The following is a 55657-nucleotide window of genomic DNA, read 5'->3' on the forward strand; positions in this document are numbered from 1 at the left end:
TGCGGTAGCTATGAGGGTTACTCAGCTTTTGTAGAACGCTTGCTCATCGAATAAAGATAGTAGCTATGATTAACTTGGCGCTTCAAATCAGTTGATCTAAAGGGCTTACGGTTCCGGCATAGTGCTGGCCAAGCACATGTGTGTATATTTGGGTTGTTTTCAGATCATTGTGCCCCAACAGCTCTTGGACGCTTCTGATGTCTCGGCCAGCCTGCAACAGATGAGTAGCGAAGGAATGCCTGAAGGTATGGCATGTGACCCTTTTCGCAATACCTGACTTGATTACTGCGGCGCTGAGGGCTTTCCGAATGACGCTTTGATGTAAATGGTGTCTACACATAGTCTGTGTGTAAGGGTGTTGGCTAATGGCCGTTGAGGGGAAAACAAACATCCATCCCGGACGTCTATATGCAGAGGGATACTTACGCTCCAGAGCGTAGGGTAAAGATGGGCCAATTCCTCTTTCGTTATCACGCGACTGTAAAGTATGAGCTTGTTCCATAAACACAGGTAATTGAGATGCACAGCGTTGGCTTAATATCGTCTGCCTGTCTTTACGTCCTTTACCGTCCCGTATGGTTAAGGCCAATTGATCGAGATCAATATCCTGGATCCGTAACCTAAGGCATTCAGATACTCTGAGTCCACTGCCATAGAGTAATTCAATGATCAACCTGTCACGCCCGCACAACTGCTGAAGGATGAGCTTGATTTCATCCGGGTGCAATACTGTTGGGAGTTGTCGTTGCTTACTGGCGTAACGAAAACCTAAGTTGCCAAGTTCTTGATGCAAGTGCTTGTGATATAAGTAAACTAATGCATTCAACGCCATCTTTTGGGTATTGATTGCCACATTACGTTGGTTGGCAATGTAACTCAAAAACTGGCCAACTTCGTTCGTTCCCATAGTCTCTGGGTGGCGTTTATCGTGAAATAGAATAAAAGCCTTGATCCAATAGAGATAGGCTTTCTCAGTCTTAACACTGTAACCGCGCATCCGCATGGTTTCCCGAACAGAAGTTAAAAAAGGACTTGGACTGGTCATTGCGAGCACCTGGGTGCTGTTTTTTTATACAGTATTATTGAGGTTTTGACAAAATGCCCAGAAATTTGGAGATAATTTTGCGCGTTATTTCTGCAACATCAAAAAAACAAATTAAAATTCATAAAGATATAAAACCATTTTGGTAGATAATAGGTTTGGAAACCGCGCATGCGCGTTTTGCTGCAAGGGATATTCGGGCTAAACTCTATTATATTTAACTAATACAAAGAGATAGCGATGCGCGTTTACACTCCTCCGATGACTAAAACGCGCATGCGCACTATACAGCTGTTGTGTGTCTATCAGTGGTTTGGGGTAAATCGCACTACGTTAGCCAGTCAGAGCGTAATTCTGATACTTTTGTTCAGCGGCAAAGCCAGCTACAGTGCTTTGCCTAAATAATATAAACAACGTGGCACCACCGGAAGGGCCAGTGATTCTTCAAGTCTTTCCCTTTCGTTCGCTTTTGGCCCGCTGCCACATCAGGTTCAGCACATTGGCTATTAGGTTCGTGCCACACACAACAAGGCAAGGCATTGGACGTCCACTTCGTGGCCGCCCATGCTCGCAGCGTTATGTAAATCGTCGGGCTTGTGGTTTTGATGGTTGCCATCGTTGGCAGGGCGGTAGCCGGTAACGTGTGCCAGTGTTCTCGGTGCGGTCAAAGGCTTGGGCAGTAGTCGAGGGCTTTGGGAGGTTTCGGCGTTGCGGGCTTCGGTTCTGATCCAGCGGCTGCGTCCGCTTGGTCATATTAATCCCAGTGCCCTTGGTGGGTTTACCGGGTTGGCGGTAGCGTGCCTGTTGGCATGGGGCGGTTTGAAACAGGGAAAGTGCAGGGCGTATGGTCTCCAGTATTTTTCCTCTATTTTTCGGGCCTTGTGCGGGATTTGATTTCCATAACAAGGCGCTCAAGTTCGTTCGCTGCGCTCACTGGGACCTCCGCAGCTACGCTGCTACGGCCCCTTAGCACGGCGTTACACCCCCCAATAAATTGAGTTCTATTATATGAAGAAGGAATTTTACAGGTTCAGACGTATTAATAGTTTGATTGGAGAGTTCGAAGAATTAGAAAATCAAAGCATCTATTTTGCAGAGCCAGAATCATTAAACGATCCTATGGAAGGCTTTCGAGATATGTATTGGAGAGGTGACTTCATAGTATGGAGAAATTTGTTCCGACATTATCTATTATGCCTTGAGAGGCTTTGTTCTTTGTTAATAATTTCAGGTGAAGAGTACCCCATAACTACAGCCCACATGCCGATTTTTTCTGGTGAGGAAGATTTTCCTACGCCAATGTATCAAGAGTTATTCGTAAACATTACAAAAAAATTCTTTGATAATGAAAGCCTAATTAAGCTTATCGAATCAATTTCTAAGCGAACAACACCTGTAAGAAGAGATGAATTGTTTTTCTATCTTCGAAATATCCATAGTTATGCGCTTGAAGTCATTTATTCAGAATATGAAAGAAGTGGACTTATTCCTGAGCGAGACAATAGAAACTCTGAAGCAGATAAACCAATTAGCGACCTATTAAGCCAAGACTTTATAGGTATTCTTGAGAAAAGCTTACTTGAGAGCGGTGGTGATGAAAAAATAGCAAACGCTATGTTTTCAGCACATCATCATAGTAATCTACAGATGGATCTTATATATCGATTTAATGGAAATATCGATAGTGACAAAAAGAATAGAAATCTAGTAATTATTGAGTTCCCTAAAGAATATATCTCTCAAATTGAAAAGTTGGTTTTCCCTGATTGGTATACCGCATGTTTTATGTCTGAGTGTAAGAGTTCTTCAGTATGGGGGCATTATGGTGATAATCATTCTGGTGCTTGCTTGATCTTTAATGCTGATGTAATTAATGAAAAATTCTTTCTAAAACTAAAAGGAAGAAATGGTTACAGCTCTACATCTGGTCCTACTTATGGATTTAGCAACAGAATGTTTTATCCGATAAATTACATTCAAGGTTATGGTCAAATAGATTTCTTTCGTATGCTTGGTCGACTTCCTACCCCTAAGCTGAATTCTATGTGGTACTCGTTAAATGGTGCCTTGAGTGAATGTGCAGATGACATGATTAAATCTGAAGATAGTTGGCGTGAAAATTACTGGGAAAATTTTTATAGAGATGTAACAGTTAAATCAAAAGATTGGTCATATGAAAACGAACATCGTTTGATCCTTGCGAGCTCATTAGATAGTTTTTCTGATCCAAAAGATAGATCATTAAATTATGAATTCTCATCTCTTAAAGGCATTATTTTTGGGATTAAAACGACAACAGAAGATAAATTGAAAGTAATAAAAATAATTGAGAAAAAATGTAGAGAAACAGATAGAGATGATTTTAAGTTTTACCAAGCGCATTACTCGCCGGAAGAAAAGTGTATAACATATTCTGAAATGTCTCTACTCAGCTTCAAAAAAGAGGTGTAACAAGTTGCTGCACTCGGAAAAATTACTCACTGCGCTCCTAATTTTCCGGTGAGCAAGGCGTTATGTGTATCGGTGTGAAAGATGGAATTAACACTGACTGAAATTATCGAGGATGGTTTTTCAGCCGAAAAAGAGGTCAATTGGTTGAAATGCAAAACCTCCTTGGGTAGCGCTGTCGCTTTTTGGGGTGAGCTAGGTGAGGCTAATAGAAACATCGTTTCTTTGCGAAATCAAAAGTTTCCTGTTTTGGTTGAGATTTCTCAGCCTGAAGACTGCGAGCCAACCGAATGGGAAAGGTCTAAATATAAAATTTCCTTAAGTATTCCATCAAATATCGCCATCACAATAGACCCAGAAAATTAAACACATAACAAACGCCAGCACAGCGCGCCTACGGCGTTGGACTCGCAACAAGTTGCTCGCCTGTGTGGCGGGCGTTATATAACAAGAGGCAGATTCAAGTGAGAAAAGCCCTGATCATCGTTGGTTGTTTAGTTCTCTTATTTGGAGTTGCAGGCTTCGCGATAGATTTCTTGCCTGTTGATGCGTTTCAATCGTCATCTAATGATTCTTACTTAAAAATTGCGCCTACTGATGAAAGCTCATTTGATTGGGCCAAATTTAGGTTACCGGCATTAGTTGTTGGGGCAATATTGGTTGTCATTGGCAAATTTGTCGGTGGTAAAAACTAGCATGTTATATAACAAGGCGCATCACTCGTGGCCTGCGGCCACTGGGACGTCAAACGCTAACGCGTTTTTCCGCCCGTGTGCTTTGCGTTAGCTTTCATGGAGAGCTCGGTGAATAAAGTCGCTATCGGAATTTCAAGTGCGCTATTGCTAGTTATTGCTGTTGGAATATTTTTTCAAAGATATGCAATAGCTTGTGAATTTTCTCATATACTAGATTTTCGAGAAATAAACAATCAGTTCCACATTGGAAGCGATATACCATCAGAGCGCATCGAAGATTTGTCACAGATTGTCTCTTCCGCATCAAAGAGGATTAGTGGAGTCTACGGGAGGCCTGAATCAACACCAAAAATATTGTTTACATCAGACTCTGCCACGACAAACATTTTGGGAGCCAATGAAACGGCCACCATGCATCGAATGCCTTGGCGATCATGTATTATCGTTGGCCCTAAAGGCCAAAATGTGGACGTCATGGCTCATGAATGGTTGCACGCAGAAATCCAGCAACGTGTTGGTTTTTGGCGTTTTATTAAAGAAATTCCTGTATGGTTTGATGAAGGTCTGGCACTCACGTTAGATCATAGAGAGCCTTTTTTGCCAGAAAACATCGACTTGTCAAAAGAGCGAGTTAACGACGTCCGTAATTTAGTAACAGGAAAGGACTTCTTTTCTGGTAATATCATAGAGCACTATCAAGCTGCCAGAATGGCGGTTATACCATTAATACAAGCTGATAGCCTTTACAAAAACCTGGAACAAATTTCTAATGGCGGCAGTTTCGATGCCGTATTTTTGAAAGCTAACAAGTCAATACAACCGACCGCTAACGCGTCGGCTGATTGAGGCGTTAAGTGCCCGCGAATTCAACTCCGAAGTGCACCACTCGCTAAATTAGGCTGCCTTGCGTAATTCATTGAATACCGCAACAGGTTGCCTGAAGCCGAGGCACTTTCTCGGTCTGGCATTTAATGCCCGTTCAATCTCACTAATTTGCTTATCTGTTACCGTCCGCAAATCGGTGCCTTTCCGTATGTATTGCCGCAGCAAACCGTTGAAGTTTTCATTCAGTCCGCGTTCCCAGGACGAATAAGGGTTAGCGAAGTAGACATCCGTTTTAAGCTTTTCTGCGACCTGTTCGTGGTCACAGAACTCGCTGCCGTTGTCCGCAGTGATAGTTCGAACATAACCTCGATATTTCCACAGCATACCAACCATGGCCCGGGCTACATCGGCTGCGCTTTTCGCTGGCACTTTGCGTATCAGGTACAGCTTACTTTTTCGCTCAACCAGGCTGACAATCGCGCCCGTACCTTGCTTGCCCAGAACCGTGTCAGCTTCCCAGTCTCCGAACCGCTTTTTCTTGTTCACGATAGCGGGACGATGCTCTATGCCTACGCGATTCGGGATAATCACACGCTTCGCACGGTTACCTTTACGGTATCTTCGGTGACTCTGGCGGAGCTGTTTGTACAACTTGCCGCCGCATAATTTATCACGCTGGACATAGCCATAAATCCACTCGTGACTGACGTTATATCCGATGATTTTACCGACACCGGCTATTTGTTCCGGACTCCATTTCTCATTGAGACCGAACTCAACAAAGGTGATGGTCAGTCCAGATATTCTAGACTTCGCGGACTGACAACGGCGTTTTAGTGCCTTCGCCTGAGCGACTTCCGGCAAGTAATGGTTATCCCGAATTCGATTGCGATTTACTTCCCGGCTGATTGTGCTGTGGCTGACTTTCAGACGTTTTCCTATCTCCCGATAACTGAAACCCTCGCGTAAATAGGCCTCAATCTGGTATCGTTGTCCCTCGATCAACTGCTTGTAATTCATGGTAACTACTCATGTTTGTTTGGCGACTACAGAGTATCACCAACAGGCAGTTGATCTCTCCTCACCGTTTAACCATGAGTGGTGCACTTATTATCTGAATTCGGGCCTTGTAAGTATCGGCGATTCTAAAAAGGATTTACTAATGTCATCGTTGTCAGAATCTGACGATTTAAAGCAATTCAAAAAAACTACTTGGAAGTCAAACCTCACAAGGAGAGTTGATAGTTTTAGAGAAGTTATCAATGAAGGTAATAACTTCGAAGAATTTTTTGGGAAAGAGTACCTTGAAAAATTAACTGAAAAATCAGCAAGGTTAAACTCTTTAACATTTAAGCTTCTTATTTTTTACTCAATCATCATGGTTTCTTTGTATTCAGCGCAAAACTTACAAGGCGTTGAGTTAAGAATTCTAGGGTATAGCTTTAAGAATCTAGGGTACTACAAAGAATTCATTCTTTTTATTGCTGCAATAGTCACTCCAGTATCCGCACTTTTGACTGCGTATAAAAAGTATATTGATGCTTTAATTAATGAGTGCATAGCAAAAATAGCACCTGACGAGAATGTTCGAGATTTTTATAAACACATTTGGGTAGATTATGCTGCTGATGCACTATTCAAGAAGATCACGAAAGGCGAAAAGGTCCATCAGCACGGATTTTCTGTACTTTTAGCTGCGTTTCTTGCCCTGATATTTGCTTTAATTTTAATTACATCGCGAATTCAACTCCGAAGTGCACCACTCGCTAAATTAGGCTGCCTTGCGTAATTCATTGAATACCGCAACAGGTTGCCTGAAGCCGAGGCACTTTCTCGGTCTGGCATTTAATGCCCGTTCAATCTCACTAATTTGCTTATCTGTTACCGTCCGCAAATCGGTGCCTTTCCGTATGTATTGCCGCAGCAAACCGTTGAAGTTTTCATTCAGTCCGCGTTCCCAGGACGAATAAGGGTTAGCGAAGTAGACATCCGTTTTAAGCTTTTCTGCGACCTGTTCGTGGTCACAGAACTCGCTGCCGTTGTCCGCAGTGATAGTTCGAACATAACCTCGATATTTCCACAGCATACCAACCATGGCCCGGGCTACATCGGCTGCGCTTTTCGCTGGCACTTTGCGTATCAGGTACAGCTTACTTTTTCGCTCAACCAGGCTGACAATCGCGCCCGTACCTTGCTTGCCCAGAACCGTGTCAGCTTCCCAGTCTCCGAACCGCTTTTTCTTGTTCACGATAGCGGGACGATGCTCTATGCCTACGCGATTCGGGATAATCACACGCTTCGCACGGTTACCTTTACGGTATCTTCGGTGACTCTGGCGGAGCTGTTTGTACAACTTGCCGCCGCATAATTTATCACGCTGGACATAGCCATAAATCCACTCGTGACTGACGTTATATCCGATGATTTTACCGACACCGGCTATTTGTTCCGGACTCCATTTCTCATTGAGACCGAACTCAACAAAGGTGATGGTCAGTCCAGATATTCTAGACTTCGCGGACTGACAACGGCGTTTTAGTGCCTTCGCCTGAGCGACTTCCGGCAAGTAATGGTTATCCCGAATTCGATTGCGATTTACTTCCCGGCTGATTGTGCTGTGGCTGACTTTCAGACGTTTTCCTATCTCCCGATAACTGAAACCCTCGCGTAAATAGGCCTCAATCTGGTATCGTTGTCCCTCGATCAACTGCTTGTAATTCATGGTAACTACTCATGTTTGTTTGGCGACTACAGAGTATCACCAACAGGCAGTTGATCTCTCCTCACCGTTTAACCATGAGTGGTGCACTTATTATCTGAATTCGGGCATTACTATTGGCATCTTTCTTCATTCAGATTGTTGTCATTTATGATGTATTTGTTAATCCGGCAACGCCGGGATATATAAATAAATTTGTAATTGTATTCGCATTGTCATCAATCCTTTTTTCTTGGCTAGTTACTATCATTCAACTGCCAATGCCCGAGGTTGATTACAGTAATTATGGAAAAATTGCTAATCTAGAAAAAGAAGATCCAGAAAGATATAAAAAGGTAATGGATGAAATATCTAAAGAAGAAGCTAAAAAAGACGCCAAGTCGATAATACTAACCTCTGCACTTGCTTATCTAATCACCTTTTCTGGATTTAGTTTTATTTGGTACGGCTTAACTTTACAGGATATATCTGTCTTCCTGCCTAAAGCGGTTACGGGCGCAATGTTTGTTATGTTCTTCTCAAACGAGATTCTTGGTCTTGTACGCAAAATATCATATAGGAGGTTCTTTAAGAATTATCCGGATGAATCTGATAGTAGAACAAAGGCGTTTAGCAAGTTACAAAAATTCCTTTCATTCATGAAAATACTGTCTCCTATATTATTAACTATTATATATTCGCAATATGCTTATCGGTAAATAGAATGGTGTATTGCACTTAACAAGCTGTTAAACAAGGACAAAATACAGTTGGCTTTTGCTCCTTCGTCGCTTATTTTAGCCAACTATATTTAGCCTGTTAACAGGGCGTTAGGCTTCCAGTATGTTCGAGTATGATGATCTAGAAAAAATTGATTTTGAAGACATGAGTCTTGGGCGCTACCGAGGTCTTTATACGAAAATATCAAGCCACCCACTGTAAAACAATCACTTAATCTTCTTTCTGTCTGTATTCAAGCACCGGTAGGGGATTTGAGTACGCTGAGGCCGAAAGATATCCATGAGTTGCAGAGGTTTGATGAAATCGAACCGATTTCACGCAAAAATGCGAGATTTGAACCGTGTTAGCCCAACCCATGGTTCAGGGGATTTCAACAACTGTGATTGAGATAGAGTGGGGTTCAGGCCGTTTGAAAGTACTGGCAACTGGTTGCAAAATGCCGTCGTCGCTTCTCCAAGTGTTCGCAGTAGCAGCTGAGCTCTTGCAAGGTGCCTACCGGCCCACGAAATAGTTTTCCAAATTCAGTGGTAAGCTTGAGCCAGTTCTCATGATGGATATTCAACCGCATCAGTAGCTTGGCACTCCTTTCACCTATCACGCCACGTTTATCGTCGCGAATACAACGCCCGGTATCATCCACTAATTCAAGATAATCCTTGAGCCCAAACGCAATACCATTGGGCTGGTTATCGCACTCATCGCCAATAAAGGGCAGTAGCTTGGTGGGTTGTTCGCATTTCAAAGCGGCCTGAATACGTAGCCGAATGCTGGTATGCTCTGATTGCTCAGGCGTATCGGCCATCTTGGCTCTGATGGGGTTGAGGTCAACGTAGGCCATGCAGGTTAACACCGCTGCTTCATCCAGTAAGGCTTGCGACTTAAATCTTCCTTCCCAGAATCGGCCGGTACAGTTATCTTCCTGATTGGCTTGACGCGCTATCGGTTCGTTGAGACAACGCATGAACCAACTGATGTCACATAACCTACTGCGATAAATCGCAATGGTGCGTTTCAGCCTGGGCACTTCATACGCTTCAATCAGCTCACCCTGGGTGAATTTGTGGGTTAACTCATCACCTTTGAACAGCTTATGCCATTGCTCAAGCACTTCTCTGTCTGTCCATCGGTTTGCTGTCTCTATATCGATATGCAACACCAGATGCAGATGATTACTCATGATGGCAAATGCCGCCACATCAATGGCAAAAACGGCCTCCAATTCAAACAGTAAAGATTCTACCCAACCACGGCGGTGGTCATAATTCTTGCCCGAGTAGGCATCATCACCACATAGAAAGGCACGCCGCACCACGCGGCTGCAACAGTGGTAGTAAGGCGTATCTTCAAGGCTGATTTGAGTTCGGCGAGGGCGCGGCATAATAACCTCCTTGTTAAATGCTTAAACAAAGGATAGTCGGAGGCTAACTACCGCGCTATTAACGTTGGGTGTCCATATTTTTCCATGCGCGTTTTAGTCCTCGGAGGAGTGTAAACGCGCATCGCTATCTGTTTGTATTCGCTGGATATAATACCATTTAGTCCAAATATCCCTTGCAGCTAAACGCGCATGCGCGGTTTCCAAACCTATTATCTACCCGCTGTATTTTTTAACTTTATGAATTTAATGAAATTTCCTGAAATATTACGGAAATAACGCGCAACCTTAGCTGCAACTTCCCGGCATATTGTCAGGAACGTCAATAATACTGTATAGAAAATCAGTTCTGAGGTACTTACCATGAGCGCTTCAAGCCCTGCAACCAAGGGCCTTAAAAACAAGCACCTTAAAACCAAGCCCGACAAAAAGCGTTAAGTAAAGTCATAGCTACCGCACGGGCGCGACATGCTGTTCGTCCCTGAATACCGTTACAAACTGAAAAGTATCCTTGTCGCAGAGCTTTCGCTTAAGAAAAAGCTAACTGGTTGAATTGGTTATACAATACCCAGTACCTATTAGTAAAACAATTAGCTTAAGGTCAAGTTTTTTAACAAAGGCAATAAAACCCTGATTTTGTGGGGGGGTGGCAACATAATTCGCTATTAAAACAACTTTGCCCGGCAAATCATATGAGCAATATTCCAATTGATTGCCTCGCTTAAATTGCTTGTTTCAGTGCTTGAATGGCTGGAGTGATTTCAGTTGTTATCGCCGACCAATAGGGCTAAATCCACTTGGGTTTGTGTGCTCGTTGAAAACGGCTGCCAGGATGGGTATGAACGGGAACTGGCTTGGGGGAGGGCAGCTTAAAGCTGCTGCCAGAGAAGCTTTTCTATGTTAGCCTTGCCTTGTTTAAGAAGTTTATTGTCGTTTTGCCTTTGGCAAATAGTAAGATTTCAACTTGTATTCAGGGATGAAAAATGCAAATACGTTTGGCTACTGAAATGGATTTGGAACAACTGATCCTGCTGTTTGACGAGTATCGGCAGGAGATGGGGCAAGAGTCGGATCTCGTTTGCTGCCGTGAATTTTTACGGGCCCGCTTGCAGGAAAATGATTCGATGATCTTTATCGCCACCGAAGGCGATTTCCCATTGGCCTTCGCTCAGCTTTTTCCTTCGTTCTCTTCTTTATTACTCCAACCCTTGTGGTATCTCGATGATCTCTTTGTATTGCCCGATTACCGAGGTCAGGGAATTGCCAAAGAACTCACTCATAGAGCCCGCACTCTGGCTCAGGATGCCGAGGTGCTGGTGGTGAAACGCCAATTTGGTGAGCCCTCCATGCCGGCAACCGGGGATGACACAGAGCAAGGTCTGTATCACGCACTACTTTAATCTGCTGCCCCCTGTTTGCTACCATTAGCGGGTTTTAATTTCAGGGGATTTCAGATTGAAAACAGCAGTACAACAGACACCTGTGCTCGACAAGAGCGCCGTTACCAACCTATTGGCGCTGGCCATTATGCTTACCGGCTATGGCATGCACTCAGATGTGTTATTCAACATAGGCCTATTCGCCGTATCCGGCGCCATTACCAATTGGTTGGCGGTGCATATGTTGTTTGAAAAAGTACCGGGTCTCTATGGCTCAGGGGTGATCCCGGCTCGTTTCGAGCAGTTCAAGCAAGCGATCAGCGAGTTGATGATGGAGCAGTTTTTCTCCGAAGCGAATATCGACCGTTTTCTGTCGACTCGCTCGGACAAGCAGAGCCTGGATCTCTCCGGCGTTATCGCCAAAGTAGACTTGGCTCCGGCCTTTGATGCTCTGGTGGCCACTGTGGCCCAGTCATCATTGGGGGGCATGTTATCCATGTTTGGCGGCGAGGAAGCTCTCACGCCGCTCAAGCAACCTTTTATTGAAAAGATGCAGCAGTCGCTGGCAGATATTGCCAAGAGTGATGATTTTTACGAGCTGCTCAAGGGTGAGCTGGAGCAGCCAGGAGTGATGGCCGATATGCGCAGCCAAATTCAGGATATCGTCGAGCAGCGGTTGGCCGAGTTAACGCCGCAGTTGGTCAAAGAGATGGTGCAGCAGATGATTAAAACTCACCTGGGCTGGCTGGTTGTCTGGGGCGGTGTCTTTGGCGGTTTGATAGGGCTGGTCAGCGTATACCTGCAGCGCTTGCTATAACTATAGATAGGTGAATTGTGGGCTGAACCTAACCTGCAGCTCAGCTAAATAATTGCTATTAAGTCGCCCAAGCGGCGGGAGGAAAGCCATGGCGTTACATCATACGATTAACTATCTTGAACTTCCCGCCCGGGAGCTGGAAGCCACCAAGGCATTTTTTCAGGCGGTGTTTGGTTGGGGCTTTGTTGACTATGGCCCGGACTACAGCTGTTTTACCCAGGCCGGGATTGATGGCGGTTTTTTCCGTTCATCGGTGAACTTCGATACCCTCAATGGTTGCCCGCTGTTGGTGATTTACTCAAATGATCTGAACGCCAGTCTGGAGGCCGTCAAGGCCCATGGCGGTGAGATTAGTAAAGATATTTTCAGTTTTCCCGGTGGTCGGCGCTTTCATTTCCGCTGCCCGAGCCAAAACGAGTATGCCGTCTGGTCTGAATAAACCCGGACGTTTCTCCCTTTACAAGGAAGGATTATGCCTCACTGTATTATTGAGTATTCGGCGCCCCTGGCGCAGCAGTTGTCGATTGCCAAGCTGGTTCAGGCGGTGCACCAAGGTGCCATAGACTCAGGCTTGTTCACACCATCTGCCATCAAGAGTAGGGCGCATGCCTGTGAGCATTTCCTGGTAGGGGAGGACAGCGCGCAAAGCTTTATCCATGTGCGTTTGGCCATTATGCCGGGACGCGCCGATGAGCAAAAGCAAGCCCTGACCCGAAGCGTGTTTGCCGCACTGGAGCCGATTGCGGCCAAAGCCGACAGTGTCTCGCTGGAGGTTACTGAGCTGCATCAGCCAAGCTACCTTAAGCGCGGTAGCTAAGAAGCCAATATGTCAGGGCAGCCAAAGCGCAGGAACAGGGTGGACTCTCCCTGTATTCGCCACTGCTGCCTGGACTTGCAGGATGTTTGCTTGGGGTGTTTCAGGACGCTGGCAGAGATCCTGGCCTGGCATCAGGCAACGGACAGCGAGCGGCAGACTATTCTCGAGCGCTGCCGGCAGCGACAAGTTGAGCGTGACCAAGCCGCTGCCGGGTTTAGAGTGATGAGAACAAGGCGCAAGTGAACAAGCTCAAAGCAAATAAAGCGGCACAGAAGCGAAGCTTCTATTTCCGCTAATGAATAAAGGCGCCATTAGGCGCCTTTATGGTTTTTACTTAAGTTCAATAAGATGCGCTATGCACAGAGCGCACCGCTCGGCCGGAAGGATCTATGATGCCGGACAGGCTCTCATCCCAGGCCAGCGCTTCCGGGGTGGAGCAGGCAACCGATTTACCACCCGGTACAGTCAGTGCTGCCGACTCCAGCGGGAAGTGCTCTTCAAAGAAGCAGCGATAGAAGTAGGCTTCCTTGGTTTCCGGCGTGTTGTGCGGGAAGCGGAAACGGGCGTTGGCCAGCTCTTTATCTTCCACCTGGGCGGCGGCATGTTCTTTCAGACCGTCAATCCAGGAGTAACCCACACCGTCACTGAACTGCTCTTTCTGGCGCCAGGCGACTTCGGCCGGGAGCTTATGCTCGAAGGCTTCACGCAGAATATGCTTTTCAATCCGGCCATCGCGCGACATCTTTGCTTCTGGGTTCAGGCGCATTGCCACGTCCATAAACTCCTTGTCGAGGAAAGGTACCCGGGCTTCCAGGCCCCAGGCTGCCATGGCCTTGTTGGCCCGTAGGCAGTCGTACAGGTGCAGCTTGTCGAGTTTACGCACCAGCTCCTCGTGGAAGGCGCGGGCGTTTGGTGCCTTGTGGAAATAGAGGTAACCGCCGAACAGTTCATCGGCACCTTCGCCTGAGAGCACCATCTTGATCCCCATAGCCTTGATCTTGCGCGCCATCAAATACATGGGGGTTGCAGCGCGAATGGTGGTGACATCATAGGTTTCCAGGTGATAAATCACCTCCTTGATGGCATCGAGGCCTTCCTGGAAGGTGAAGTGCAGCTCATGGTGTATGGTGCCTATGGCATCGGCGACCTTTTGCGCCGCTGCCAGATCCGGCGCCCCTTTGAGGCCCACGGCAAAGGAGTGCAGCTGTGGCCACCAGGCATCGGAGGCATCGTTGTCTTCAATACGGCGCTTGGCAAAGGTTTGGGTAATGGCGGAAATCACCGAGGAGTCCAGCCCACCCGACAGCAAAACGCCATAGGGCACATCTGACATCAACTGGCGTTTTACCGCGGCTTCCAACGCTTCGCGCAGCTCTTCGCTGGAGGCGCTGTTTTGGGCTACCGCTTCATAGGCGCGCCAGTCACGCTGATAGTATTGCACCGGCGCGTCATCTTCACTGTATAGGTAATGCCCGGGGCTGAATACTTCCACAGTTTTACATACGGGGACCAGCGCCTTCATCTCGGAGGCGACATAGAAGTTGCCACTGGTATCGCGGCCGGTGTAAAGCGGGATGATCCCCATGTGATCCCGGCCTACGAGGTAGCAGTCCTTGGCCTTGTCATAGAGTACGAAGGCAAAAATACCGTTGAGCTTATCGAGAAAGTCGCTGCCATATTCCTGATACAGCGCCAGGATCACTTCGCAATCCGAGTTGGTCTGGTAGCTGTACTTGTCGCCGAGCTCGGCCTTGAGTTCTTTGTGGTTGTAGATTTCACCGTTGACTGCCAATACCAACTGGCCATCTTCAGATAACAGCGGCTGGGCGCCGTGTTCGATATCGACAATGGCCAGCCGCTCATGGGCGAGAATCGCTCTTGGAGTGGTATGAATACCCGACCAGTCCGGGCCGCGGTGGCGCATCAGTTTGGACATCTCCAGCGCAGTGCTTCTCAGAGCGGCGGCATCAGACTGGATATCGAGAATGGCAAAAATTGAACACATGGTAAGACTCCAAACTTGGTGTTTCTTCAGCAATGGCTTCACTTTGCCTGTAGAATTCTCAAAAGCCAAGCTTTATTTTTGAATATAAATCATGAAAATGGCTAGATCTGTAAATTATAATGTGTTTTTCGACCTATTTTTTTAAGGGTTAAACAATTTAATCGCTTAATTGGTGAAAGATCTGCATTTTAGCTCGCTGTAACAGCGTGCAAATTGGCACTTTCCTAAAGCCGCTGCTTTTATCGGCGATTGATTTATCTGCCCGGAAAACAACGCAAAAAGGCGCCGGAGGCGCCTTGGGGGATGGGGAAATGTGTCTGGTTAAATCGCCGGAGCAACGCCGGTTTCCGGCCGCAGGCTATAAAACTCTGTGCCCTTAAAATAACCCGGGCGGTCGGCAGAATCCGCCAAGCCTTTGGCGGCCTTGTAGTACACGGCCAGATCTTCCAGCGCGCCGGAGAGATCCCAGTTGGCATGATACTCATCGCAGAGGTTGTGATAGCAGCCTTTCATCTGTTGTTTCATTGCTGCTTTGTAGTCAGCGGTGGCCTGATCTACAGGTTCGCTGCCGCCACCGGCAAATACCGCAGGTACGCCATACTGGGCAAAACTGAAGTGATCCGAGCGGAAGAATCCGCCGGACTCGGGGTGTTTCTCTGCTGTGGCATAGCGGCCCTGGGTCTTGAGCGCGGCTTCCAGATAACGCTCCAGCTCAGACTTGCCTTTGCCAACTATGGTGAAGTCTTTGGTGCGGCCATAGATATTGGTGCTGTCGAGATTAATCACCCCTATGGTGTTTTCCAACGGGTAGGCCGGTTGGGCGGCATAGAAACGTGATCCCAGCAGACCTTGCTCTTCGCCTGTGGTGGCGATAAAAGTCAGCGAACGCTTGAGGCGCTTGCCAGCCTTGGCGTCGGCGGCAAACTCACGGGCGATGGCCAGCATGCCGGCGATGCCGGAGGCGTTGTCCATGGCGCCATTGAACACCTTGTCGCCTTCGGCCGAACTGCTCATGCCCAGATGATCCCAGTGGCCGGTAAACAGAATATGCTCATTGGCGCGGCTGCTGCCCGGCAGAGTGGCAACCACATTGTAGCTGTCGCCATACTCGGCCTTGTTATCGAAAGCTATGCTGGCGGTTTGCCCCAGCGTCAGTTGCAGTGGACCGTGGGCAGCGCGGCTGATGGCGCTGTCCAGTTCAAGCCCGGCCTTGGAAAACACCTTTTTGGCGGCATCCAGGGTTATCCAGCCTTCCACTGCCACTCGCTCGTTGCCGGAATCCGAGGCCAGATCCTGCTGTGGGCCGGTCCAGCTGTTTTCCACTACAGACCAGGGATAAGCGGCAGGAGCCGTGTCGTGAATGATAATGGCGCCCAATGCGCCCTGACGGCTGGCTTCTTCATACTTATAGGTCCAGCGGCCGTAATAGGTCATCGCCTTGCCGTTGAATTTACCGAGATCCGGGCGGGCAAAGCCGGGGTCATTCACCAGAATAAGGGCGATTTTGCCCTTCATATCCAGGCCCTGGTAGTCGTTCCAGTCGTACTCGGGGGCGTTGATACCGTAACCGACAAACACCAGTGGCGCGTTGGTGATATCGACGCGTTCGACATCATGGCGACTGCCGAGCACCAGATCTTGGGGATATTGAAAATCGATACCGGCTAACTGTATTTCCTGGGTTTCACTGGCGGTATAGCTCACCATGGGCACTTTTTGCAAAAAGCTGCCGCTGGCGCCGGGCTCAAGCCCCATAGCGGCAAAGGCCTTGCTGAGATAGTCCAGGGTCAGCTGCTCGCCGCGGGTAGTCGGCGCCCGGCCTTCAAATTCATCCGAGGCCAGGGTTTGGATGTCCTGGCGAAACTCATGTTCATTGAAGCTGACAACGCGGATGGGGTCGTCGACAGTATTATTTTGGCTGCAGGCACTCAAGAGTGCCAGGGTACACAGGGGGATCATCAAGCGCATAAGGGATCCTGTTGTTGCTTTTATTGTCAGGTATGAAGTGGCAACGGCTTTGCCCTTGCCTGTGCGCTATCATGGACGAAAAAACGCCCCCGGCACAAGCGGAGGCGGTAAAAGGAATGTTACCAATGGTTTCAGATCACGTCGACGTCGGCGGCGCAGGCAAACACATGGTTGGGACGGAAGGGCTCTTTCTCTATATCCTCCAGCTTGCTGACCCCACTGGTGACCAATATGGTTTCCAGCCCAGCCTGAAAACCGGCCAGAATATCGGTACGCATGTTATCGCCGATAATCACGGTATTTTCGGAATGACTATCTATATGGTTCAGCGCCGAGCGGATGATCCAACTGCTGGGTTTACCCACGTAGAAGGGTCTGCGACCGCTTATTCTCTCTATAGGCGCGCAGAGAGCGCCACAGGCGGGGCTATAAGCCGGGCCATGGGTATCCGGGTTGGTGGCAATAAAACGGGCGCCATCGGCAACAAAGCGGGCGGCCTTATGGATCATGTCCCAGTTGTAGGAGCGAGTTTCGCCGACGATAACAAAGTCGGGGTTGATATCGGTAATGGTAAAGCCGGCCTTGTAAAGTTCGTGGGTGAGGGCACCTTCACCTATGACAAACGCCTTGCTGCCTTCCTGGTGCCTGAGAAAGTCGGCGGTCGCCATGGCCGAGGTATAGAAGCACTCTTCGGGAATATGCAGCCCGGCGGCGCCGAGGCGGTTTTGCAGATCTTTGCCCGTCTGTACCGGATAGTTGGTCAAGATAACCAAGGGGTTTCCCTGTTCCAGCACCCGGGCGATAAACTTGTCACTGCCGGGGATTAATTTGTTGTCGTGCATCAGCACGCCGTCTATGTCGCAGATAATACTCTTCATGCGCGTCTCGTTCTGTCCTGAAAACTGCCTCTATCTAACGCCATTGGTCATAAAATTACAATTGGCCGCTGAAAAAAGCCGGTAACGGAGCGTCATATTCGGGTAAATTAAGCGGATAGGTAAGCTTGCGCCACAGCCGTAATAGCCATTGTTGTAATAAAAAAGGAGCCGCACGGCTCCTTTTTGATGAATTAATCAACCTAAGTTTACTCAGAGATCAGTCCGGGGCGTAGCCGTTGGGGCCGATGGCTTCATCGTCGAGCCAGGCTTTACCGTCAACCATCTTCAGTCGGCCCTGGCAGAACCAACGCACCACTATCGGGTAGATGGCGTGTTCCTGCTCGTGCACCCTGGCCGCCAGAGTTGCCACTGTGTCATCGGCAAACACGGGGACTTTAGCCTGCAAAATCACCGGGCCACTGTCCAGTGCCGGGATAACAAAATGGACGCTGGCGCCATGTTCGCTGTCACCGGCTTCGATGGCGCGCTTGTGGGTATCCAATCCAGGATACTTGGGCAGCAGTGACGGGTGGATATTGAGCATCTTGCCCTGGTAACGGCTGACCAGCTCATCACTGAGAATACGCATAAAGCCGGCCAATACGATGAGGTCGGGCTGATATCTGTCGATAGCCGCCTGCAGTCTGGCATCATATTGGGCGCGGGACTCCTCTTTGCGGGCGATGACGCAACTGGTGTCTATTTCGGCATGATGGGCCCGGATCAGACCATAGGCATCGGCCTTGTTGCTGATCACTCCGACCACGCGCCCTGGCATCTTGCTATCACAGCTGTCGATAACAGCCTGCAAATTACTGCCATTGCCCGAAATCATTACCAATATGCGACAACTCTCCTGCATTAAAGGATCTCCACTTGCTCTTCTTGTTGATTACGATTGGCGATAGTGCCTATCTGCCAGGCGTTTTCACCTTTGGCCTTGAGTAGCTCAATGGCGGCTTCGGCTTCGGCCTGAGGCAGGGCAACTATCATACCGACACCACAGTTAAAGGTGCGGTACATTTCATGTTCTGTGATATTACCGGCTTGCTTGAGCCAGTTGAATACGCTGGGCCACTGCCAGGACTCGCCTTGGATAACGGCCTTGGCACCTTCTGGCAGTACCCTTGGAATGTTTTCCCAGAAACCGCCGCCTGTGATGTGTACCATGGCGTGAACCGGGTGTTTGTCCAGCAGTTCCAGCAAAGGTTTGACATAGATGCGGGTTGGTTCCAGCAGGTGATCGATAAGCGGCTTGCCGTCCAGATCTTGCTGTGGGTCAGCCTGGCTGACTTCCAGGACTTTACGGATCAGTGAGTAACCGTTGGAATGAGGACCACTGGAGCCCAGGGCTATCAGTGCATCACCGGCCTGCACCTTGCTGCCGTCGATGATGGCTTCTTTCTCCACCACTCCGACACAAAAACCGGCCAGATCATAGTCAGCGCCTTCGTACATGCCGGGCATTTCGGCGGTTTCACCACCGATCAGGGCACAACCGGATTGGAAGCAGCCTTCGCCGATACCTGTAACCACGTCGGTCGCCACATTGACGTCCAGCTTGCCGGTAGCATAGTAGTCGAGGAAAAACAGCGGCTCGGCGCCTTGAACCAGCAGGTCGTTGACACACATGGCCACCAGGTCGATACCGACAGTGTCATGCTTTTTGAAGTCAATGGCCAGGCGCAGCTTGGTGCCCACACCATCGGTACCGGAAACCAGCACAGGGTGCTTGTATTTGGTTGGCAGTTCACACAGGGCGCCAAAACCACCCAGGTTGCCCATGACTTCAGGACGGTGAGTGCGTTTGACTACGGACTTGATGTTATTGACGAGTGCGTTGCCTGCATCGATATCGACACCGGCGTCTTTATAGCTCAGTGGGGTAGGGGTACTCACTTGATCCTCTCGGGTACATCGTTATGGATTTTATGCGGCGATATTCTAGCAGTTTGCCGGGGGGCTCGAAAGCCAAGATTGCACTTTATTCATAGGGATATAAGTCACGATTTACCAGATTTATAAAACTTTCTGTTTTACCGCTGGAACAAATCAACTAAAATCTCACAAATTTGCCCAAATCCGGCTGGTTTGTGCTCTGCACGCCGGGAGCTGCCAGTCTGATTGCTCGTCCCGCCCGCAAGATCAGGAGAAAAAGAATGAAAGTTGTCGAGGTTAAACACCCGCTGGTACGCCACAAAATTGGTTTGATGCGTGAAGCAGAGATCAGCACCAAACGTTTTCGTGAGCTCGCCGCCGAGGTTGGCAGCCTGTTAACCTACGAGGCAACCGCAGGTTTGGAAACCGAAACTGTGACCATTGAGGGCTGGAATGGTCCGGTTGAAGTGGAACAGATCAAAGGCAAGAAAGTAACAGTAGTGCCTATCCTGCGTGCCGGTCTTGGTATGATGGATGGCGTGCTGGAGAATATTCCCAGTGCCCGTATCTCTGTTGTCGGTGTTTACCGTGACGAAGAAACTCTGGAGCCAGTGCCTTACTTCGAGAAGCTCGCCAGCGATATGGAAGAGCGTTTGGCACTGGTTGTTGACCCCATGCTGGCTACTGGCGGCTCCATGATTTGCACCATAGACTTGCTGAAAAAGCGTGGCTGTAAGCATATCAAGGCGTTGGTGTTGGTTGCGGCGCCTGAAGGCGTTAAGGCACTGGAAGAGGCGCATCCCGATATCGAACTCTACACGGCTTCCGTCGATCAGTGCCTGAACGACAAGGGCTATATACTGCCTGGTCTGGGTGATGCCGGTGACAAGATCTTCGGTACTAAATAAGTCTCTTTAGTGAACATAATAAAAGGCGCCCTCGGGCGCCTTTTTGCTTATTTCGACCTTACTTATTCCTTCTGTTCTTAGGCGGTTTTCATGGTGATAACCGCGGCGATAACCACGGCTATGCCGACCCAGCCTATGGGCTTGAGTCTTTGTTTGAACAGCAAGGCGCCGCCGATAGCCGTTCCCAAAATACCTATGGCGCCCCAGGAGGCGTAGGCGATGGCCAAGTCTATCTCTTTCACTGCCTGTGCCAGCAGAGTAAAAGCGCTCAGCACCAGCAGGATTGCCAGCGCGCCCCACAATTTACGCTTGAACCCATTGGAGCGGGTGAGCGCCATATTGGCGGCAATATCAATCAAAGCGGCCAGCACCACATAGCCAAAGGAGAGCGTCAGAAACTGGTTCATGTTCGCCTCCGTTACAGGTTACCGGCGGTGCTGTTTGCTCCCAAGCCGGTATCCTGAACTTTGGTTTTATCACCTTCATGACTCTCGCCCAGAGTCACCAACACTATACCCAGGATGGCCAAGGCCAGTCCGGCAAGCTCCTGCGGGTTGAGCCTGGAATCAAACAGCAGCATGGATACCAGGGTGATCAGGGCTATGCCTAAACCTTCCCAAACCGCATAAGCAACACCTATGGCAATCTTCTTCGCCGCCAGTGATAAAAAGAAGTATGACACACCAATCAAGAGGTACATCAACAGGTAGCCCCAGATAGAACCCTCAGGTCCCAGTAGGTTCATGGTACTGGTACCCGCCACTTCGGCGGAAATTGCAAACAATAGAAACACCCGTGCAAGGATCATAATTCACCTTCTACATGAAATGAAAAATATGCATAACGGAGAATCGCACATTACACCTGAATCTATCTGGCCAGATAAGTCATAAAAAACGGAGTAACAACAAATTAAGCGGCAATTCCAAACTTACACTGCTAGGTTAACTGTTCGGGTTTTAACTTGATAGGTAATTGAGATATTCAAATATGAATATCTATGACGTTCTAAACAGATATTGGTGTTGGTTGAAATGTGTTTTGTATAACTCTGTGCAAGTGTTGATGTAACGGATGATTACGGTAGGTCTGCAAAAAGCCGCCGGACACCACGAAGTGGCTGAACTCCCGATTGACCTGGGGCATGGGGAAGGAGGCCAGTTCCGGCATCAACCTGGCAGTACCTTGACTGGCGTACATGATGGCGTCCGTTTCCAGCAACATCTGGCAGGCGACCCTAAGATTGTAGGACTTGAGTAATACATGAGGCTGATAACCCATACGCTGATACTCAGATTCCACAGTACACTGAGGATTGTAGGAGGCCGGTGCAGGCAGGGAAACTATCGGCAGCGTGGACACTGTCTGCCAATCATTTTCATCGCCGAGCAGCGGATGATTTTTGCGTGCCAGGATTACCCGTTTTTCGGTGAACAGCGGCCGCATATAGATATCCTTGGACAGCTCGGTTTCCTGATCCAAAATGCAATAGTCATGTATGCCTTCGAGCATCTCATCATGGCTGTAACCATTCCAGCTGGAAAAGGTGAAGCTGGCTTTGGGAAAGGCCTGGTGACAGCTTTGCAGCAATCTTTGTCCCTGTTCATCCATCAAGTAGGGATCTGTCACTATGGCTATTTGACCTGTGTAGCTGTCGGCGCTGAAGTCTTCGAATTCCAGCAGCACTTTTTCGATAGGGGCCAGAATATTGTCAAACTCTTCTGCCAGGCGCAGCGCCATGGGTGAGGGTTCTACACCATGGGGTTTTCGGACAAACAGGGGATCCTGGAAGGTTTGCTTAAGGCGCATTACACCCCGGCTGGCACTGGGCTGAGAGATCCCAAGTTGCATGGCGGCCAGCTTGATACTGCGATTGTCGACAACCGCCTTAAGCAGCCGCATCAGATTGAGATCCAGGGTGTCCAGTTCGTGAGCCATTTATCTATTAACCATAGTGTTATCAGGTGCCGCCTTGATTTGAGCGAACGGCAGAAGATAAAACATCCAAACCTGCAGTGGCAATGACGACAGAGAGCTTCAGAATAACACAACCCGTTTTAAAAGCGTGAAGCCAGGATGGTTTCATGCCGGACTTCACATCTATCACTAAGGAAGGTGATGACACAGTTGGCATGGGATTCAAATGGCTCCAGAGGCGTCGCTTAATCTTGATTGTTTTTGTAAAGGGAAAGGGGACATTCCCATAATAAGTTTAAGGGCTCCTTTCGCGGAGCCCTTGGTTTATCAGCGATTAAGTGCGATTAAATGTGAGGCGTTGGCCCAGGGTATTGTCGATAAAGCGACTGCCGTCAAACAGTTGCTTACCATTGACCCAGGTACCACTGATAGAGGCGGCAAACTTGTGGCCGGTGAAGGGTGACCATCCGCAGTGATAACGGGTGTTTTCCAGCGTGGCCTCGAAGGGCTTGTTGAGATCCACCAGCACCAGATCCGCCAGATAACCTTCGCGCAGATAGCCCCTGTCTTTGAGTTCAAAGCGCTCGGCCACCGCATGGCTGGTCTTTTGGACAATTTTTTCCAAACTGAAGTGCCCCTTGGCATGCAGATCCAGCAGGCCGAGCAGTGCATGTTGCACCAGCGGCAAACCGGACGGCGCCTTGAAGTAGCTGTCGGCTTGCTTTTCTTCCCAGGTGTGCGGCGCGTGATCTGTGGCGATAATGTCAATGATGTCGCGATTGACGGCATCTATCAGTGCCTGTTGATCGGCAAGGGTCTTGATGGCCGGGTTACACTTTATCTGGCTGCCGAGGCGGGCGTAGTCACTGTCGTTGAACGAAAGATGGTGTACACAGACTTCGGCGGTAATGTTGGCACCCTTGAGTTGTGCCAGTTGCTTGGCCGGCTCAAACAGATAGAGCTCGTCGGCCGTGGTCAAATGCAGTACATGCAGGCGCGCCTTGTGACGAATGGCCAGTTCGGTTGCCAGTTGAGATGACTTGAGGCAGGCTTCTCGGGAGCGGATTTCGCCGTGCAGCTCCATAGGTATGGCATCGCCGTATTTTTCACGCATGGCGGCTTCATTGGCGGCTATGGTGGGGCTGTCTTCACAGTGAGTGGCAATGACCACAGGAGAGTTGGCGAAGATGCCGTCCAGAGTGGCACTGTTATCCACCAACATATTGCCGGTAGAGGCGCCCATAAAGATTTTTACACCACAGGCCTGGTTGGGATCGAGACGTTTAATCTCTTCCAGGTTATCGTTGGTGGCGCCGAGATAGAAAGCAAAGTTGGCCAATGAACTTTGAGACGCGCGGGTATACTTGTCTTCCAGCGCCTGCAGATTGGTGGTTTGCGGGTTTACATTGGGCATTTCCATAAAGCTTGTGATACCCCCGGCCACGGCGGCGCGGGATTCACTGGCGATGGTGCCCTTATTGGGGAAACCCGGCTCGCGGAAATGCACCTGATCGTCGATCATCCCCGGCAGCAGGTGTTTACCCTGAGCATCTATGACCTGAGCCCCTGCCGGAGCCGTGATCTGGGAGGCAATCTGGCTGATGCGGCCGTTGTCGATCAGCAGATCCTGAGTACGGATTGTTCCTTCATTAACCAATTGGGCGTTGCAGATGAGGGTTTTCATAGGATACCTGATTAGCGTTATTAATATTGGCAGTGACTTGCGTATAATACCGGAAACTCAAGCAAAAAGCTGTGGAGCTTTTGGACAAGATCACAGACTTTTTGCGAAAGATACGTCAAGTGCCGATACCCTGGCCGGTATCGGTTCAATCGGTGCCAATATCGGCCGGCCGATAACACATGGGTGGACTGTTTATCTGCCTGGGAGCGAGAATGCAATTATTTGTCAAAGATTTAACTGTGGTTGATTTTTCTTACCTGTGCCCGTTTCGCGGCATGGTAGGCGAAAGTTGGATAGTCGATGTGCTGCTCGACGGTGGCCTGGATGAGCAAAACATGTTGCTCGACTTTTCCAAGGTCAAGCGCACTATAAAGCAAACCATAGATGAGGTGGCCGATCACCGTTTATTGGTGCCCACCGCCTGTAGCCAGGTGCGTTGGCAACAGCAGGGCGACAAGGTGTGGATGGACTTCCATAGTCTGCGCGGCAGCATTCACCTGGCTTGCCCGGCGCAGGCTTTCGCCTTTATCCCCAGCGAGATTATCGACTTTGACAGCGTGAACCAGTTTCTGCACAAGGCGCTGACAGATGCCTTGCCGGACAATGTTCAGGGTATCAGCCTGACACTTCGCAACGAGGTGCTGGAAACGCCCTATTACCATTACAGTCACGGCTTGCGTAAGCACGACGGTAACTGCCAGCGTATCGCTCACGGTCACCGCAGTCCTGTCAATGTGTTTGCCGATGGTATCGCCGCGCCCAAATGGGATGAATACTGGGCCAAACGTTGGAAAGATATCTACCTTGGCAGTGAAGAAGATGTGGTTGGTGTCAGCGAGCTTGAGCTGTCACCCCAAACCAAGATAGATGACAAGAGCCATATTGGCTTCAGATACCAGGCGCCGCAGGGTGATTTCCAGTTGGCGATGCCAAGAGACTGCTGTGATTTGATCCCCCACGACACCACAGTCGAATTGCTGGCTCATTTTATGGCCGACAGCATGGCGGGCTTTGAGCCGGGCAAACATTTTAAAGTGGTAGCCTTCGAGGGCATAGGCAAGGGCGCCATCGCATCGGCGCAGCATCAGGGCGACTGATAGATACTGCCTGAGCCGGACCAAGAATAACGCCAACCTAAAAGCAATCTAGAGGCATCCGCAAATAGACCGCACCTTGGGGTCTATGGGGCGTAAAGATAAAGAGGAGCAAGAGTGAAGTTCAATAACAGCAAGATGCCAATCCCATCTTTTAAGGCGCTGCCGCTGATGCTGCTGGGCACTTTGGTTGTGAGTCTTATGCTGCAGGCCGAATCCAAGTCTGAGCCTCAGCCCAACATCAAACCCGAGTCATCACGGGTGCAGTTTCAGGGCAAGTTTGAACAGGGGGCCCTGATCAGAGCAAGAACAGAGCCGGGCACTGAGGTACAGCTCAATGGCGAGAGCATCACCTTGACGCCGGATGGCCGGTTTGCCTTTGGTTTTGAGCGTGAGGCCGCGCTCGAGCAAACGCTGACACTCAGTTACCCGGATGGCAGCAGTGAGAGCCGTAACCTCAAACTCGACAAGCGGGATTATCGGATTCAGTATGTTGAAGGGATCAGCAAGAAAATCATGAAGCCGGACCCCAAGGCCCAGGAGCGCGCCGCCAAAGACAGCGCCCAGGTCAAGGCGGCCCGCAGCCATTTCAGTACCCAGCAGGCGTTTGCCGACGACTTTATTTGGCCGCTGACCGGGCGAATTTCAGGGGTTTATGGCAGCCAAAGGGTATACAACGGCAAGCCAGGCAAACCACACTATGGTGTGGACGTGGCTGCGAAAACCGGTACTGTGGTGGTTGCGCCGGCCGATGGCGTTATCAGCCTGTCGGTACCGGATATGTTCTATTCCGGCGGCACCATGATTATCGATCACGGCTATGGCGTCAGTTCCAGTTTTTTGCACTTAAGCAAGCTCTATGTCAAAGAGGGCGATAAGGTGAAACAGGGCCAGGCGGTGGCCGAAGTGGGGGCGACCGGACGAGCCACAGGGCCACATCTGGATTGGCGGGTCAATTGGTATCAGATGCGTCTGGATCCAACCACTTTAGTGCCTCCAATGAGTCAGGTATTGCAGCAAGCCAAGAGTGACGCGAAAAAGTAGCGCTTTACTTTGACTGACTCATTGGACTGACTCACCCTCGATGTCATACGCCGCCGGACTTAACCTCTGGCGGCGTTGTTTTTTTCTTTGGCTGCTACAGGGGTAGAACGGCTTGGCTATACTCATTTTTATGAATATTGCCGGAAGAATAAGTGACTGATTTGAAACGTAGGGGGCGAGCCGATTGGCTACTGCTTTTGCTTGGAGGGCTGCTCTGCTATCTCAGCGGCCGACTGGGCATGGCCACTCTGGTATTGCAGCCGAGCAATATTACCCTTCTATGGTTGCCTTCGGGGATAGGGCTTATTCTGTGCTTGCGTTTTGGGGCCGTGGCTATTATCCCTTTGGTTATCGCCTCCTTCCTGGCCAATTTCCCCGGACTCAATAACAGCAATCTGCAGCAGGCACAGTTACACACCTGGATATCCGCTGCAATTGATGCCCTGATGCCGCTATTGGCCGCCCGAATGTTACGTTGGACCCTGCCCATGGGGCTGCAAAGAGCCAGGGAGTTATTGCTCTTTGGTTTCTATGTTTGTGTTATCCCTGTGGCGCTGTCCAGTATTTTGCTGGCACTAAATCTTGTTTGGGGCGGTTATATCGACCAGAGTTACTGGCCTACGATGGCTGTGATGCTATTTTTGGCCGATTCTCTGGGGATTGTCTTGGTTTATCAGGTGTATCTGGGCTGGTCGGAGCGGTTTTTTATCAATCAACGGCAGATCCGGGCATATCTTCTGTCAATTCTGGCTTTAGTCGTTATTTTTACTTTGGCATTTGGCAATCAACCCTGGGTCTTGTATTTACTGCTGCCTGTGTTGGTGATGCAGGCATTTGAGGGCAGTTTCCTGCTCACCTGCAGTCTCAGCAGTGGGAGCTTTGCTGTGGTTATTTATGTAAGTGCCAAGGGGCTGGGGCCTTTCGATGCCGGATTGTATTCGGCAGAAACGGCGGAGCTGGCTGCGTTTTGTTTTGCCAATGCTTTGGTTTTACTGGGGATTGCCCTGCAAAACCGCCAGTTGCGCCTATCTGAGCAGCACAGGGATGCCTGGCAGCAGGTAGCCTTTCGCGATCCGCTGACAGGGTTACTCAATCGCCGTGGATTCGAGCCGCAATTGGAGCTGGTGGATAAGCAGGCCAGGCTCAATCGTGAAGACTACAGCCTGGCGCTTTTGGACCTGGATCATTTCAAGTTAATCAACGACAGCTTTGGTCATGCCACCGGCGACAAAGTATTGAAGCAACTGGCCGGTTTGATGCAGGCCCAGTGTCGCCAATCGGATGCCATTGCGCGAATTGGTGGTGAGGAGTTTGCTATCTTGCTGCCAAATTGCGCGCCGGCTCAGGCTGTTAATCTGATGGATCGGCTGCGGGCCAGAGTGGCCGATGAAGATTTCCATGATGACAGCGGCCAACCTATCCGCCTCAGTATCAGCGTCGGCCTGGTGTCCGGTCCTGCAGGTTGCCGCTCGGGTAAAGATCTGCAGGATAAAGCCGATCATTTTCTTTATGTTGCCAAGGCAGAAGGGCGCAACCGGGTCGTTCAAGGGTAAAGCGGCATCAGAGCCGCTTACTGCTCGCTGGCGATGATGGCCTGAATGCTGTGAGGGTGCACCTTGACGCAGACACCGCCAGCCTTGAACGCCAACGTCGGGTTGGCCAAGCGTTCGGCTTCGCCTTTGGGGCTGCTGGCCTTGAGTTTAATATCCGTGTCGCCATCGAGTGTGGCTTGGGTCGGGGGGCAGAGAGTACGCAGTTGCTCAGCCAGTTCATCACAGCTTTGGGCGCCACGGGGCAAAACCAGCTCCAGATGTTCCCATCCCTCTTCGGGATAGTGTTTATCGCCGGGGAATGGCAGCTCGACACAGGGAATTTGCCATTGACCCAATAGCAGAGGCTGCTGCAATCGTATGATCAGAATAGGGCGGCCGTTGATGATATTTTCTGAGATAATTTCACCACATTGAGCAAACTCGGCCTTGAGCTTTTCTGCCGCGGCGACAGAGTTGACCCTAAGCGCGGCGTGATCGCACTCGCCTAAACGCTCGAGTCCGAGACGCTTAATCAGGGGCATGATTTTGTCGGCAAAGGCTTGCCAGTCTGCCAACAACTGCGACAGAGATTGAAGGTTTTGCATATTTGATTCCTGTTTCAGGGCCAAATTTCTATTGGCGTGCCCGGCTCAATCAATTGCCAGAGTTCATCCATCTCTTTATTGGTGAGGGCAATACAGCCGTTGGTCCAGTTAAACTGCTGCGCCTCTTCCGGAGTTAATCCAGAGCGGGGATTTTGGCCGTGGATCATGATTTGGCCGCCAGGGCTAACCCCAAGCGCCTTGGCCCTGAGTCTGTCCTCGTCATTGGGGTAGGAGATGTGAATTGAGCGGTAAAAGGCGCTGTCGGCCTTTTTGTAGTCCAGCAGATAGCGCCCCTCGGGAGTGCGTTGATCGCCTTCCTGATATTTGTGGCCCTTGGGCATATCCCCCAAGGCGATGCGATATTCCTTGATGACTTTACCGGCCTTAATCAGGCTCAGACGTGAATCTGACTTGTTGACCAGCACCAAATCCACCTGTGCCGAGGCAAAGGGGCTGTATAACTGGGCAAACGCCAGCAGAAATATTGCATAAACTATATGACGAAACGATGGGCCCATGACCACTTGGCTCTGATTATGGTTATTTTGACGGGATAATAACTGATAAAGGGGGCGCTCTTGAAGCCCTTGAACAAGATTGTTGCCGAGAGTCGCAGAGCGTCAGCCAGAGAATATTTGGCACACTCGCCAATGCGTGGCAGACTTACGCCCCTGCCTTTTGGGCGCGGCGTCAAGAGACTCGAATGCATAATACCCGAAAGGGTAAAGATTGAGGTGCCGTTTGGTTGGAAAGTAAGGGAAGCTTAGCGCATGAATCAACATAAGGTGACAGATACGCCGCCGGAGCCGGAGCTCAAGCGTAAGCTCAGGATCATCATCTTTGGTACAGAAACACCCGCTGGCCGCTGGTTTGATATCGGCTTGATCATCTGCATTATTCTCAGTGTTGCTTTGGTTTTTCTCGATACAGTGGCCGATATCCATGCCCGTTTCGGACATATCATCCTGGCACTGGAATGGACCTTTACCTTGGTATTCACTCTGGAATATCTGCTGCGGCTCTATTGTTCCAGCAATCGTTTGAGTTATGCCCGCAGTTTTTATGGCGTAGTGGATCTGCTCAGTATCCTGCCCAGTTATCTGGCGCTGTTCTTCCCCGGGGCCAATTTTACCCTGGTGATCCGTATTCTGCGGTTGTTCAGAGTTTTTCGGGTACTCAAGTTGCTCAGATACTTGAGTGAGGGGAATCTGCTGCTCAAGGCGATGCTGCAGTCGAGTCGCAAGGTGTTCATCTTCTTTTTCTCTGTGAGTCTTATCATTATGGTGCTCAGCGCCATCATGTATGTGGTCGAAGGCCCGGACAACGGCTTCAGCTCGATCCCCAAGTCTGTCTATTGGACCATAGTGACCATTACCACAGTAGGGTACGGTGATATCACTCCCAAGACAGAACTCGGCCAGGCGATAGCGGCGTTTACCATGCTCTTGGGTTACTCGATAATCGCCATCCCCACAGGGATCCTCACCGCCGAAATCTCCCAGGAGATGGGCCGTAACCGCGATCTGCGCCGCTGCGCCAACTGCTTGAAAACCGGGCATGATCACCATGCTCTCTACTGTAACCGTTGTGGCAGTGAACTGGAGCCACCTCCGGAAGAAAACAAGGACTAGGGTGTCAAACAACCAATCATCTGCTAAGGCAGCCACTCAAGCCGTCACTCAGGCTAAGTTTGTTGAAGGCAATATACTGCGCCACATTTTGGTGATGAGCTCTACTGCGGCCGTTGGGATCTCGGCACTGTTTGTGGTGGATCTGCTGGATATTTTCTTCCTCAGCATGCTGGGAGAGCTGGAATTGGCGGCGGCCGTGGGCTATGCCGGTACTATCTCTTTCTTTACCACTTCCATAGGTATCGGCCTGTCGATTGCGCTGGGGGCACTGGTGTCCCGCGCCGTAGGTGCCAGAGACACAGAAGGGGCCAAGCGCTTGCTGCTGAATGCCGCCATGGTAACTCTGCTGGTATCCAGTCTGATGGCGATAGTGGTGACGGCTCTGATCCCTGAACTGCTGGCGCTGGTGGGCGCCAGGGGACATACCGCCGAGCTGGCCGCCGATTATCTGTATATTCTGGTGCCTTCGCTGCCGGTCATCTGTTTGGCGATGGCACTTGGCAGTGCCCTGCGCGCCGTGGGTGATGCCAGGCTCTCCATGCTATCGACCCTGGCAGGCGGCGCGGTCAATGCCGTATTTGACCCCATTTTTATTTTCTTGTTTGCCATGGGCATAGAAGGCGCGGCTACCGCCTCGGTATTGGCGCGCCTCAGTGTGCTGCTGATCGCGGCAAGAGGGGTGTTTATCAAACACGGCCTTTGGAGCCGTTTCGAATTTGCGAGCTTTCGCGGCGATCTACGCGCCATTTTTGCCATCGCCGGGCCGGCCATGCTGACCAATGTGGCCACCCCTATAGGCAATGCGGTAGTGACCCGGGCGATTGCCGACTTTGGTGACAGCTTTGTGGCAGGTTGGGCCGTCGTTGGGCGTTTGACCCCTGTGGCTTTTGGAATGATCTTTGCGCTTTCCGGCGCCATAGGGCCCATCATAGGGCAGAATTATGGCGCCAGGGCCTATGACAGGCTCAGCGAATGCCTGACAAGGGCGCTGCAATTCTGTATCGCCTATGTGCTTGGGATGTCATTGTTGCTGTGGCTGCTGCGCGAACCTTTGGTATTGGCATTCGACATGCGCGGGGATTCTGCCGAGCTGGTACGTTTCTTCTGCCAGTATATGGCGCTGTTTTTCCTGTTCAACGGCGCGCTGTTTGTAGCCAACGCCTCATTCAACAATCTGGGTAAAGCCAAGTATTCAACCGCCTTCAATGTGGGCAAGGCCACTATCGGGACGCTGCCATTTGTTTATCTGGGAGCCGAGCTAGGTGGGGTATATGGGGTCTTGATTGGTCAGGCACTGGGTTCAGTGCTCTTTGGTGTATTGGCGGTGATCACCGCCTATCGCTTGGTAGCCAGAGTGGCCGCCAATGGCCGCCAGCAAGGTCTTGAGGCCGACAGGCTTGATGAGGAGGAACTCTCCATGGCCTCCAGCAGTCCATTGTCGTCTTCCTGTACCCAGATGGGGCAGATGACCGAAGAGTTGGAGCCGATAGCCAGTGCCCAGGCTACCTCGCCCCAGCGGGAGAGGCCTTAATGGCGGGAACTGCTCAGGTGCTACTAAGGGGCGAACAAGTCTTATCTGTGGTCGGCGTCGACTTACAGGCCTGGGTGCAAGGTGTGGTTCGTAGTGATTGGCCCAAGCCCTTTGCAAGAAGTATTTCCTGAGGAAGGACTTGGCTACGCTTTATTGGGCGTCAGATTGGCAAGTCGCGGCAGTAGCGTTTTCAGCTGCGCCGTTACCTGGCTGCTCAACTGTATTGTTTTCTGCCTGCTCGGCGGCAGCGATTTTGGCGCGCTCAGCCTTGGATATGTAACCCTGTTTGGCGGGACCTGAATTGGGGATCTCTTTCTTGTTTTCCCGGGCTTTGGCACGCTTGGCCAGTTTTTTGGTCAGTTTTTGTCGCTTGTTCATGCAAAATTTCCTGGTACTTCCCACTTGGGATGGGCAAAGGGCTGGCATTTTAGCCTGCCCGCGGCCGGGCAACAAGCTCAACCTGCTTCGGCGCAGGTGTTGATACTGTGGCGAAAGGGATTTTCTTAGAGGAACAGGGTCATAAAGACACCGATATAGCTCATGGAAACCGCGACTCCTATACTGAGCAGCGCCATATCCAACATCAGTGGCCTATCCGGCGTTTTGGCGGCCTTGATAAGCTCTATCACACTAGTGGGGATTACTATTAACCCCGAGACTATCAATAATAAAAAACCAGGGCGAAACAGACTGAGTTGCAGTGCACTTTGATCCTGCCAAAGGTGAGCATATTGATCGCCAAACAGCAATAACGCCATAGCAACCAGTGCCGATAGGCTGGTGGCCAACAACAACTGACGATTTACCCTGCTGCGGCTAATCGGCTCTTCTATCTCCTGAATAATTCCAGTGGGTTCCATCTCAAATACACCTAAAGCAGTAAACTGCGGCAAAACTAGCAAATTTGAAGCTCATATTCAAAAAAATTACTTGTTGTTGAAGCGGATCCTGTCCATTTCACTGGCGCCATCGTGGCATTCACCGCGGATTTCTCCCCAACTGGAATGAAGCACGCGGCTGAGTTCGTAGAAGCCCTCTTGGCAGTACTGATTCATCTTGAGGGTATTGTTGAGTCCAAGAACCAGCTGTTGTTCAAAGACGGCAAGCCGGGCTTCTCTGATAGCCAGTTGTTGGCGCATCTCCTTTGCCGTACGGGGAGCGGGGACACCGTCCTTGTCATTGCGGTCTATTCCTGGCGCAACCAAGCGCGCCTTATAGGTGAAGAGTTTCAAGCCATCAGTTTTGATATCTGTCTGGAAACTGTCTTTGATGGCACCGGCAAAATCGGCCGGATCTATGTTGGGTTTTGAGCTGCAGCTACAAAGCAGTAGGGGCAGTAATGACAGAAAAAGCGTGCGCATAAGCAGGGGCAGTTATCCTTATTATTTTTTGAGATACAAATACCGTTAACTTACTGCAGAATAAGCATAATTGCATTAACTGCGTGATAAGTTAGCATAACGTCGTCGTTTACCGCCTTTAGTTTGATAACTGGATGGTCAATTATGTTCGAGTATCTTCAACCTCTTTGGGATCAAATCCAGTGGCAGCCGGATCTGGCTGATATCTTCTATTTGCTTGTGCTCATAGGTTGGTTTGCCTGGATTTGGCCTCAATGGGACTGGCAGCAACTGCTGGCTGACAAGAGCTTGCAATGGCGAGCGTTGTTTTGCACCTTGGCTGTTAATGGCCTTTGGCTGCTCAATGCCAGTGTAACCGAAGGTATTTATGTACATTTTCTGGCCTTAGTGACCCTGATGCTGATATTTGGCTGGCGTTTGGCGTCCGTATTGATGCTGCTGCCGGTGAGTTTCTTTTGCCTGTTTGTCTGTCACCAGCCTTGGATGTTGGGGCCCATGATGTTGTTTGGTGTTTGTCTGCCACTACTGTTGGCATTGACAGTACACAGTTTGAGCTATCATAAATTACCCAAGCATTTATTCGTTTTTATTTTCGTAGCAGGTTTTTTTAATGCAGGTCTTTCTGTGGTGAGTCATATCCTGGCATGGGCCGTTTATCTATGGTTTGATATGGATTACGGCGCAGCTTATCTGGTGGATAACTATCTGCTGCTTATTCCGCTGCTGGGGTTCCCTGAAGCCTTGCTTAACGGCATGGCAGTGACGCTGTTGGTGGTTTATCGGCCCGAGTGGCTCTACGATTACTCGGACCGGGTCTATCTCTGGCGCCAAAGATAGCCTGCATTCTTCCCTTATTGAGCGTTTCTAATCCTTGGGGGCGCGGATCACTAGGGTACCCGCCAGTTTGTCATGCCAGCTTTGTTTACGGGGATCGAAGGCCACCCAGATATAACCCAGGCCAAATAGCAGAGTTGAGGGAATATAACCCAGGTAACGTATTATCAGGCTGGCGCTTGATGGTTTTTGTAAAGTGTCGGCATCGACTATGATGGCTCTTAAGGCCATTTTCCCCGGAGTCGCCGACTTATAACGCCAAAATAAGATGACCAGAACTACAGGCAATAGGTAATTGATCAGCAGATCAAGTGGTCCTTTAATCAAGGTATTGCCCGTCATGATAGGGTCGATACCATAGACATATAGGGTCAGTGGCACTGTGATGCACATCAGCATGAGAGAGTCCAGCAGGGTTGCTGCAAGCCGCTCCCAAAACCCGACGTAAATGGGATTGCTGGATTCTGGAATTGATGTCTGTGCCGGCGCTTTGGCGTCAGGGGATTGTTCGTGATGAGCCAAATCTGGCTCGATACTCCGTGGGGTGGGTTCAGCTGTCATTCTCTCAGTCCCTGATTAGCAGTTATCTACTTGAGGACAATACACAGGAATAACAGCTGCAACAAGCATGACCTACCTTTGGTACCGGTAGGTCGAGGTTTGTTAACCGAAACGCTGATTAAGATAAGCTATGATGTCGTTGGACTCATACATCCATGTGACTTCGCCGGCTTGCTCAATTTTCAAACAAGGAACTTTCATGGTACCGCCTCGGTTTTGCAGTTCACTTCTGTGTGGCTCTTGTTTGGCATCCAGAGTCGTAATATTCAAGCCGTGTCGCTTCATGGCGCGCCTTACCTTGACACAAAAAGGGCAGGCCGGATATTGATACAGGCTTAGGGTACGACATTGTTCATCGATATCCGCCTGCTGTTCGGGTTGACGTTTAATACTCTTGGGGGAGAAAACAAAATTGAGCAGCAAAATGATCCGTCCCAGGATCCAACGAATAACAAACATAAGTATCCTCTATATAAGCTTGAAACGGCAGGCAGTTTAACTCAGTGGCAGCGAAACTCAAGCTCGGACTCAGCATGTCGGGATGATGAGGATTTAAAGCTTATCTTGGGGGAAGATAAAAACTGAGATCATAAGGCGTAGCGATAAAAAATAGTTATCAGTTCCTTGATTCAGTGCCTGTTGAATCTCGGTTTCTTTTTCAGCCCCGCCAAAAGAACAGTCAACACTGCTCTTTTGGGGGATTGTGAGCCAAGTATCAGTTGGGCTCGGGGCTAACCACTATATGTTCCAACTCTACAGGCGCCACTGCGTGCAGGGCGTCCATGCTGGCTCCCACCAGTGAGATTTTGCCATCGGCCGATTCCAGTAGCAGCGCCCGTTTTATTTCGCTGAAGCTGCGGTTATGGCGCAGCAGAGTCGACAGTGCCATCTGCATCGGCATCATAGAGGGGTTAAAGGCAGCGTTTTCGGCGTAACGGCCACAGAAGGTGGCGCCATCAGCCGTTTCCAGTACTACCGCACAATGACTCTTGCTGTACGGGGCATAGCTGAGGCTGGCGTGATCCAGCGCCTCAATCACCATAGGATCGGAGCTCTCAAGCGCCAGGTTTACCTGTTGTTTACTTAGCAAAGGCGTAGTGACATTGAGATCTTTGGGGCCAAAGGCGTAGGGCAGGTAATGACTCAAAGGCGCTGTAGGCTGTTTGGGCAGGTGAATACGGATCTCTTGCCCGGCCACTAACTCATTCATAAACTGACGGCAGTGGCCGCAGGGACTCTCGTTGACTATGATATCGACTACCTGGCTTTCACCGCTCAGCCAGGCATGACTGATGGCGCTTTGCTCGGCGTGAACCGAGTGGCACAAGGCTTCACCCGGCAGTTCGATATTGGCACCCATATAGATATCACCGCTCTTGCCTTTGGCGATGGCGCCGACATAGAACTCACTGATTGGCGGATTGGCCAGTGCCGCAGCAATAGGCAAGAGCGCCAGCAGTAACTCATCATCACCAAGGCCGCTGGCCTTGGCCAACTCACTCAGCTGCTGTGCATCCAGATGACCGGCGAACTCATCGTTGAGCAGTGGCACCAATTGCTCGGCAAGTGCTTTGGGCAACTGGTTCAGGCTGTTTACAAATCTGTCTTGCATTGGCCATTCCTTGTTAAATGTTAAGCTAATGGTTATCCAGTTTAGTCAGGAAGTTACAGTGGAAACGGGACTGGCTTCGCAAAATTCCGTTAAAGCGCCTGTAAGTATTGCACCAGAGCCTTGAGAAGTCGCTGGTGACTTTCATTTTCGGCAGTTTCTTCCAACAGATTTTCCAAGCGAATGACATAATCCGGATCGTTGAGCCTTTGCTGGCAGAATTCATGCCAGCGCAGTGTTTCTTTGTCCGTAAGTGTCGAAGGATAGTTGCGGGCACGATAACGAAACAGCATCTCCTTGAGTCTGGGGTCGTCAAAGCTGAGATCCAGCGCCGCCAGGTTATCGGGGGCGGTATGGCGGATCATCTCCATCTTGGCCTTATCCGCGGGAGAGAAGAATCCTCCGCTGTAGAGCATAAGATCCGGATCTGTACTTTGGTTGTCCCTTGGGGTATCAAACAGGCTTGCCAGCTTGGAGCGGATCTGCGGATGCTGGCGCAGGCGCTTGTATTGCTCGCGGGCAAAGGCCTTGTCAAATCCAATCCGCTTGGCGGCTTCATCGGTCAGTGTCTTGGCGGTGGCAATAAAGGGGCACTTATTGATATGCACCTGTTTGACAGGTATGGGTAATTCATCTTCTGCCAATTCGCTTCTTGGCGTATAGAGCCGCTCGCGAATGCTGTCTACATCCAATTCAATCAGCGGACTGATATCCATATGCAGGTTAACGCAGACAATGGCATTCTTGTTCTCCGGATGATGGGCCACAGGGGCTATGAGAGTGGCACAGCCCTGAGTCGCCGGGATTTTGGAGCTGATATGCACCAAAGGTTGCATATTGAGTACATCGATTTGCTCTGAGACTGCCTGCTTGCGTCTGAGTTTGAAATAGTAGTCAAACAGTCTTGGTTGTTTCTCTTTGATCAGTTTGGCCAAGGCTATGGTGGCATATACATCTGACATGGCATCGTGAGCCTTTTCATGGCCGAGTCCGTTGGCCTGGGTCAGATGTTCGAGCTTAAAACTGGGAGAGCCATCCTCTTTGGTTGGCCAGTTGATCCCGTCCGGGCGCAGGGCATAGCAGGCCCGAACCAGATCGATAATATCCCAGCGGGAATTGCCTTGCTGCCATTCTCTGGCATAGGGATCGATAAAGTTTCGGTAAAAACCATACCGGCTGACCTCATCATCAAATCGCAGCGAGTTGTAGCCGGCGACGCAGGTATTGGCTTGGCTGAACAGGGCATTGATCCGCCCCATAAATTCGGTTTCCGGCAGCCCTTTGCCATTGGCCAGTTGTGGGGTGATCCCTGTGATGAGAATCGCCTCGGGTGAGGGCAGGTAATCGCTGGCTATCTGGCAGTAAAAGGTCTCGGGCTCACCAATGATGTTCAGCTCCAGGTCGGTACGTATCCCGGCAAACTGCGCCGGCCTGTCTTTCGCCGGATTGGCGCCGAATGTTTCATAATCATGCCAAAATATGGAAGGCTGAGGTTGGGCTTGACTCATACTGATGACTTTTGCTCTTCAGACAAAAGCTTATCTTAACATTTTTTTCCGGGAATGGGATTTTGCCGGCATTATCGCTGGTATTTCGGTTAAAAGCCGCCCTTGGTGAATCGATGGCCTCTGGGTACAATATGTGCCTGCCGACAGGGACGACAAAGAGGTTCGGATGACCCTAAGGGATGCAGATGCATAGTCAGTTTTTCAGTTCGCCCACCATAGTCAATCTTTCTATGCCGACCAGGTTGTGCCTCAGCTTGCCGGAGAGTGTCAGTGATTTTGTGTTGTCGGAGGCTTTGCGTTCGCCACTGCTTGAGTGGGTAATGCTTGAAGGAGAAGACAAAGCTTCGCTGGGGCAGTTTATTTTGAGGCTGCAACCTTTTCTGACCAAACAATTGCTGCCTTTGGAATCCGTCAGGAAGGGTGGAGTGTCGCGCACCGCAGGTCAGGGCTTTAGACTCTACTGTGAAGTTGGGACCAGTACTTCAAGTTGTATTGCTGCTCTGAGGCAAGGAATATGTGTCGATTTTTGGCCAGGACAGACATTTCTCTGTTTGTTGCAAACCAGTAGATTCGAACTACTGCCTTTGGAACAAGATTTACGTTTGTCCCAGGAGGCAAGAGAGATCATTCTCGCCAAGGCCGCTTTAGCTGAACCTCAAGATTATCAGGCCAGCAGTGAAAAACTGGCGCTACAGCTCAATGAAGTCACCAGGGCAAGGATCCGGCTGGAAGCTTACCAGCAAGCGCTGGGAACTGAGTTACCCGAAGGCCTGCTCAATGAAGTATGGCATCTGCTTACCGGTCTGGCGCAGAAACGCCAATGGCTGCTGCGATGTTATAATCAGTCACCTGAACGTCCAAGTTACCGTTTGAGTGCCAACCAAGATATTGCTGAAGAAAAGCTCAGGCGTATGCTGGAGTGTTATGAGCAGTTGTCATCACCTGAGCTCAATGTCATGGTCAGGCAGTTGACCGACGAAGAGTAAAATCACCTGGGCACTTAGACCCAATTCTGATGGAAGTAATACATGTCTTATATTTGTCCCCTGTGCCGCAGCGAGTTGGTACAGGATGGAAAACAATGGCGTTGTAGCCAAAACCACAGCTTTGATAAAGCCAAAGAAGGTTATGTCAACTTGTTGCCTGTACAGAAGAAAAACTCTCGTGATCCCGGTGACAACAAGCAGATGATGCAGGCCAGGCGCAGTTTTTTAAATGCCGGCTATTATCAGGCTCTCAGCAACAGGGTTAACGAACTGGCGTTGGAATATGGTAAGACACAACCCGATATTTTGGATCTGGGTTGCGGTGAGGGCTACTACAGCCAACGTTTGCAACAAGCCATTGGTGGCGAACTCTATGGTTTGGATATTTCCAGAACTGCGATTCGCTACGCCGCCAAGGCACATCCACAGATGCGCTTTTGTGTAGCCAGCGCCTACGACATGCCTTTTGCCGATGCAACCTTTGATCTTATGTTGCGTATTTATGCACCATCAAAAGATCAGGAATTGGCACGGGTGTGTAAGCCCGGCGGCATTTTCATTTGTGTATCCCCAGGCCCAAGACATCACTTTCAGTTAAAAGAGATCATCTATAGTGAGCCAAGAGAGCATGAGCTGACCAAGGCAGAGCTACCAGGTTTTAGCTTGCTGCATGATGAGAGACTGCAGTGGCCGCTGGTTCTGCCGGCCGGACAGGTTTGCAATGATTTTCTGGAAATGACTCCCTACGCCTGGAAGCTCAGCGCTGAACAAAAGCACAGATTGCAGGCAGAAGGTTTGAGTTGTGAACTGGATTTCCACATTCAAATTTACCAACGTAATACATAAGAGCTAGAACTATAAGATAGGTTTCAACTTGTTACGGCAAATCCTAGAAATTTAAGTAAAAAAAACCTCAAGAGGGTCAATTAAGTTTGTTGACTTATCTACAGAATGATTTATAGTCTTCTTAGCTTGAAAGTTGGGCTTATTTTTATGTCTTCAATACGACCAGTTCGTCCTGTAAACATAAGTAATACCGGCATTTTCAGCTCCACCGCCGTTAAGGCTTAAAAGATAGTTTTATTTACAGGATTTATATCATGTCACAAGTAACTGGTGTAGTTAAGTGGTTCAACTCTGACAAAGGTTTCGGTTTCATCGAGCAAGAGTCTGGTCCAGACGTGTTTGTACACTTCCGCGCCATCAACTCTGACGGCTTCAAGACTCTGGACGAAGGTCAGAAAGTATCCTTCACTGTTACTCAGGGCCAAAAAGGTCCTCAAGCTGAAAACGTTTCTGTTATCGGCTAATCGCTTTTCGGGGTAACCCGAGCGATATAGTAATCAACCGCGCGAGCCTACACTACAAAAAGAAGTGTAAGGAAAGCGCGGTTTTTTTATATCCGCAGGCAATCGCTTCAACTTTACATTTTCCGTTATATCTTTCACTGAATTGTCAACCGCATGAATTTTGTGGGACACCCTCTCTTTCGCTATTCTTATATTGCTGTAAACCTTTGATACTCAGTTCTTAGGTGACTCTTTTCTCAAGAGCAACGCAGACGCTGGATTCGTTGTCGACACAGACGATAATTTGTTGCTGCTCCAATCGCTGATGATTTTGATAAAGCCTGGCATCAGATCTGCTTTGAGTACGTTATGGGCGTCATTGCTTTAAAAAGGCGTTGGTTAACTGTACCGGATTTCACTCAACTGATGACAAAAAGCATGACAACATTAAGTGTGAGCACACTGATTGCGAGTAAGGTGGCAAAACGGATAAGGCCTTCTGCTTTAGGGGAAGCTTGGAGCAGTGTTACTGGGTAGCCAAAGAAGATAGCAAGGTAAAGCAGGCTTCTTAAAGGATATGCCATACCCGAGAGATGGTACTCACGGCCGTTTTTCTGCTTAACTTTCGCGGCGTGAGCTCGTTTTCGCTCAAGCTGATGACTGTCATGATAGTCCACCCAGTGGAACACCAGACTTGCGATATCCTCTTTGGCAATAGCGATTGTTGTTCCTGTGAGATATTGAGGCAGGAAAATATGGGTTTGGTTTATCCTTATCTGCCGCTCGTCTTTGGCACTGCTTTTCACGCCTAACTGAGTCAGTATCCGGCTTTTACGTACCTGGATATATATTAAAAACCAGATGGCGCTGCAGGCAGGGAGCAGCAAATGACCCTTTCCCATAAATGATGCCAGCAGTGTGGCCAGCATTATAACGGGAACTAGGCTCAAAAGTAGCGGCAGCTCTTTTCTCCAGGGCAGAGCGAAAAAGCTCAAAGAGATGGGCAATGTGATTTCGCTCCCTAAATCCAGATTAGCGTATTTGCCGGTAAAGGTGCGATCGAACCATTTGTAATCGTTCAATAATTTGGATGATGTCATCTGACTCATAATTCCTTTTACTTGTCGTGAACTTCAGCAAGAGAAGTGAACAAGGCAACTCGTCTTTGTTATTGCAACCAAAACGATAGCGCCCTTGTATCTACAGGGCACACGCTCAAGTACTGCCAATTACTTGGCATGAACTATTTCAATTTCAACATTGGATGGGAGATCGCTGGCAGGGGGCACAGGGGCAAATTGCTCGCCATAATACAGGTTAGGTTGGGGTTTAGCGTTGAAATAATGCTCAGGCTCGGCGCGGTTGCTGGTATCAACATCCACCAACCAGTTACCTTTTTTATCTTTGTGGCTGACTATAACGATTTTACCGGCAAACTCGCTCATGGGTTCTTCTGTGTCTTTCGGCGGGTGAAAACGCACCAGGTAATAGCCTATGTCGGTGGCGCTCTTGCCGTGCGTCTGACGTTGAACGACCCGAAAATCTACATCTATTCTGGCTTGTTTATGGCGGATGCGGTCAAAGAACTTTTGATACAGTTTGAGTACGTTTTCACGTCCCTGAACTATGGCAAGGCTTTGCTGTTCAGGAATATAAGTGGCATCCTCGGCGTATATGTTTTCCAGAGGGGCGGAGTTAAGTTCTTTAAATGCCCGGTTGAACATGACATAGACACGATTAAGGGCTGCTTGGTCTTTATCCTGTAATTCGGTAGCCTTGAGGGGCTGAAGCACAGAAATCAGGCAAACGAGCAATAGGGTTAAGAATTTCATTAAAATCATCTAAGCAGGCTCATCTGACCTCACTATAATAGAAGCCCTTTGGTAACAGAAGATTGATTTCTTTACAAAGTGTGTAAACCACGTCATAAGTTGGAGGAGTCGCATCATGAAAGCAGATGATCTGACACTTTTTATGCAAGAAATGGCCGATGTGGTGCCGCTCAAACAGCAACCTCAGGCAGTGACCAGAGCGAAACCTCTTTCCAGTGAGTCAAAACAGGCACGCAAAGCCGCCGCCGAAGCCCATGAGTATCTGCAGCGTCTGACCTTGGATTTAGCGCTGATCCCCAGAGTGAAACCCGATGATATGCTCAGTTACAAGCAGCAGGGGATCCAGGAGGCGGTATTCAAGAATTTACGTCTCGGCAAATACAAGATAGCCGCCGAGCTGGATATTCATGCCATGTCGGTGCGACAGGCCAGAGATTATCTGCTCGGTTTCATTCAGGCTCAAGTGGCTTTGGGCCACCGCTGCGTGCTGGTGATACATGGCAAAGGGCAGAATCGTAAGCCGTTTCCTGGGCTTATCAAGTCCTGTGTCAACTTCTGGTTGTCGCAGATAGATGAAGTGCAAGCGTTTCACAGCGCTCAGCGCGAACATGGCGGCTATGGCGCCCTCTATGTGATGTTGCCTAAATCAGCAGCGAAACGGCTTGAATCCCGCGAGACCAACCACAAAGGAGCGGGCTTTCGCTGAGCTGTCTGTGGCGGCAGATTATCTGCCTTGACCGTAGCCGAGATTTCGTTTGACATAAGTGTAACCAATGTTTAATTTAAACGAGTGTTTTAAATTAACTAAGGTCACGGAATGGCAAGTCGATCTGATACCAAGACAAGAATTCTCGATGCCGCGGAGAAGCTGTTTGCCGAGCGGGGGTTTTCAGAAACCTCCCTCAGGCTTATCACCAGCAAAGCAGAAGTGAATCTTGCATCTGTAAACTACCATTTTGGTTCAAAAAAAGAGCTCATCCGGGCGGTTTTGGCACGTTACCTGGATGTTTTTATGCCGTCGGCGTCAAACGCCATTAATGAGCTTATCGGCCGGGATAAACAGGCCTCTTTGGATGCTATTTTCTCCTCTTTGGTGGGGCCGTTGCTGGAACTTAACAAAGTTCGCAACGAAGGAACCAGTATTTTTCTGCAACTGCTTGGTCGTGGCTATATCGAAAGTCAGGGGCACTTGCGCTGGTTTATTACCACTCATTATGGCAAGCATCTGGATCAGTTTGTTCAGGCTGTGTCTGGCAGTGCACCTCACATTCCACCGGCAGAAATGTTCTGGCGCTTGCACTTTACCCTGGGAACCATAGTTTTCACCATGGCCTCGGCCGATGCGCTCAACGAGATAGCCGAAGCCGACTTTGGTGAACATAATGATATAGAGGCAGTGATCCGCAAGGTGATCCCTTACATGGCTGCCGGTGTGGCTGTGCCGTTGGTTTCTCAAGCAGAATAAAGGTCTGGTTATGAGTATTATCCTCTTAATAATAGTTGCCCTGATAGCGCTGTTCTTTGTGCGCAATATACGCCTGCAGTTTGTGACCCGGCCGGTATTGGCCTTCTTTCGCAAGGTGCTACCACCGCTTTCGGATACAGAGCGCGAAGCGATGGAGGCCGGTGATGTGTGGTGGGAAGCCGAGCTGTTTCGTGGGAAACCCAACTGGGAAAGCCTGCATGCCTATGGTAAACCGGCGCTGAGTGCCGATGAGAAAGATTTTATCGACCATCAGGTGATGACGGCGCTAAAAATGATTGATGACTATGACATAGTCAACAACCGCAAGGACTTACCGCCCGAGCTGTGGGAGTACTTCAAGAAAGAAGGCTTCTTCGCGCTGATCATCCCGAAAAAATACGGTGGCCGTGAGTTTTCTGCCTATGCCAACTCCACCATAGTCAGTAAGTTGGCGAGCCGCAGTGTCAGCGCCGCTGTGACTGTGATGGTACCCAACTCACTCGGTCCGGGTGAGCTGCTGACTCATTATGGTACCAAGGAGCAGAAAGAGCATTGGTTGCCGGCCTTGGCCAAAGGTGAAGAGATCCCTTGTTTTGCCCTGACTGGCCCCGAAGCCGGCTCGGATGCCGGTGCCATTCCCGATGAAGGGATAGTCTGCCGCGGTGAGTTCGAAGGCGAGGAAACTCTGGGGCTGAAGCTGAGCTGGAACAAGCGTTACATCACTCTGGCTCCAGTGGCCACTGTGCTGGGGCTGGCATTTCAGATGCGTGACCCAGACGGGCTGTTGGGTGACAAGGTTAACTTGGGGATCACCTGCGCCCTGATCCCAACCGATCATCCCGGCGTGAAAATTGGTCGTCGTCACAACCCGCTCAATATGGCCTTTATGAATGGTACCACTCAAGGGGAAGAGGTGTTTATTCCGCTGGATTGGATCATAGGTGGCCCACAATACGCCGGCCGCGGCTGGCGTATGCTGGTGGAGTGCCTCTCTGCCGGGCGTGGTATTTCACTGCCTGCGCTGGCGACGGCATCAGGGCATATGGCGACCAAGACTACAACCGCTTACAGCTATGTGCGTAAGCAGTTCGGCATGGCCATAGGTCAGTTTGAAGGGGTTCAGGAAGCGCTGGCAAGGATCATTGCCAACACCTATCAGCTGGAAGCGGCTCGTCGTCTGACAACCACAGGCATAGATCTCAAGGTTAAGCCATCTGTGGTGACCGCGATTGCCAAATATCACATGACAGAGCTTGGCCGTCAGGTGATGAACGATGCCATGGATATTCAGTCCGGCAAGGGTATTCAGATGGGGCCAAAAAATTATCTGGCTCATGGCTATATGGCCAACCCAATCTCCATCACAGTGGAAGGGGCCAACATCCTGACCCGTAGTTTGATGATCTTCGGTCAGGGCGCGACCCGCTGTCATCCTTATGTACTGGCCGAGATGGAAGCTGCCGGCATGGAAGACAACAGTGAAGCGCTGGAGCGTTTCGACTCCTTGCTGATGGGCCACATTGGTTATGCGCTGCGTAACGCCTTCGGCTCTTTGGGTAACGCCCTCAGCCGTAGCTATTTTGAGCGCTCACCCGTGAGTGGCGATACCCGCGACTATTACAAGCAGATGGCCCGTCTGTCCAAGGCGCTGGCGCTGGTGACCGACTTATCGATGCTTATCTTGGGCGGCGATCTCAAGCGCAAGGAGATGATTTCAGCCAGACTCGGTGACGTTCTCAGTCAGCTGTATCTGGGCTCGGCCACATTGAAACTGTTTGAAGACAATGGCCGCCAGTTTGACGACCTGCCGATAGTCAAACATGTGATGGATACCCGATTGCAACTGGCTGCCAAGGCGCTTGAGCAGGCGATAGCCAACTTCCCCAACCGTCCGGTTGCCTGGGTCATGCGTGTGCTGGTATTCCCACTGGGGAACCACTTCAACGGCCCGAAAGACAGTCAGTCCATTGAGCTGGTCAAGAGCATGCTTAAACCGGGTCCGGCCCGTGACAGGCTGACCTTCCTCTGTCCTGAGTTTGACGGCGACACCAGTGGTATTGCCGAAGTGGAAGCAGCATTCAAGGCTCAATATCAGTGCCGTGAACTGCACGGCAAACTGAGAAAGGCACAAAAAGATGGCCGTTTGCCTGCCAAACTGGCGCCTTTATCTCTGTATCAGGCGGCATTGGATGCTGAGGTTATCAGTAAAGCCGAGTATGAGCAGTTGCTTGAGGCCGATAAGCTAAGGTTGGCGGCAATCAATGTCGATGATTTTGAAACGCTGTAATTGAGATTGATTGGTATCTGAATTTCAGTTTGGTAAGCCTGTCCCAGGTGGGCTTAGCTCTGATGTAAACAAAATCACCAAGCCTGAAACAGAACAAAAGCAGCAGAAATAAAAAAGGTACGCCTCGGCGTTAATGCCGTTCACTTAGTGTGAACGGCATTTTTCTTAGGCTTAATGGGATACTTGTTTTTACTCATTTTTAACGCACGTGGATAGGCTCTATCCCGTTTCCCATCAAGCTTGAACTGCCTCGCATTACGCACTATGTCCAAGACATCTCTCGGGACATTCCCAGGCGTTTGAGATGACAGCTGAGTCAGTTTAAAAATGATATAACTCGACGCATCTCTAAAGCTTAATTGGTTCGGATGTAACGACGGTAAGCTTTTAGCCATCAACACCATCTTGTATCTGATGAGGTTATAGGCCAACAGTACTCCCCACAATTCTTGGATAACCAGCTCTGGCAATTGACTGCGTAACGTAAAGCGACTCTCCAGAAGATGCTGCTTCATCTCCCGATAGCCCACTTCTATCTCCCATCGATGGGCATATAAATCCGCTATCTCTGCCCCCGGATAACGCAATGGGTCCGTTAATGACGTCAAAATGGAAACCGACTTACCTTTTATCGTCTTCGTCAGTAAGCGAGCTTCAATATTGTCAGGCAGCATAGGCCACTTCTTTCTGGCTTGAGGCGTGGTGGTTAACCGCACCAGTTGGTCGTGTTTTCCTAAAGAGCGTACCACTTCATATTGTGTCCCTTTCTTCAACGGCAGCAGCCAGTGACTGTTAGGTTGAGCCTGTTGCCAGGCGTGCAAAAGTCCCAACGAATAAAAGCCTCTGTCAAACAGCGTCAGGCTGTTATTGGGGATGCTTGATATCAATTCGGCGGCTAAATTCATTTCACTGACAGCAACAGAATCAAAGGCACTGTTCAATACCAAGTGGCTGCTTAGCTCCATCATGCAAACCATGCGAATTTGCGGATAGGCTGCATCACCAGAAGCGTTGGCAGTTTTGGCAAAGGCCTGATTGTTTTGCTCGCTATCAGGTGTTCGCCACACGACACCATCGACCCCATAGAGGTTAAGCCCACACCAATGAGGATGCTCTGCTCTTTCATGCCAGGTCTTGGCACTTCGCTTAAACACATCCCGAACAACATCAGAGCCCAGCCGTTTGCGCGCTTGCGTGACAGCACTGCGAGCAACGTAATCCACCTCTTGAGGTAAGACGATATCAAGCTTATTGATGAGTGAACGGACGGACTCGCCTCTGAACAGAGCCATACCAATCACCGCCCAAATCATGGCATCCATAGGTAACTTACGTCGCCTTAAACTGGCAACACCATGTGAATCAAGGCACGACTGAATTAACTCAGGCTCAAGCACATCGGCCAGACAGGTGAATTCGGTAAGACGATTGATATGAGTACGCGCCAAAGCTTCTGAAAGTTGCATAAAAAAATCCGATGACATGGGGTCATCGGATTTTGATCCTTTCAGTGAGATCGTCAAGCGATCTGTCTTAACTGATCGGCATTACGCCTCGGCGTACCTTTTCTGTTTTGTTATCAGCTTAGCGCTATTGGCAAGCCATTAGGCGACGATCAACACCTTGCAGGTATTGGTGCCACCTACGGTTTCCATGGCATCACCCTTGGTCATGAGCACCATGTCACCACTCTCCAGGTATCCCTTGGCCTTGAGGCTTTCAAGGGCCTTTTTCGCCAGTTCATCGGCGGCATAAACGGTAGAGTCAAACTCAACCGGATAGACACCCCGATAGAGCGCCATCTTGGCCAAAGTGGGCTGATGACGGGCGAGGGCGAAGATAGGCAGCGCTGAGCTTATCCGTGACATCAACTTGGGCGTCGCCCCGGATTCTGTCAGGGCGATAATCGCCTTGACACCCTGCAAATGGTTGGCAGCATACATGGTAGACAGCGCTATGGTTTCTTCTATGGAGCTGAAGCTTTCATCCAGACGGTGCTTGGATACCCGCACACTGGGATGCGCTTCGGCGCCAAGACAAACCCTGGCCATGGCCTGAACCGTTTCTTCAGGATAATCCCCGGCGGCGGTCTCGGCCGAAAGCATTACGGCGTCTGTACCGTCGAGTACGGCGTTGGCCACGTCCATGACTTCGGCGCGGGTCGGCATAGGGCTGCTGATCATAGACTCCATCATCTGGGTTGCGGTGATCACCACCTTATTGAGCTGACGCGAGCGGCTGATCAGTTTTTTCTGCACGGCCACCAGAGCCGGATCGCCGATTTCTACCCCCAGATCGCCGCGGGCAACCATGACGGCATCGGAGGCGAGGATTACATCGTCCATCGCTTCATCGGAAGCTACGGCTTCGGCACGCTCTACCTTGGATACTATCAGGGCGTTGCTGCCGGCCTTTTGCGCCAGTTCGCGGGCATAGTTAAGATCGGCACCGCTGCGGGGGAAGGAAACGGCCAGGTAGTCCACCTGAATTTGTGCCGCAGTGATGATGTCCTGCTTGTCTTTATCTGTCAGTGCAGCAGCAGACAGACCACCGCCTTTCTTGTTGATCCCCTTGTTGTTGGACAGGGGACCGGCAACAGTCACGCTGGTATGTACCTTACGGCCTTCTACCTTTTCGACTTTCAGTTGTACCCGGCCATCGTCCAGCATCAGGATATCACCGACAACCACATCGTCCGGCAGTTCCTTGTAATCGATACCCACCTGGGTTTCGTCGCCTTCGCCTTTACCCAGCTCGGCATCCAGAATGAATGGCTGGCCAAGCTTGAGTTGGACTTTCTTATTGTCCTTGAAGGTGGAAACACGGATTTTCGGACCCTGGAGATCGCCGAGGATGGCAACGTGTACACCAAGCTCTTTCGCAATGCTGCGGGCTTGGCTGGCGCGTTTTAGGTGATCTTCTGGGGAACCGTGGGAGAAGTTGAGGCGAACAACGTTGGCACCTGCTGCTATGATACGACGCAGGTTATCATCACGATCTGTGGCTGGGCCCAGCGTGGTAACGATCTTGGTTCTGCGGAACATAATATACTCCGTTTAAGTTTTAAAAAATCTTACGCTATATTAACAGACATCGGCTCGATATGTAGGAAACTTACAGACAAAATGATCTAACTCAAAGTTTTATTTTTGTGAGTTACGGCTAATTTTAGGCGGGGCTTGGGCAGTTGCCAATTTTGGTAACTGCCCAGGTGCTTACGGGAAAGGGGATTACAGTGGTTCGCTCTTATCTATGCGGGATTCCTTCAAAACTTCCTTGACCCGCTTGAGACTTTCCCTGAAGCGTGGGCCCCGGCGCAGGGTAAACCCGGTCGCCAGCACATCAATAATCACCAACTGAGCCAAACGAGAGGCCATAGGCAGGTACATATCTGTGTCCTCCGGCACTTCCATGGTAACCGGCAGGGTACATTCCTGCGACAGCGGCGAGTGACGCGCGGTAATACCTATCACGGCAGCGCCGTTTTCTCTGGCCAATCTTGCTATATCGATCAAAGACTTGGTGCGGCCTGTGTGGGAAATCAGCACCACTACATCGCCTTCATCACTATTGATACAGCTCATGCGTTGCATCAACACATCATCGAAACATAAAACCGGTACATTAAAGCGGAAGAACTTGTTCTGGGCATCGTGTGCCACTGAGGCAGAGGCGCCAAGACCGAAGAAAGAGATCTTTTTCGCTTGAGTCAGTATGTCTACCGCCTTGTTGATGGCCGTGGTATCTATGCTCTGGCGTGCAGTATCCAGAGAAGCCATGGAAGATTCGAAGATCTTGGTGGTGTAAGACTCGGGTGTATCATCTTCCTCAACGTGACGACTGACGTAAGGGGTACCATTTGCGAGACTTTGGGCCAGATGTAATTTAAAATCCGGGAAACCTTTGGTATCCAAACGACGACAGAAGCGGTTGACTGTAGGCTCGCTGACATCCGCCATCTTGGCCAGAGTTGCTATGCTTGAATGAATAGCTGTCTGGGGTGATGCCAGGATAACTTCGGCTACTTTGCGTTCTGACTTGCTGAAATGGGGGAGGTTTTTTTGAACCTTTTCTAGGGTATTCATACGCGTACGTCCGCTGGGTTGAAATTATGTAATTTTATTATTTCTTTGAGGCCTGAGCACTACAAAGTAGGGTGCAAACCAATCTTGACGTAAGTCCTGTATATACCGGAATGAAAACAGGCTAACTTCCGAGATAAGAAGGTTTTAAGCAGGAAAAGCATACCAGATTATTGCCAAACCTGCCTAGACTGGCCTCAAGGCTTTATTTGCAAATTATAGATGCATTTAATAAATACTGTTGTTATATTACAACAAAAGTGTGGAATTCTTCATCGCATAGTGGAACCACCACCGACAAAAGGAGAGCATTAAGCAATGGGCAAAACAACATCAGAGGCCAAAGCTTGTGATTTTGTACTCTTTGGTACCAAGGGCGACTTGGCAAGGCGCAAATTGTTGCCTTCGCTCTACCAGCTGGATAAGGCCGGTCTGCTCAATCGGGACACCAAGGTCATAGGTGTTGCCAAAGATGAATTCTCTGCCGAAGATTTTCGCGCACTGGTTAAAACGGCTCTGAGCACCTTTGTTAAAGAACCCCTGTGCGACACCACGCTTTCCCGCTTCCTCGAACGTTGTCATTATGTCGGTACCAACTTTACCGAATCTGAAGGATACAAAGCCTTCCACCAACTGCTCGAACCTGCCAAGCGGGTGATGGTCAACTATTTTGCTACGCCTCCGGCTATTTTCGGTGATATCTGCCGTTGCCTGCATGAACAACAACTGATCCATCCCGATACCCGGGTGGTGCTGGAAAAGCCCATAGGCTCAGATCTGCAGTCATCCAGAGTGATCAATGACCAGGTTTCTGCCTACTTCAGTGAGAGTCAGGTCTATCGTATCGACCACTATCTGGGTAAAGAAACAGTACAGAACTTGATTGCTTTGCGTTTTGCCAACTCACTGTTTGCCTCCAAGTGGGATAACCGCACCATAGATCATGTACAGATCACTGTGGCCGAAGAGGTGGGTATTGAAGGACGCTGGGGTTATTTCGACAAAGCCGGCCAGATGCGCGACATGATCCAGAACCACTTATTGCAGGTGCTGACCTTGATTGCCATGGATCCTCCGGTGAATCTGGATGCCGATAGCATTCGTGATGAGAAGGTGAAGGTGCTCAAGTCGCTGCGTCCCATCAATCAGGACAATGTATTTGAAAACACTGTGCGCGGCCAGTATTCGGCCGGGTTCCTCAAAGGATCGCCGGTTCCCGGTTATCTGGAGGAAGAGGGCGCCAACGTGGATTCCAACACAGAAACCTTTGTCGCCTTGCGTGTCGATATCGACAATTGGCGCTGGGCCGGGGTGCCTTTCTATCTGCGCAGCGGTAAACGTATGCCGTTCAAGAGTTCTGAAATTGTCATCTATTTCAAGAATCCACCCCATAACCTGTATCGTTCAAGCCATCGCAATCTGCCGCCCAATAAGTTGACCATACGTTTGCAACCGCATGAAGGGGTGGAGATCCAGATGATGAATAAGGTGCCCGGGCTTGAGCAGAAACAGCGACTGCAAACCACCAAGCTGGATTTGAGCTTCTCCGACACCTTCAAGAACGAACGTATCGCCGATGCTTATGAACGTTTGTTGCTTGAAGCTATGCTGGGTAATCAGGCATTGTTTGTACGCCGCGACGAAGTGGAGCAGGCTTGGACTTGGGTCGATGGCATTATTCAGTCCTGGGAGATGAGCAACGAAAAACCCAAGCCTTATCCTGCCGGTACCTGGGGGCCTGTGGCCTCAGTGGCCTTGATCACCAAAGACGGTCGCTCCTGGGATGAATAAGGAGACAGCATGATTAAAGAAACTGTATTCAAGTCTTTCGACAACCCCACTGCGCTGGAGGCCCAGTTGGCCGAACGTATTGCCGGCGCGTTGCAAAACGCGATAGATAACCGCGGCAAGGCCAGTCTGGTGGTTTCCGGTGGCTCGACGCCGCTGAAACTGTTTGCTGAGCTCAGCCATAAAATGATCGACTGGAGCGATGTTTACATAACGCTCGCCGACGAGCGCTGGGTGGATGCCGAAGACAAGGACTCCAACGAGCGCCTGGTGCGCGAGCATCTACTGCAAAATCGCGCCGCCAGCGCCAAGTTCCGCGGCCTGAAGAATATGTTTGCCACTCCTGAAGCGGGCTTGAGTATGGCCACAGAGCAGTTGGCCAACTTCCCGAGGCCTTTCGATGTGGTGGTGTTGGGAATGGGTAATGATGGCCATACCTGCTCTTGGTTTCCCTGCGCCCCTGAAGAACAACTGACCGAGGCGCTGGAAACCGATGCACTGCTGTGCGCTGTGCATCCGGGCAATGCGCCTCACGCCAGGATCAGCCTGAGCCGTAAAGCCGTGCTCGGCAGCCGCCAGATTTATCTGCATCTGGTCGGCGAAACCAAACTTTCCGTATATCACCAAGCTCTCGAGAGTGACGATCCCAGGGAAATGCCGATCCGCGCCGTGTTGGCGCAGCATAAGACCCCGGTCGATGTGTTCTGGAGCGCTTAAGGAGGCAAGATGCACCCAAGAGTTCAAGCCGTAACAGACAGGATTATTGCCCGCAGCCAAGATCACAGGGGTAAGTACCTGGCGGCATTGGCCGAAGCCAGAGCCAAGGGCGTGCACCGCAGCAGCTTGAGCTGCGGCAATCTGGCCCATGGGTTTGCTGCATGTCAGCCGGCCGATAAAGACAGCCTGCGCCAGCTGACCAAGGTTAATATAGGCATAGTGACAGCATTCAATGACATGCTTTCGGCGCACCAACCTTACGAACACTATCCTGAATTATTGAAACAGGCCTGCAATGAAGTGGGCAGCGTTGCCCAGGTGGCAGGCGGTGTACCGGCCATGTGTGACGGTGTCACCCAAGGCCAACCTGGGATGGAGCTCAGCTTGCTGAGCCGTGAAGTGATTGCCATGGCTACCGCTGTTGGTCTGTCCCACAATATGTTTGATGGTGCCCTGCTGCTGGGTATTTGTGACAAGATAGTCCCTGGGCTACTGATTGGCGCCCTGAGCTTTGGTCATCTACCCATGTTGTTTGTGCCGGCGGGACCGATGAAATCCGGGATCCCCAATAAGGAAAAAGCCCGTATTCGCCAGCAGTTTGCCGAAGGTAAGGTCGATAGAACCGCCTTGCTCGAAGCCGAATCCAAGTCCTACCACAGCGCGGGTACCTGTACCTTCTACGGTACGGCCAACAGCAACCAGTTGATGCTGGAAGTCATGGGGCTGCAGTTACCCGGCTCCTCATTTGTCAATCCGGACGACCCTTTGCGTGAGGCGCTCAATAAGGCGGCCGCCAAACAGGTGTGCCGTCTGACTGAACTTGGCAACCAATACAGCCCGATAGGTGAACTGGTTTGTGAAAAGTCGATAGTCAACGGCATAGTGGCTCTGCTCGCCACCGGTGGCTCGACCAATCTCACCATGCACATAGTGGCGGCGGCCCGGGCGGCAGGCATCATAGTCAACTGGGACGATTTCTCTGAACTGTCGGATGTGGTGCCGCTGCTGGCCAGGGTATATCCCAACGGTCATGCCGACATCAACCATTTTCATGCTGCCGGGGGGATGGCTTATCTGGTTCGGCAGTTGCTGGATGCTGGTTTACTACATCAAGACGTCAACACAGTGGCTGGCTTTGGTCTTGAGCGTTACACCAAGGAGCCCAAGTTACTTAATGGCGAGCTCAGTTGGGTGGATGGCCCGACCGAGAGTCTGGACAGCGAAGTGCTGACCTCAGTGGCCAAGCCGTTTCAGAGCAACGGCGGTCTTAAACTGCTAAAGGGCAATCTGGGCCGGGCGGTTATTAAGGTTTCTGCGGTTCAGGAGCAACATAGAGTGGTGGAAGCTCCGGCTGTGGTTATCGACGATCAGAATCAGCTCAATGAGCTTTTTACCAGTGGTCAACTGGATAAGGACTGCGTGGTGGTGGTCAAGGGGCAAGGTCCCAAGGCCAACGGTATGCCTGAGCTGCATAAGCTGACGCCTATTCTCGGGACCTTGCAGGACAGGGGCTTTAAAGTTGCCCTGGTGACCGATGGCCGTATGTCAGGAGCCTCAGGCAAGGTGCCTGCGGCCATCCATCTGACGCCGGAAGCGCTCGATGGCGGTATGATAGCCAAGGTGCACAGCGGTGATTTGGTGCGGGTCGATGCCGAAAAGGGCGAACTCAGTCTGCTTGTCGATGAGCAGCAACTGTCCGCAAGAAGTGCCGATAAAGTGGAATTGAGAAGTGTGCGTTACGGCATGGGTCGTGAGCTGTTCAGTGCGCTGCGGGCCAATCTCAGCAGTCCTGAAACCGGTGCTCGCAGTACCAGTGCCATAGATGACTATTACTAATCATTAAGGAATAAAGTACATGCTTGAGAATAACTGGTCCTTGCAACCTCAGGACATATTTAAACTGAGCCCGATCATTCCGGTAATGGTTATCAACAAGATTGAACATGCGGTGCCCCTGGCCAAGGCGCTGGTTGCCGGTGGCATTCGGGTACTGGAAGTGACCTTGCGCACCGATTGTGCCCTTGAGGCCATAGCACGGATTGCAACCGAGGTGCCGGAAGCCTTGGTCGGCGCCGGCACCATACTGAATGAAGCGCAATTGGCGCAGGCTGCAGAGGCCGGCGCTCAGTTTGCCATCACCCCAGGGGCGACAGTGGAACTGCTCAAGGCGGGTAAAGCCGGTAAGATCCCACTTATTCCGGGGGTGGCCAGTATCTCCGAAGTCATGGTGGGGCTGGGTCTGGGCTATACCCACTTCAAGTTCTTCCCGGCCGAGGCTTCTGGCGGGGTCAATGCGCTCAAAGCCTTCAGCGGCCCGCTGGCCGATGTCCGTTTCTGCCCAACTGGCGGGATCACTCCGAGCAGCTATAAAGACTACCTGGCGCTGGGGAATGTCGATTGTATCGGTGGCAGTTGGATAGCTCCGGTAGAAGCGATGGAGCAGGGCGACTGGGCCAGGATCACCAGACTATGCCAGGAAGCCATCGCGGCGCTGTGAGCATTTAACCAGAATGAATAAGGCTACCCGAGGTAGCCTTTTCTTTGCTCCGGTGTTTTTATTGGCAACAAAATCAACAATTTTAGTCCTTTAGGCTGGCTTGCACTGTTATTGGCTTTAGGGTAGCTTGGTTTGAAAAGAGTAAGTTATTGGTTTTTATTGGGCTGTTCTATTGCTGCCGTAATAGTTGTCGATGAATAAGCTGTATGATTCAGGGAGGAGCCTTTTATGAGATTCGAGCGCATCATCAAGCATTACAATGCCTGTCAATGTCCGACATGTTCATATCAGAGCGCAAATGGTCGTATCGCTGAGGCCTGCATCGATTTCGGTTTTATTGCCAACTGGCTAACAGTGCCGCTCGGGTTTGGCACTATGATTTTGCTTGGATTACAGCCCCTGCCTATTAGAATGTCTTGCCCTGTCTGTGGAAATACCTTTTTCGCCAGCGGTTTTCGTCACTAATCTATTCCGGATCTGATAAAAGGAGTCTTGTCATGTATGGCTCAGCGGTAATTCCGTACTCTGTTAGCCTGTCAAAAGTCAGTAATTTAAGAGAGTTATCTTCCAGGCTCAGATATTTGCTGGTGTTGGCTTTTGCTTGGCTCCTTGGCGGCTGCGGTCAGCCCTTGCCACTGGACAAGGCAGAATATGCCGGTGAGTGGCAGAGTGCTGACATGTATCTGCTTATTCAGCACGACGGCTCTGTAGAGTATCAGCGCTATGATGGCAACAGCAGCACCTCGATAAGTGGTGGTATCCAAAAGTTTGACGGTAACGACTTTGAAGTGGGGATAGGTTTTCTCTCCAGTCGTTTTGAAGTATCAGAGCCGCCACACAGGGTCGGAAGCGACTGGCAGATGGTGGTTGATGGTGTCCGGTTGACCCGGGTTTCCGATGTACAGTTTTATTGAACCTAAGTCTTGCTCAAGCTTAGGTTTAAGTAGAGATGGATATGGAAAAGGCGCCAATGGCGCCTTTTTTGTGTCAGTCTTTGTTTTTATCCTGATGTTTTCCATCAGTCTGGGAGCTCAGGGTTTTATCCGTGTTGCCAGCGGCTTCACCCTTACGCTTTATTTGCTTGTCTTTACTGTGCTGGCCAAATTGCGGCATTTTAAACTTGGCACTGTACTTGAGCACCGCCAGGTTACTGGCAATAACGCCTATCACTAAAATGATGATCAACCAGACTTCCAAAGATGACATTTCCATCTCCCGCTACCTGCTTCAGTCTACGGCCAGACGCTGTTCACAGCGGCGGATATCTTCAGGTGTATCTACCTCAGGCGAGTCAAAAGCGCTGATGGCGACCTTGATCTTGTGACCATA

The 55657-nt window shown here is 50.2% G+C and carries 58 protein-coding genes (1 of these 58 only partly in view); 29 read left to right on the forward strand and 29 right to left on the reverse strand.

Annotation, left to right across the window (positions count from 1 at the left end; all coding sequences use genetic code 11):
- Nucleotides 1–82: 82 nt before the first annotated feature.
- A complete protein-coding gene (locus tag WKR14_RS09435) occupies nucleotides 83–1045 on the reverse strand; it encodes an integron integrase (protein ID WP_339087666.1) in 963 nt (320 codons plus the stop codon).
- Between the two features lie 1005 nt (nucleotides 1046–2050).
- On the opposite strand from WKR14_RS09435, the gene WKR14_RS09440 reads away from it, so the two are divergent.
- The 4 genes from WKR14_RS09440 (at nucleotide 2051) to WKR14_RS09455 (ending at nucleotide 5031) form a co-directional block, all read left to right on the forward strand.
- On the forward strand, nucleotides 2051–3493 hold the full coding sequence (locus WKR14_RS09440) for a DUF2971 domain-containing protein (RefSeq protein ID WP_339087667.1): 1443 nt from the start codon (nucleotides 2051–2053) through the stop codon (nucleotides 3491–3493).
- 81 nt (nucleotides 3494–3574) lie between these two features.
- Entirely contained in the window at nucleotides 3575–3856 is a 282-nt protein-coding gene (locus WKR14_RS09445) for a hypothetical protein (RefSeq protein WP_339087668.1), read from the forward strand.
- A 98-nt stretch (nucleotides 3857–3954) separates the two neighbouring features.
- Nucleotides 3955–4185 carry a hypothetical protein gene (locus tag WKR14_RS09450; protein WP_146226036.1) on the forward strand — a complete coding sequence of 77 codons (231 nt, stop codon included), beginning with the start codon at nucleotides 3955–3957 and terminating at the stop codon, nucleotides 4183–4185.
- A gap of 108 nt (nucleotides 4186–4293) precedes the next feature.
- A complete protein-coding gene (locus tag WKR14_RS09455; RefSeq protein WP_339087669.1) occupies nucleotides 4294–5031 on the forward strand; it encodes a hypothetical protein in 738 nt (245 codons plus the stop codon).
- A gap of 48 nt (nucleotides 5032–5079) precedes the next feature.
- Here WKR14_RS09455 and WKR14_RS09460 read toward each other — a convergent pair whose 3' ends face one another.
- Nucleotides 5080–6030, reverse strand: coding sequence for an IS30 family transposase (locus tag WKR14_RS09460; protein ID WP_001107060.1), 951 nt, complete (start codon nucleotides 6028–6030; stop codon nucleotides 5080–5082).
- 142 nt (nucleotides 6031–6172) lie between these two features.
- On the opposite strand from WKR14_RS09460, the gene WKR14_RS09465 reads away from it, so the two are divergent.
- Entirely contained in the window at nucleotides 6173–6799 is a 627-nt protein-coding gene (locus WKR14_RS09465) for a hypothetical protein (RefSeq protein ID WP_339087670.1), read from the forward strand.
- On the opposite strand, the gene WKR14_RS09470 is transcribed toward WKR14_RS09465, so the two are convergent.
- The gene (locus WKR14_RS09470; protein ID WP_001107060.1) at nucleotides 6782–7732 is read right to left on the reverse strand and encodes an IS30 family transposase; all 951 of its coding nucleotides are present in this window, start codon (nucleotides 7730–7732) and stop codon (nucleotides 6782–6784) included. The genes WKR14_RS09465 and WKR14_RS09470 overlap by 18 nt on opposite strands.
- A 113-nt stretch (nucleotides 7733–7845) precedes the next feature.
- Between WKR14_RS09470 and WKR14_RS09475 the strand changes: the two genes are divergently transcribed.
- The gene (locus WKR14_RS09475) at nucleotides 7846–8427 is read left to right on the forward strand and encodes a hypothetical protein (protein WP_339087671.1); all 582 of its coding nucleotides are present in this window, start codon (nucleotides 7846–7848) and stop codon (nucleotides 8425–8427) included.
- Nucleotides 8428–8849: 422 nt separating this feature from the next.
- Here the strand turns inward: WKR14_RS09475 and WKR14_RS09480 are convergent, their stop codons facing one another.
- Nucleotides 8850–9827 carry a transposase gene (locus WKR14_RS09480; protein ID WP_248952558.1) on the reverse strand — a complete coding sequence of 326 codons (978 nt, stop codon included), beginning with the start codon at nucleotides 9825–9827 and terminating at the stop codon, nucleotides 8850–8852.
- Nucleotides 9828–10807: 980 nt separating this feature from the next.
- On the opposite strand from WKR14_RS09480, the gene WKR14_RS09485 reads away from it, so the two are divergent.
- The 5 genes from WKR14_RS09485 to WKR14_RS09505 all read left to right on the forward strand — a co-directional run bounded on the left by WKR14_RS09485 (nucleotide 10808) and on the right by WKR14_RS09505 (nucleotide 13080).
- Nucleotides 10808–11224 (forward strand): GNAT family N-acetyltransferase, encoded by a 417-nt coding sequence (locus WKR14_RS09485; RefSeq protein WP_101054563.1) that lies wholly within the window; start codon nucleotides 10808–10810, stop codon nucleotides 11222–11224.
- A gap of 127 nt (nucleotides 11225–11351) precedes the next feature.
- Nucleotides 11352–12020, forward strand: coding sequence for a DUF445 domain-containing protein (locus tag WKR14_RS09490; protein ID WP_226565086.1), 669 nt, complete (start codon nucleotides 11352–11354; stop codon nucleotides 12018–12020).
- Between the two features lie 88 nt (nucleotides 12021–12108).
- Nucleotides 12109–12459 carry a VOC family protein gene (locus WKR14_RS09495; protein WP_248952882.1) on the forward strand — a complete coding sequence of 117 codons (351 nt, stop codon included), beginning with the start codon at nucleotides 12109–12111 and terminating at the stop codon, nucleotides 12457–12459.
- Between the two features lie 33 nt (nucleotides 12460–12492).
- Entirely contained in the window at nucleotides 12493–12837 is a 345-nt protein-coding gene (locus WKR14_RS09500) for a 5-carboxymethyl-2-hydroxymuconate Delta-isomerase (protein ID WP_286997244.1), read from the forward strand.
- 9 nt (nucleotides 12838–12846) lie between these two features.
- The gene (locus WKR14_RS09505; RefSeq protein WP_234556982.1) at nucleotides 12847–13080 is read left to right on the forward strand and encodes a DUF1289 domain-containing protein; all 234 of its coding nucleotides are present in this window, start codon (nucleotides 12847–12849) and stop codon (nucleotides 13078–13080) included.
- A 97-nt stretch (nucleotides 13081–13177) separates the two neighbouring features.
- On the opposite strand, the gene asnB is transcribed toward WKR14_RS09505, so the two are convergent.
- The 5 genes from asnB to purM all read right to left on the reverse strand — a co-directional run bounded on the left by asnB (nucleotide 13178) and on the right by purM (nucleotide 19587).
- Nucleotides 13178–14842, reverse strand: coding sequence for an asparagine synthase B (gene asnB / locus WKR14_RS09510; RefSeq protein ID WP_335923525.1), 1665 nt, complete (start codon nucleotides 14840–14842; stop codon nucleotides 13178–13180).
- Nucleotides 14843–15163: 321 nt separating this feature from the next.
- On the reverse strand, nucleotides 15164–16810 hold the full coding sequence (locus WKR14_RS09515) for a M28 family metallopeptidase (protein ID WP_339087672.1): 1647 nt from the start codon (nucleotides 16808–16810) through the stop codon (nucleotides 15164–15166).
- Between the two features lie 131 nt (nucleotides 16811–16941).
- Nucleotides 16942–17688 carry an HAD-IIA family hydrolase gene (locus tag WKR14_RS09520; protein WP_339087673.1) on the reverse strand — a complete coding sequence of 249 codons (747 nt, stop codon included), beginning with the start codon at nucleotides 17686–17688 and terminating at the stop codon, nucleotides 16942–16944.
- Nucleotides 17689–17905: 217 nt separating this feature from the next.
- On the reverse strand, nucleotides 17906–18550 hold the full coding sequence (gene purN / locus WKR14_RS09525) for a phosphoribosylglycinamide formyltransferase (RefSeq protein WP_039035483.1): 645 nt from the start codon (nucleotides 18548–18550) through the stop codon (nucleotides 17906–17908).
- A complete protein-coding gene (gene purM / locus WKR14_RS09530) occupies nucleotides 18550–19587 on the reverse strand; it encodes a phosphoribosylformylglycinamidine cyclo-ligase (RefSeq protein ID WP_287591797.1) in 1038 nt (345 codons plus the stop codon). Before purM ends, purN begins: the two co-directional genes overlap by 1 nt.
- A 260-nt stretch (nucleotides 19588–19847) precedes the next feature.
- Here purM and upp point away from each other — a divergent pair, with 260 nt between their 5' ends.
- On the forward strand, nucleotides 19848–20474 hold the full coding sequence (upp, locus tag WKR14_RS09535) for a uracil phosphoribosyltransferase (protein ID WP_101054539.1): 627 nt from the start codon (nucleotides 19848–19850) through the stop codon (nucleotides 20472–20474).
- A gap of 77 nt (nucleotides 20475–20551) precedes the next feature.
- Here the strand turns inward: upp and WKR14_RS09540 are convergent, their stop codons facing one another.
- From WKR14_RS09540 to WKR14_RS09555, 4 genes are all read right to left on the reverse strand, one after another.
- Nucleotides 20552–20881, reverse strand: a complete 330-nt coding sequence (locus WKR14_RS09540; RefSeq protein ID WP_028781645.1) for an SMR family transporter — start codon at nucleotides 20879–20881, stop codon at nucleotides 20552–20554.
- Between the two features lie 11 nt (nucleotides 20882–20892).
- Nucleotides 20893–21282 carry an SMR family transporter gene (locus tag WKR14_RS09545; RefSeq protein WP_025011949.1) on the reverse strand — a complete coding sequence of 130 codons (390 nt, stop codon included), beginning with the start codon at nucleotides 21280–21282 and terminating at the stop codon, nucleotides 20893–20895.
- A 200-nt stretch (nucleotides 21283–21482) separates the two neighbouring features.
- Nucleotides 21483–22412: a LysR family transcriptional regulator gene (locus WKR14_RS09550; RefSeq protein WP_101054535.1), complete on the reverse strand. Its 930-nt coding sequence runs from the start codon at nucleotides 22410–22412 to the stop codon at nucleotides 21483–21485.
- A 313-nt stretch (nucleotides 22413–22725) separates the two neighbouring features.
- Complete coding sequence (locus tag WKR14_RS09555) at nucleotides 22726–24075, reverse strand: dihydroorotase (protein WP_101054532.1); 1350 nt, start codon at nucleotides 24073–24075, stop codon at nucleotides 22726–22728.
- Between the two features lie 212 nt (nucleotides 24076–24287).
- Between WKR14_RS09555 and WKR14_RS09560 the strand changes: the two genes are divergently transcribed.
- The 3 genes from WKR14_RS09560 to WKR14_RS09570 all read left to right on the forward strand — a co-directional run bounded on the left by WKR14_RS09560 (nucleotide 24288) and on the right by WKR14_RS09570 (nucleotide 27766).
- Entirely contained in the window at nucleotides 24288–25172 is an 885-nt protein-coding gene (locus tag WKR14_RS09560) for a 6-carboxytetrahydropterin synthase (RefSeq protein WP_339087674.1), read from the forward strand.
- Between the two features lie 198 nt (nucleotides 25173–25370).
- Nucleotides 25371–26213, forward strand: coding sequence for a M23 family metallopeptidase (locus tag WKR14_RS09565; RefSeq protein ID WP_339087743.1), 843 nt, complete (start codon nucleotides 25371–25373; stop codon nucleotides 26211–26213).
- 152 nt (nucleotides 26214–26365) lie between these two features.
- On the forward strand, nucleotides 26366–27766 hold the full coding sequence (locus WKR14_RS09570) for a GGDEF domain-containing protein (RefSeq protein ID WP_234555764.1): 1401 nt from the start codon (nucleotides 26366–26368) through the stop codon (nucleotides 27764–27766).
- A 17-nt stretch (nucleotides 27767–27783) separates the two neighbouring features.
- Here WKR14_RS09570 and WKR14_RS09575 read toward each other — a convergent pair whose 3' ends face one another.
- Nucleotides 27784–28350: a VOC family protein gene (locus tag WKR14_RS09575; RefSeq protein ID WP_339087675.1), complete on the reverse strand. Its 567-nt coding sequence runs from the start codon at nucleotides 28348–28350 to the stop codon at nucleotides 27784–27786.
- A 14-nt stretch (nucleotides 28351–28364) separates the two neighbouring features.
- Nucleotides 28365–28868, reverse strand: coding sequence for a L,D-transpeptidase family protein (locus WKR14_RS09580; RefSeq protein ID WP_039035474.1), 504 nt, complete (start codon nucleotides 28866–28868; stop codon nucleotides 28365–28367).
- Between the two features lie 252 nt (nucleotides 28869–29120).
- Between WKR14_RS09580 and WKR14_RS09585 the strand changes: the two genes are divergently transcribed.
- Nucleotides 29121–29981: an ion transporter gene (locus tag WKR14_RS09585; protein WP_101054519.1), complete on the forward strand. Its 861-nt coding sequence runs from the start codon at nucleotides 29121–29123 to the stop codon at nucleotides 29979–29981.
- A gap of 94 nt (nucleotides 29982–30075) precedes the next feature.
- Nucleotides 30076–31512 (forward strand): MATE family efflux transporter, encoded by a 1437-nt coding sequence (locus WKR14_RS09590; RefSeq protein WP_339087744.1) that lies wholly within the window; start codon nucleotides 30076–30078, stop codon nucleotides 31510–31512.
- Between the two features lie 150 nt (nucleotides 31513–31662).
- On the opposite strand, the gene WKR14_RS09595 is transcribed toward WKR14_RS09590, so the two are convergent.
- From WKR14_RS09595 to WKR14_RS09605, 3 genes are all read right to left on the reverse strand, one after another.
- Entirely contained in the window at nucleotides 31663–31890 is a 228-nt protein-coding gene (locus WKR14_RS09595; RefSeq protein ID WP_101054512.1) for a DUF2986 domain-containing protein, read from the reverse strand.
- 125 nt (nucleotides 31891–32015) lie between these two features.
- Nucleotides 32016–32372: a hypothetical protein gene (locus WKR14_RS09600; protein WP_101054509.1), complete on the reverse strand. Its 357-nt coding sequence runs from the start codon at nucleotides 32370–32372 to the stop codon at nucleotides 32016–32018.
- A gap of 66 nt (nucleotides 32373–32438) precedes the next feature.
- Nucleotides 32439–32873 (reverse strand): hypothetical protein, encoded by a 435-nt coding sequence (locus WKR14_RS09605; RefSeq protein WP_224866334.1) that lies wholly within the window; start codon nucleotides 32871–32873, stop codon nucleotides 32439–32441.
- 144 nt (nucleotides 32874–33017) lie between these two features.
- Here WKR14_RS09605 and WKR14_RS09610 point away from each other — a divergent pair, with 144 nt between their 5' ends.
- Nucleotides 33018–33710, forward strand: a complete 693-nt coding sequence (locus tag WKR14_RS09610) for an energy-coupling factor ABC transporter permease (RefSeq protein WP_101054503.1) — start codon at nucleotides 33018–33020, stop codon at nucleotides 33708–33710.
- Nucleotides 33711–33737: 27 nt separating this feature from the next.
- On the opposite strand, the gene WKR14_RS09615 is transcribed toward WKR14_RS09610, so the two are convergent.
- From WKR14_RS09615 to sbcB, 4 genes are all read right to left on the reverse strand, one after another.
- Nucleotides 33738–34268 carry an RDD family protein gene (locus WKR14_RS09615; protein ID WP_339087676.1) on the reverse strand — a complete coding sequence of 177 codons (531 nt, stop codon included), beginning with the start codon at nucleotides 34266–34268 and terminating at the stop codon, nucleotides 33738–33740.
- Between the two features lie 102 nt (nucleotides 34269–34370).
- Nucleotides 34371–34727, reverse strand: a complete 357-nt coding sequence (locus WKR14_RS09620; protein WP_101054496.1) for a glutaredoxin family protein — start codon at nucleotides 34725–34727, stop codon at nucleotides 34371–34373.
- A 256-nt stretch (nucleotides 34728–34983) separates the two neighbouring features.
- Complete coding sequence (cdd, locus tag WKR14_RS09625) at nucleotides 34984–35880, reverse strand: cytidine deaminase (protein WP_045283753.1); 897 nt, start codon at nucleotides 35878–35880, stop codon at nucleotides 34984–34986.
- Nucleotides 35881–35969: 89 nt separating this feature from the next.
- Nucleotides 35970–37385, reverse strand: a complete 1416-nt coding sequence (sbcB, locus tag WKR14_RS09630; RefSeq protein ID WP_165565157.1) for an exodeoxyribonuclease I — start codon at nucleotides 37383–37385, stop codon at nucleotides 35970–35972.
- Nucleotides 37386–37570: 185 nt separating this feature from the next.
- Between sbcB and WKR14_RS09635 the strand changes: the two genes are divergently transcribed.
- The 3 genes from WKR14_RS09635 (at nucleotide 37571) to WKR14_RS09645 (ending at nucleotide 39681) form a co-directional block, all read left to right on the forward strand.
- Entirely contained in the window at nucleotides 37571–38371 is an 801-nt protein-coding gene (locus WKR14_RS09635; protein ID WP_339087677.1) for a hypothetical protein, read from the forward strand.
- A 42-nt stretch (nucleotides 38372–38413) separates the two neighbouring features.
- Complete coding sequence (gene rlmA / locus WKR14_RS09640; RefSeq protein ID WP_101054367.1) at nucleotides 38414–39217, forward strand: 23S rRNA (guanine(745)-N(1))-methyltransferase; 804 nt, start codon at nucleotides 38414–38416, stop codon at nucleotides 39215–39217.
- Nucleotides 39218–39471: 254 nt separating this feature from the next.
- A complete protein-coding gene (locus WKR14_RS09645; protein WP_025009607.1) occupies nucleotides 39472–39681 on the forward strand; it encodes a cold-shock protein in 210 nt (69 codons plus the stop codon).
- Nucleotides 39682–40079: 398 nt separating this feature from the next.
- Here the strand turns inward: WKR14_RS09645 and WKR14_RS09650 are convergent, their stop codons facing one another.
- Complete coding sequence (locus WKR14_RS09650) at nucleotides 40080–40760, reverse strand: hypothetical protein (protein ID WP_339087678.1); 681 nt, start codon at nucleotides 40758–40760, stop codon at nucleotides 40080–40082.
- 129 nt (nucleotides 40761–40889) lie between these two features.
- Nucleotides 40890–41492, reverse strand: coding sequence for a YybH family protein (locus WKR14_RS09655; RefSeq protein WP_101054361.1), 603 nt, complete (start codon nucleotides 41490–41492; stop codon nucleotides 40890–40892).
- Between the two features lie 115 nt (nucleotides 41493–41607).
- Between WKR14_RS09655 and smrA the strand changes: the two genes are divergently transcribed.
- The 3 genes from smrA (at nucleotide 41608) to WKR14_RS09670 (ending at nucleotide 45244) form a co-directional block, all read left to right on the forward strand.
- Nucleotides 41608–42198: a DNA endonuclease SmrA gene (smrA, locus tag WKR14_RS09660; RefSeq protein ID WP_101054358.1), complete on the forward strand. Its 591-nt coding sequence runs from the start codon at nucleotides 41608–41610 to the stop codon at nucleotides 42196–42198.
- 111 nt (nucleotides 42199–42309) lie between these two features.
- Nucleotides 42310–42957: a TetR/AcrR family transcriptional regulator gene (locus WKR14_RS09665; RefSeq protein ID WP_101054355.1), complete on the forward strand. Its 648-nt coding sequence runs from the start codon at nucleotides 42310–42312 to the stop codon at nucleotides 42955–42957.
- A gap of 10 nt (nucleotides 42958–42967) precedes the next feature.
- Entirely contained in the window at nucleotides 42968–45244 is a 2277-nt protein-coding gene (locus WKR14_RS09670) for an acyl-CoA dehydrogenase (protein ID WP_165565156.1), read from the forward strand.
- A gap of 140 nt (nucleotides 45245–45384) precedes the next feature.
- On the opposite strand, the gene WKR14_RS09675 is transcribed toward WKR14_RS09670, so the two are convergent.
- The 3 genes from WKR14_RS09675 to WKR14_RS09685 form a co-directional block, all read right to left on the reverse strand.
- Nucleotides 45385–46710: an IS4 family transposase gene (locus WKR14_RS09675; protein ID WP_117200635.1), complete on the reverse strand. Its 1326-nt coding sequence runs from the start codon at nucleotides 46708–46710 to the stop codon at nucleotides 45385–45387.
- Between the two features lie 138 nt (nucleotides 46711–46848).
- Entirely contained in the window at nucleotides 46849–48288 is a 1440-nt protein-coding gene (gene pyk, locus WKR14_RS09680; RefSeq protein WP_101054350.1) for a pyruvate kinase, read from the reverse strand.
- 186 nt (nucleotides 48289–48474) lie between these two features.
- Nucleotides 48475–49329, reverse strand: a complete 855-nt coding sequence (locus tag WKR14_RS09685; protein ID WP_028781506.1) for a MurR/RpiR family transcriptional regulator — start codon at nucleotides 49327–49329, stop codon at nucleotides 48475–48477.
- Between the two features lie 315 nt (nucleotides 49330–49644).
- Here WKR14_RS09685 and zwf point away from each other — a divergent pair, with 315 nt between their 5' ends.
- The 5 genes from zwf to WKR14_RS09710 all read left to right on the forward strand — a co-directional run bounded on the left by zwf (nucleotide 49645) and on the right by WKR14_RS09710 (nucleotide 55242).
- The gene (gene zwf, locus WKR14_RS09690; RefSeq protein ID WP_339087679.1) at nucleotides 49645–51117 is read left to right on the forward strand and encodes a glucose-6-phosphate dehydrogenase; all 1473 of its coding nucleotides are present in this window, start codon (nucleotides 49645–49647) and stop codon (nucleotides 51115–51117) included.
- A 9-nt stretch (nucleotides 51118–51126) separates the two neighbouring features.
- The gene (gene pgl / locus WKR14_RS09695; RefSeq protein ID WP_101054347.1) at nucleotides 51127–51831 is read left to right on the forward strand and encodes a 6-phosphogluconolactonase; all 705 of its coding nucleotides are present in this window, start codon (nucleotides 51127–51129) and stop codon (nucleotides 51829–51831) included.
- 9 nt (nucleotides 51832–51840) lie between these two features.
- A complete protein-coding gene (gene edd, locus WKR14_RS09700; protein ID WP_339087680.1) occupies nucleotides 51841–53667 on the forward strand; it encodes a phosphogluconate dehydratase in 1827 nt (608 codons plus the stop codon).
- Between the two features lie 19 nt (nucleotides 53668–53686).
- Nucleotides 53687–54328, forward strand: coding sequence for a bifunctional 4-hydroxy-2-oxoglutarate aldolase/2-dehydro-3-deoxy-phosphogluconate aldolase (locus WKR14_RS09705; RefSeq protein WP_165565154.1), 642 nt, complete (start codon nucleotides 53687–53689; stop codon nucleotides 54326–54328).
- A 497-nt stretch (nucleotides 54329–54825) separates the two neighbouring features.
- Nucleotides 54826–55242: a hypothetical protein gene (locus WKR14_RS09710; RefSeq protein ID WP_224866330.1), complete on the forward strand. Its 417-nt coding sequence runs from the start codon at nucleotides 54826–54828 to the stop codon at nucleotides 55240–55242.
- A gap of 73 nt (nucleotides 55243–55315) precedes the next feature.
- Here WKR14_RS09710 and WKR14_RS09715 read toward each other — a convergent pair whose 3' ends face one another.
- On the reverse strand, nucleotides 55316–55534 hold the full coding sequence (locus tag WKR14_RS09715) for a DUF2897 family protein (RefSeq protein WP_101054568.1): 219 nt from the start codon (nucleotides 55532–55534) through the stop codon (nucleotides 55316–55318).
- Between the two features lie 21 nt (nucleotides 55535–55555).
- Nucleotides 55556–55657, reverse strand: the 3' portion of a protein-coding gene (gene kdsB / locus WKR14_RS09720; RefSeq protein WP_039035453.1) for an 8-amino-3,8-dideoxy-manno-octulosonate cytidylyltransferase KdsB. Its footprint extends 636 nt past the window's final position; only the last 102 of its 738 coding nucleotides appear in the window; its start codon lies beyond the right edge, outside the window; it ends in the stop codon at nucleotides 55556–55558.

The organism is Shewanella chilikensis, from assembly GCF_037953065.1.
GTDB lineage: Bacteria > Pseudomonadota > Gammaproteobacteria > Enterobacterales > Shewanellaceae > Shewanella > Shewanella chilikensis.

Excerpts from the sequence above, each read along its gene's own strand:
- WKR14_RS09490 (WP_226565086.1), top strand. The coding sequence starts at position 11,352 with ATGCTTACCGGCTATGGCATGCACTCAGATGTGTTATTCAACATAGGC.
- WKR14_RS09565 (WP_339087743.1), top strand. The coding sequence starts at position 25,371 with ATGCTGCAGGCCGAATCCAAGTCTGAGCCTCAGCCCAACATCAAACCC.
- WKR14_RS09615 (WP_339087676.1), bottom strand. The coding sequence starts at position 34,268 with ATGACAGCTGAACCCACCCCACGGAGTATCGAGCCAGATTTGGCTCAT.
- WKR14_RS09445 (WP_339087668.1), top strand. The coding sequence starts at position 3,575 with ATGGAATTAACACTGACTGAAATTATCGAGGATGGTTTTTCAGCCGAA.
- WKR14_RS09665 (WP_101054355.1), top strand. The coding sequence starts at position 42,310 with ATGGCAAGTCGATCTGATACCAAGACAAGAATTCTCGATGCCGCGGAG.
- zwf (WP_339087679.1), top strand. The coding sequence starts at position 49,645 with ATGGGCAAAACAACATCAGAGGCCAAAGCTTGTGATTTTGTACTCTTT.
- WKR14_RS09505 (WP_234556982.1), top strand. The coding sequence starts at position 12,847 with ATGTCAGGGCAGCCAAAGCGCAGGAACAGGGTGGACTCTCCCTGTATT.
- upp (WP_101054539.1), top strand. The coding sequence starts at position 19,848 with ATGAAAGTTGTCGAGGTTAAACACCCGCTGGTACGCCACAAAATTGGT.
- WKR14_RS09685 (WP_028781506.1), bottom strand. The coding sequence starts at position 49,329 with ATGAATACCCTAGAAAAGGTTCAAAAAAACCTCCCCCATTTCAGCAAG.
- pyk (WP_101054350.1), bottom strand. The coding sequence starts at position 48,288 with ATGTTCCGCAGAACCAAGATCGTTACCACGCTGGGCCCAGCCACAGAT.
- rlmA (WP_101054367.1), top strand. The coding sequence starts at position 38,414 with ATGTCTTATATTTGTCCCCTGTGCCGCAGCGAGTTGGTACAGGATGGA.
- WKR14_RS09465 (WP_339087670.1), top strand. The coding sequence starts at position 6,173 with ATGTCATCGTTGTCAGAATCTGACGATTTAAAGCAATTCAAAAAAACT.
- WKR14_RS09485 (WP_101054563.1), top strand. The coding sequence starts at position 10,808 with ATGCAAATACGTTTGGCTACTGAAATGGATTTGGAACAACTGATCCTG.
- WKR14_RS09655 (WP_101054361.1), bottom strand. The coding sequence starts at position 41,492 with ATGAAATTCTTAACCCTATTGCTCGTTTGCCTGATTTCTGTGCTTCAG.
- WKR14_RS09635 (WP_339087677.1), top strand. The coding sequence starts at position 37,571 with ATGCATAGTCAGTTTTTCAGTTCGCCCACCATAGTCAATCTTTCTATG.
- WKR14_RS09545 (WP_025011949.1), bottom strand. The coding sequence starts at position 21,282 with ATGATCCTTGCACGGGTGTTTCTATTGTTTGCAATTTCCGCCGAAGTG.
- WKR14_RS09560 (WP_339087674.1), top strand. The coding sequence starts at position 24,288 with ATGCAATTATTTGTCAAAGATTTAACTGTGGTTGATTTTTCTTACCTG.
- WKR14_RS09575 (WP_339087675.1), bottom strand. The coding sequence starts at position 28,350 with ATGCAAAACCTTCAATCTCTGTCGCAGTTGTTGGCAGACTGGCAAGCC.
- WKR14_RS09710 (WP_224866330.1), top strand. The coding sequence starts at position 54,826 with ATGTATGGCTCAGCGGTAATTCCGTACTCTGTTAGCCTGTCAAAAGTC.
- WKR14_RS09495 (WP_248952882.1), top strand. The coding sequence starts at position 12,109 with ATGGCGTTACATCATACGATTAACTATCTTGAACTTCCCGCCCGGGAG.
- WKR14_RS09590 (WP_339087744.1), top strand. The coding sequence starts at position 30,076 with ATGAGCTCTACTGCGGCCGTTGGGATCTCGGCACTGTTTGTGGTGGAT.
- purN (WP_039035483.1), bottom strand. The coding sequence starts at position 18,550 with ATGCAGGAGAGTTGTCGCATATTGGTAATGATTTCGGGCAATGGCAGT.
- WKR14_RS09605 (WP_224866334.1), bottom strand. The coding sequence starts at position 32,873 with ATGCGCACGCTTTTTCTGTCATTACTGCCCCTACTGCTTTGTAGCTGC.
- smrA (WP_101054358.1), top strand. The coding sequence starts at position 41,608 with ATGAAAGCAGATGATCTGACACTTTTTATGCAAGAAATGGCCGATGTG.
- WKR14_RS09670 (WP_165565156.1), top strand. The coding sequence starts at position 42,968 with ATGAGTATTATCCTCTTAATAATAGTTGCCCTGATAGCGCTGTTCTTT.
- WKR14_RS09470 (WP_001107060.1), bottom strand. The coding sequence starts at position 7,732 with ATGAATTACAAGCAGTTGATCGAGGGACAACGATACCAGATTGAGGCC.
- WKR14_RS09440 (WP_339087667.1), top strand. The coding sequence starts at position 2,051 with ATGAAGAAGGAATTTTACAGGTTCAGACGTATTAATAGTTTGATTGGA.
- WKR14_RS09580 (WP_039035474.1), bottom strand. The coding sequence starts at position 28,868 with ATGGGCCCATCGTTTCGTCATATAGTTTATGCAATATTTCTGCTGGCG.
- WKR14_RS09500 (WP_286997244.1), top strand. The coding sequence starts at position 12,493 with ATGCCTCACTGTATTATTGAGTATTCGGCGCCCCTGGCGCAGCAGTTG.
- WKR14_RS09520 (WP_339087673.1), bottom strand. The coding sequence starts at position 17,688 with ATGAAGAGTATTATCTGCGACATAGACGGCGTGCTGATGCACGACAAC.
- WKR14_RS09650 (WP_339087678.1), bottom strand. The coding sequence starts at position 40,760 with ATGACATCATCCAAATTATTGAACGATTACAAATGGTTCGATCGCACC.
- WKR14_RS09620 (WP_101054496.1), bottom strand. The coding sequence starts at position 34,727 with ATGTTTGTTATTCGTTGGATCCTGGGACGGATCATTTTGCTGCTCAAT.
- pgl (WP_101054347.1), top strand. The coding sequence starts at position 51,127 with ATGATTAAAGAAACTGTATTCAAGTCTTTCGACAACCCCACTGCGCTG.
- WKR14_RS09585 (WP_101054519.1), top strand. The coding sequence starts at position 29,121 with ATGAATCAACATAAGGTGACAGATACGCCGCCGGAGCCGGAGCTCAAG.
- WKR14_RS09715 (WP_101054568.1), bottom strand. The coding sequence starts at position 55,534 with ATGTCATCTTTGGAAGTCTGGTTGATCATCATTTTAGTGATAGGCGTT.
- WKR14_RS09600 (WP_101054509.1), bottom strand. The coding sequence starts at position 32,372 with ATGGAACCCACTGGAATTATTCAGGAGATAGAAGAGCCGATTAGCCGC.
- asnB (WP_335923525.1), bottom strand. The coding sequence starts at position 14,842 with ATGTGTTCAATTTTTGCCATTCTCGATATCCAGTCTGATGCCGCCGCT.
- WKR14_RS09675 (WP_117200635.1), bottom strand. The coding sequence starts at position 46,710 with ATGCAACTTTCAGAAGCTTTGGCGCGTACTCATATCAATCGTCTTACC.
- sbcB (WP_165565157.1), bottom strand. The coding sequence starts at position 37,385 with ATGAGTCAAGCCCAACCTCAGCCTTCCATATTTTGGCATGATTATGAA.
- WKR14_RS09435 (WP_339087666.1), bottom strand. The coding sequence starts at position 1,045 with ATGACCAGTCCAAGTCCTTTTTTAACTTCTGTTCGGGAAACCATGCGG.
- WKR14_RS09550 (WP_101054535.1), bottom strand. The coding sequence starts at position 22,412 with ATGGCTCACGAACTGGACACCCTGGATCTCAATCTGATGCGGCTGCTT.
- WKR14_RS09540 (WP_028781645.1), bottom strand. The coding sequence starts at position 20,881 with ATGAACCAGTTTCTGACGCTCTCCTTTGGCTATGTGGTGCTGGCCGCT.
- WKR14_RS09480 (WP_248952558.1), bottom strand. The coding sequence starts at position 9,827 with ATGCCGCGCCCTCGCCGAACTCAAATCAGCCTTGAAGATACGCCTTAC.
- WKR14_RS09460 (WP_001107060.1), bottom strand. The coding sequence starts at position 6,030 with ATGAATTACAAGCAGTTGATCGAGGGACAACGATACCAGATTGAGGCC.
- WKR14_RS09595 (WP_101054512.1), bottom strand. The coding sequence starts at position 31,890 with ATGAACAAGCGACAAAAACTGACCAAAAAACTGGCCAAGCGTGCCAAA.
- WKR14_RS09555 (WP_101054532.1), bottom strand. The coding sequence starts at position 24,075 with ATGAAAACCCTCATCTGCAACGCCCAATTGGTTAATGAAGGAACAATC.
- WKR14_RS09515 (WP_339087672.1), bottom strand. The coding sequence starts at position 16,810 with ATGCGCTTGATGATCCCCCTGTGTACCCTGGCACTCTTGAGTGCCTGC.
- WKR14_RS09705 (WP_165565154.1), top strand. The coding sequence starts at position 53,687 with ATGCTTGAGAATAACTGGTCCTTGCAACCTCAGGACATATTTAAACTG.
- cdd (WP_045283753.1), bottom strand. The coding sequence starts at position 35,880 with ATGCAAGACAGATTTGTAAACAGCCTGAACCAGTTGCCCAAAGCACTT.
- WKR14_RS09610 (WP_101054503.1), top strand. The coding sequence starts at position 33,018 with ATGTTCGAGTATCTTCAACCTCTTTGGGATCAAATCCAGTGGCAGCCG.
- WKR14_RS09645 (WP_025009607.1), top strand. The coding sequence starts at position 39,472 with ATGTCACAAGTAACTGGTGTAGTTAAGTGGTTCAACTCTGACAAAGGT.
- edd (WP_339087680.1), top strand. The coding sequence starts at position 51,841 with ATGCACCCAAGAGTTCAAGCCGTAACAGACAGGATTATTGCCCGCAGC.